Below are 46,412 nucleotides of genomic sequence, written 5' to 3'. Positions count from 1 at the left end.
CGCCCCGCCGGCCGGCCCCCGCGCCCCCGCCGCCCGCCGGACGGCTGCTGGTGCTCAGCGCCGCGATGGGCGCCGGCCACGACACGGTCGCCGCCGAACTGGTGCGCCGCGCCCGCGCCCGCGGCGGCGACGCCGTGGTCGTCGATGTGCTCACCCTGCTGCCGTACGGCCTCGGTGCCGGGCTGCGGCACTTCTACCGCGGCTCGGTACGGCACTTCCCCTGGGCCTACGCCGCCCTGTACCGGCTGTTCCTGCGTCCCGGCCCCGGCCGCCGCCCCAGCGGCACCCCGCTGGCCCGGCTGGCCGGCGACCGGCTGAGCGAACTCGCCGAGCGGACCGCGGCCGACGTCGTGGTCCCCGTCTTCCACCTGGGCGCCCAGTTGACCGGCCATCTCCGGGCCCGGGGCCGCTTGGCCGTACCCAGCGCCGTGCTGGTGATCGACTTCGTGCCGCACCGGCAGTGGCTGCACCCGGGCAACGACCACTACCTGTGTCTCACCGACGCGTCCGCCCGCGCGGCCCACCGGAGCACCGGGGTGCCCGCCCGGGCCTGCGGTCCCGTCGTGGACCCGGCGTTCCGGGCCGACGCCCCGCCGGGCGACGACTGGCGGCGGCTGTTCGCCCGGCACGGCCCCGGCCGCACCCCGGTGGTGCTGGCCTCCGGCGCCTGGGGCGTCGCCTCGCACCTGGACACCACCGCCCGGCTGCTGGCCGGGCACGGCTTCCTGCCGGTGGTGCTGTGCGGTACCGACGAGCGGCTGCGCCGCCGGCTGTCCGGCGTCCCGGGCACCCTCGCCCTCGGCTGGGTGACGGACATGCCCGGTCTGCTGCGTACGGCCCGCGCCCTGGTCGACAACGCGGCCGGCCAGACCGCCGTACAGGCGCTCGCGGCCGGACTGCCGGTCGTCGGCCACCGGCCGATCCCCGGCCACGGCGCCGACGGCGTCCGCGCCATGGCCGCGCTGGGCGTCTCGGAGGCCGCCGCGGACGACGCGGAGCTGCTGGCGGCGCTGCGCCGGCTCACCCCCGACGGCCCCGCCCGCCGGACCCGCGCCGCCGCCGGACAGGCCCTCTTCAGAGCCGATCCCGTCGACCTGGCACTCGGCCTGGCATTCGACCCGGCACTCGGCCTGGCGTTCGATTCGGCCCCCGGTCCGGCCCGGGCGGCGCGCCGGCGCGGATGAGTGCCGCGGCGCCGGTTACTCCGTCCGGGGGGCGGGCACCCGTGCGGAAGATCGAGCCGAGGAGGCACGTCGTGAGGGTGGACGAGTTCTTGACCCAGGTCCGCGACCGCGGGGAGTACCACAGCCAGGAGGAGGCCGAACAGGTCACCGAAGCGGTCCTCTGGGTCCTCGCCTCCCGGATCGTGCCCGAGGAGGCGGGTGAGCTGGCCGCGCAGCTGCCCGCCCCGCTGGACGAACCGCTGCGCCTGGAACGGGGACGCCCCGAGTCGTTCGACCGGGCGGAGTTCCTGCGGCGGGTGGCGCAGCAGACCGGCGCGCGCCCGCGCACCGCGGAGTGGGATTCCAGCGCCGTCCTGTCCACGGTGGCCGACACGGTGTCCGCGGGCCAGGTGGGCCAGCTCCTGGACCAACTGCCGCCGGACTGGGCGGACCTGTTCGGCAGCACCGGCGAGACGGCCACAAGGAGGCACGGATGACGGACGGCGAGCGGGTCTACGGCGACGAGGAGGGCACGCCCCTCGGCGGGTACGCGGTTCTCGCGGCCACCTTCGCGACCGGCGTGGGCGTGTTCGCGTGGACGGCGCACCGGCGCGGGGTGCGGCTGCCCGACGGGGTGCCGCCCTGGGACCTGGCGCTGCTGGGCACGGCCACCTTCAAGGCGTCCCGCCTGCTCACCAAGGACAAGGTGACCAGCTTCCTGAGGGCGCCCTTCACCCGGCGTGAGGCCGACAGCCACGGCTCCGAGGTCAACGACGCGCCGCGCGGCGCCGGGCTGCGCCGTGCCGTCGGCGACCTCGTCTCCTGCCCGTTCTGCACCTCCGCCTGGGTGGCCGGCGGGCTGGTCGCCTCGTACGCCTGGACGCCCCGGGCCGCCCGCCTGGTGTGCGCGGGCCTCAGTGCCGTCGCGCTGTCCGACTGGCTGCAGTACGCGTGGAGCCGTACGGAGCAGAAGGCGGCGGGCTGAGCCGCCCCCGGATCAGGACCGCTCGGCGCGCTCGGCGTGCAGCTTCTTCACCCGGGCCTCCTCCTTGCGGACCTCGGCCTGCACGGCGCGCTCCCGCTGGAGCCACTCGGGGTCCTGCTGCTTGAGCGCCTCGATCTGCTCGGTGGTGAGCGCCTCGTCGACCCCGCCGCGGCGCAGTCCGGCGATGGAGACGCCCAGCTTGGCGGCGACCACCGGCCGCGGGTGCGGGCCGTCGCGCCGCAGGTCGCGCAGCCACTGCGGCGGATCGGCCTGGAGCGCGTTCAGCTCGGCGCGGGAGACGGTGCCCTCCTGGAACTCGGTGGGCGTGGCGTCGAGGTACACACCCAGCTTCTTCGCCGCGGTGGCGGGCTTCAACGTCTGGGTGTTCTGGTGCTCGGTCATGGCGTCCAGGGTATCGATCAGCCGACCGACCGCCGACCACACCGTGAACGGTAGGCCGGGACGGTACCTCGGGCGGGGCGGGGCTGGGCGCGGCTCCGCCCGCGTCCACGGACCCGGCCCGCGCGCCGGCCGGCCGGCCCGCCCGAGGCGAACCGGGGGCGGGCCGCTCCCGCTCCGTGGCCCGCTCCCGCACACACCCCCGCGCCCGTGAGCTGCTACGTCCCCCGCCTGGTGACCCGGCCGGTAACCTGACCCGGTGACAGCCTCGCCAGCCCCCGCCCCGTTCCGCCTCGCCTACGTCCCCGGGGTGATGCCCGGCAAGTGGGTGCGCATCTGGGGCGAGCGGCGGCCGGACGTTCCGCTGTCCCTGGCCCAGCTGGGCGCCGCCGAGGCGGCCGGCGCGCTGCTGGCCGGCGACGCCGACGCGGGCCTGGTGCGGCTGCCCGTGGACCGCGACGTCCTCAGCGCCATCCCGCTCTACACCGAGACGACGGTCGTGGTGGTGCCCAAGGACCACCTGGTCACGGCCGCCGACGAGGTGACCGCGGCCGATCTCGCCGACGAGATCGTGTTCCACCCCCTGGACGACGTGCTGGCCTGGGAGACGCTGCCGGGCCGGCCCGCCCTGGACCGCCCCGCCACCACGGCCGACGCCGTCGAACTGGTGGCGGCCGGGGTGGGCGTGCTCGTCGTGCCGCTGTCGCTGGCCCGCCTGCACCACCGCAAGGACCTCACGCACCGCCCGGTCACCGACGCCCCGCAGTCCGCGGTGGCGCTGTCCTGGCCCCAGGACGCGCACACGGACCTGGTGGAGGACTTCATCGGCATCGTCCGCGGCCGGACCGTGAACAGCACCCGGGGCCGCGCGCAGGCCGCGCCGCAGCCGCGCAAGCCCGACCCGAAGAAGAAGACCGAGCGCGGCGGCGGCCACCGCACCTCCGGCGCGGGAAAGCAGGCCGGGGCGAAGAGCGGCGCCCGGCGCGGCAAGCCCCGCCGCCGTTCCTAGGCCGGCCTTCCGGCAGCGGCTCAGCCGGCACTGGCACTCGGCGTCGGTGAGGTGGTGTTCACCTCCAGTCCCGGCGGCTCGGTGAGCGACACCACCGGTTCCCCCGGCTGCGGGGCCGGCGGCGTCACCTGGGCCGCGGGCAGTTGCGGCGGGGCGGTCTGCTGGAGGTTGGCCTGGTCGAAGTTGACCAGCCCGGTCTTCTCCAGGACGGTGATGTGGTCCAGGACGGTGTCGTTGGCCTGGTCGGCCAGCTGACGCACGAGACTGTTCTCGGTGTTGGCGCGGATCTTGGCGATGGCCGGGAAGATCTGCCCGTGGGTCACCCGCATGATGTTGACCGCCGTGGTGTCGAACTGCTTGCCCGTCGTGCCCTCCACGGTCGCCACGAACTGCTGCTGCTGCGGCGAGGCCCGATTCGGCAGCACGATGCCCAGCTCCGGCGCGATCTTGCGGCAGGTGGCGTCGAGCCGGGCGTGGCCCACCACCAGATGCTCGCCGGCCTCCCGCATCTCCGGTGTCGTCCCCCGCTCCATGGCCAGCAGCCCCAACGGGTGCTCCCACAGCCCCGCGGCCCGCACCTTGACCACGAAGTCCCGGTCCGCCTCGGTCAGCGGACCGTACCGGGTGTCGGCGATGACACGGTCCGGGCCACCGGTGGTGTTCCGCACCCCGAGCATGGTCGGGTAGGCGAGCGCGGTGAGGGTGAGGAGCAGGGCACCGATCACGAAGGCGGTGCCCGCGGTGGCGCGCGTGACGCGCATCGTTCCTCCTGGGTCGGGCGGGCTCGGACACCAGGAGATACGCACGCGCGCCGCGAATCAGTCACCGTCCCGGGCAAAACCTCGCCCGGCCGGGCGTCACTGCCCCCGGCGGGCCCGGCCGACCGACTCCACCAGCGGCAGCAGCCGGTGCGGGACGCGTTCGCGCAGCGCCACCTCGGAGCGGGTGCGGACCACGCCGGGGAGGCTGATCAGCTTCTGGACGACGTCCTCCAGATGGGCGTTGTCCCGGGCCACCACCCGGGTCAGCAGGTCCCCGCCGCCGGTGATCGAGAACGCCTCGACGATCTCGGGGACCTGCGCGAGCGCGTCCCCCACCTCGTCCAGGTGGCCCTGCGTCACCTCGATGTGCACGAAGGCCAGCACCGGATGCCCGAGCGCGGCGGGGGAGAGGACCGGGCCGGTCCCGGTGATCACGCCGTCCCGCTCCAGCCGGTCCAGCCGCGCCTGCACCGTGCCCCGGGCGACGCCGAGCAGGCGGGCGTACTCGCGGACGCTGGTGCGCGGCTGTTCCAGCAGCAGCCGCAGGATGCGGGTGTCCAGCTCGTCCACGGCCATGACGTCCTCCGCTCGCCCGTTGCCGGTCCGCTGGGCCGATGGCCGGCCCCTGGACATCGTAATGCCCTCCGCACTGGACCATTGGCCCAGTGAATGAGTGAACACTTGAGCCAGCGGCGCACAGGATGCTGCTATAGACGGGTCGATGGCGCTGCGGAGGACCCCGCGGCGCTTTTTTGGTGTCCGCGCGGGCGTTTCGGTGTCCGCGCGAGCGTTCTGGTGTCCGCGCGAGCGTTTCCGGCGTCTGCGCGAGCGGTGATCCGAAGGGGGAGGCGAGTGCTGCTGAAGGGCATGAAGAGGATGTTCGTCGCGCCGGACCCGGGGCGGGTGCGGCTGCGCTTCGCGGCCCGGGCCGTGCTCGGCATCGGCGCGGCCGTCGCGCTGTGCGGGCTCGCCGGCCAACCGCTGGCCGGCGCGGTCGCGGGCGGGCTCGCCGCGCTGCTCGCGCTGTTCACCGTCACCGACGCCACCGTGCGCGGCCAGGCGGTCAGCACCGCGCTGCTGCCGGTCGCCGGCCTGCCGGTGCTCGCCGTCGCGGCCGTCCTGCACGACCAGCCGGTCGCCCGGGACCTCGCCTTCCTCGCCGTCACCGGCGTGGGCGTGTACGCCCGGCGCTGGGGCCCGCGCGGCCACAGCCTCGGCGTCTTCGCCTTCATGACCTATTTCGTGGCCCAGTTCCTGCACACCACCCCGGACCGGCTGCCCGGCCTGTACGCCGCGGTCCTGCTGTCCGTGGCCACCGCGGGGGCGGTCCGCTTCGGGCTGTGGTGCTACGAGCGCCACCTCCCGGCGCCCGTGGTGCCCGCCCCGCCCGGCGGCCGGGGGCTCGCCCGCGTCACCACCCGCCAGGCCGTCCAGGCGACGGCCGGCGCGGGCTTCGCGCTGGTCGCCGGGCACCTGGTGTCCGGCGACCGCTGGTACTGGGCGGTGGGCGCCACCTGGTGGGTCTTCGTCAACACCAGCTCGCGCGGCGAGACCCTGGTGCGCGGCTTCCGCCGGGTGGCCGGCACGGTGCTCGGCGTCGGCCTCGGCCTGCTGGTCGCCGTCCCGGTGGCCGGGGCGGCCCTGCCCAGCGCCGTCCTCGCCGTCGCCTGCGTCTTCGGCGTCTTCTACTCGGCCGCCGTGTCGTACACCTGGATGATGCTCTGCGTCACCCTTCTCGCCGAGCTGCTCTACGGGCTGCTCGGCGTGCTCACCCCCGCCCTGCTCGCCCTGCGCCTGGCCGAGACCGCCGTGGGAGCGCTCGGCGCGGCGCTCGCGGTGCTCCTCGTGCTGCCGGTCACCACCCACGCCGTCACCGACGGCTGGATCCAGCGGGCGCTGCGCTGCGTGCACGGCTGCACCTCCGAAGCGGCCGCCCGGATCGCGGGCGACCCGGGCGCCGACCCGACGCCGCGGGTGGCCGAACTGGAGCGGCTGCTCGGCCGGGTCCGGCTGTCGGTGGCCCCGCTGACGCACCCGCTGAACCCGCTGCGCGCCCGCAAGCGGCGCGCCCGCCGGGTACTCGCGCTGCTCGACGACTGCGCCCGCGAGATCCACGGCCTGGTGGCCGTCGCCGCCGACCCGGAGGCCTCGCACGACGCCCGGCTGCCCGCCGCGTGCGGCCGGGTGGCGGCCGCTGTCGAGGCGCTCACCGGCGGCGGCGCCGTCCCGGCGCGGACGGGGCGGACGGAGCGGGCGGGGCGGACGGAGCGTACGGGGCGGGCGGGCGCGGTGGAGCCGGTCCTGGTCCATCTGCACGGCCTGGAGCACGCGCTGGCCGAACTCGCCGGGCCGCTGCGCGGTCCGGTACCGCTCGGCCTGGACCGGGCGGCCTGACCGACTGCCGCAACCCTCCTGGTCCACCTTGGTCCACTTGGTCTGGACCGGAGGCGCCCGCTGCTACCGTCGCCCGAAGGACGGCAGGGTCGGCAGGGTCGGCAGGGACGAGAGGGGACAGCGGTGGCAGAGGGCACGGGCCGGCAGCGGCGGGCGTACATCGGGTCGTTCACGGCGGCCGGCGGCCCCGGCATCGTCACCGCGGCCGTCGATCCGGACAACGGCGCGCTGACCGCCCTGGGTGCCGTGAACGCCCTGCCCGACCCCTCCTACCTGGCGCTGTCGCCCGCCGGGGACACGCTGTACGCCGTCAGCGAGACCGCCGACGGCGCGGTGGCCGCCTACCGGGTGACCCCGGACGGACCCGTACCGGCCGGGCCGCGGGTGTCCGTCGACGGCAGCGGACCCACCCACCTCAGCCTGTACCGCGGACATGTGCTGACCGCCAACTACGGCTCCGGCAGCGTCACCGCCGTCCCCGTCCGGCCGGACGGCACCCTCGCCCGCGCCGCCTCCGGCGTGCTCCGGCACACCGGTTCCGGCCCGCAGGCGCCGCGCCAGCAGGGCCCGCACGCCCACCAGATCCAGCCCGACCCCAGCGGCCGCTGGGCGGTCAGCGTGGACCTCGGCACCGACTCGGTACGTGTGTGCACCCTCCGGGACGGGACTCCCGCCGTGCACCGGGAGTCCGCCCTGCGTCCTGGCTCCGGGCCCCGGCATCTCGCCTTCCACCCGGACGGCGCCCGCGCCTACGTGGTCAACGAACTCGCGCCGACCGTCACCGTCTGCCGCTGGGACGCCGAGGGGGGAACGCTGCGCCCGCTCACCGAGGTCCCGGTACTGCCCGGCGCCCCGGCCGGCGACGTCCACCCGTCCGGCGTGGTGGTCTCCTCCGACGGCCGGTTCGTGTGGACCGCGACCCGCGGCGCGGACCTCCTGACGGTGTTCGCCGTCGAGGGCGAGACGCTGCGCCCGGCCGGCACGGTGCCCTCCGGGGGTCACTGGCCGCGGGCGCTCGCCGAGGCCGACGGCTTCCTCTACGCGGCCAACGAGCGCTCCGGGAACGTGACCTGGTTCGCGGTGGACGAAGCCACCGGCCTGCCCCGCCGGGCCGGCGCGATCCCGGTCCCGGCGGCCTCCTGCGTGGTCTTCGGGTAGCCGCCGATACGGGCACGGGCACGGGCGCGGGTACGACGAAGGCCCGCTCGCCGGTCCGGCCGAACCGGCGAGCGGGCCCTCACCTGTCAACGGGCCGTCATCGGGCCGTCAGCGAACCGGCGTCCCCTGCGGCTGCGGCGGCGTGATCCCCAGCGCCGTCGTGTACTTGGCCAGCGCCAGCTTGCCGATGGCCGGGTACGGGCCGAGCGGCTCGGCCACCGAGCAGCCGGCCTCCCGGGCCGCCGCCGCCAGCAGCGTCGCCTCGATCTCCGGACCGATCAGGTAGGGCGCCAGCGCCAGCTGCTGGGAGCCGGAGCCCCGCAGCTGCTCGGCCACGGACGCGATCGAGCCCTCCTGGTCCAGCGCCGCCGCCATCACCGGCACGGCGAGCCGCGCGGCGAGCAGCATGCCGGTGATCCCGGCCGCCTGCACGGCCTCGTCGCCGCCCACCGACGCCAGCACGATGCCGTCCGCCGCGGTCGCCACGGTGAACAGCCGGGCCCGGTCGGCGCGGGCCAGCCCGGCCTCCGAGAGCCGCACGTGCAGTGCCTCGGCCAGCAGCGGGTGCGGACCCAGTACGTCCGTCAGCTCGGCCGCCACCCGGCTGTCCATCACGGCCTGCCGGACCCGGCGCAGCAGCGCGCTGTCCGGCCCGGCGAGCAGCGGTACGACGACGGCGACCGGACCGTCGGGCTCCTTGACCTCGACCCCGGCGGCGACCGCCTGCTCGTAACGGGCGGTGCGCTCGTCGGCCGCGTGGGCCAGCACGGCGGCCAGCGACGGGAACTCCTCCTGGTCCCCGTCCAGGTACCCGATCCGGGCGTCCAGGCCGGGCAGCTCGGAGCGGGCGATGCTCACGACCTCCTCGGCCAGGCTCCGCGTGGCACGGCTCGGCGTGCCCGGCACGGCGAGGACGAGCGCGGGCGCGCCCTCGGGAGCCACCAGCGGCTCGGGTCGGCGGTGGCGCCCCGGCTGGCGGGGGCGCGGCATTCGTACTGGCAGGCCGGACGCGGGCCCAGTGGGGGAGCTCATGGCGCCGCATGTTACTGGCTTCCTGGGTCCCCCTGTTCGGGGAGGGGCCAGGTGAGCGGTATCCGTCCGGTTTTGTCTGAAGAGTGATGTACGGATCGGACGACATCGGCACGTTTCCCCTCCCCGGAAGACCGGACTCAGCCACCCCCGGAAGTGGTCACCCACAGCATTCCCGGGGCGGCCGGCAGGGCCGGCGAACCGTCCGCCAGGCCGGTCGCGATCCGCACCGCGCCGTCCAGCGGATCGCCCTCGGCCGGCACCCGCCGCACCCCGGGCAGCCGGCGCGCCAACTCCTCCTCCAGCGGCCCGGTGAGGGCGTCGCCGAGCCGCAGCAGCCCGCCGGTGACGGCGACCCGGGCGCCCGGGTCGTCCGGCACGACCGCGGCGGCGGAGTCGGCGAGATGCCGGGCGGCGGCCCGCAGAATGCCCACGGCCACCGGGTCACCACCCGTACCGCTGTTCGTGCCGCCGTCCGCAGCGCCATCCGCAGCGCCATCCGCAGCGCCGCCCGCAGCGCTGTCCGTATCGCCCGCCGCGCACGAGGCGACGTCCGGCGCGAAGGAGGCGAGGACGGCGGCCCGGTCGGTACGCGGGTACAGGGCGCCGGGCAGGCCCGGCACCGGCCCGAAGCGCTTCGTCGCGCGGGCCAGCAGTGGCGCGGAGCCGCCGGCCCGCCCGTCGTACGCCCGCAGCGCGGCCTCCAGCCCCGCCCGCCCGATCCACGCGCCGCTCCCGCAGTCCCCGAGCAGATGCCCCCAGCCGTCCGCGCGGCGCCAGTGGAGCAGATCCGTGCCGACGGCGATCACGCCCGTCCCCGCGGCGACCACCGCACCGGGCCGGCGGCCGAGTGCCCCGGCGTAGGCGGTGACGGCGTCGGCGGCCAGTGCCACCGTCCGCACCCCCAGCTCCCGGGCCAGGGCGCCGGGCAGTTCGGCCCGCAGGGCGTCCCCGAGGGTGGCGAGCCCCGCCGCCCCGACCGCGGCGACGGTGATCCGGTCCACCCCGGCCGCGGCGGCCGCCGCCCGTGCCAGCGGCCCCAGTTGGGCCATCAGATGCCCGGGATCGAGGCCCCGCGCGCCGGTCCGCACCGGCTCCCGGGAGATGCGCAGCACCGGCGCGCCGCCGCCGCGCGCCCCGACGGCGACCCGCAGCCCCGAGCCGCCGGAGTCCACCGCGAGATGTCCGTCCGTCACGGCGGTGAAGGTTACCGTCGAAAACGCCCCGCGTAGGCCAGTAGAGTGACTGTCCGTGGCACCACGACCCCTCCATGAACTTGTCGAGCCCGGCTGGGCGAAGGCCCTGGAACCGGTGGCCGAACGCGTCGCCGCGATGGGCGGCTTCCTCCGGTCCGAACTCGCGGCCGGCCGCACCTATCTGCCGGCCGGTCCGAACGTCCTGCGCGCGTTCCAGCAGCCCTTCGACGACGTACGCGTGCTGATCGTCGGCCAGGACCCCTACCCCACCCCCGGGATGGCCATCGGCCTGAGCTTCGCGGTGGCCCCCGAGGTGCGCCGGCTGCCCGGCAGCCTGCTCAACATCTTCCAGGAGCTGGGGAGCGACCTGGGCCTGCCCCAGCCGTCCAACGGCGACCTCACCCCGTGGACCCGGCAGGGCGTGCTGCTGCTGAACCGGGCGCTGACGACCCGGCCGAACAGCCCCGGCTCGCACCGCGACAAGGGCTGGGAGGAGGTCACCGAACAGGCGATCCGCGCCCTCGCCGAGCGCGGCCGGCCGCTGGTCTCGATCCTGTGGGGGCGCGACGCCCGCAACCTGCGCCCGCACCTGGACCGCTACCCGGTGATCGAGTCCGCGCACCCGTCCCCGCGCTCCGCCGACCGCGGCTTCTTCGGCTCCCGCCCGTTCAGCCGGGCCAACGACTTCCTCGCCCGGCAGGAAGCGGCGCCGGTGGACTGGCGGCTGCCGTAGGGACGTTCACCCCTCGTCGGCGTCCAGCGCGGTCAGCCGCTCGGAGACGTCGGTGACCAGCCGCCGCAGCAGCCGCCCGAGGTCGGTCCGGTCCTGCTCCGGCCAGTGCGCGATCGCCTCGGTGAACCAGCCCATCAGCGTCGTGGTGTAGCGGTCGGTGGCCGCCGCGCCCTCCTCGGTGGGCTCGATGAGACTGGCCCGCCGGTCGTGCGGATCGGCGATCCGCCGCACCAGGCCGCGCCGCTCCAGCTCCTGCACCTGCCGGGTGACATGCGGCCCGACCACCTGCATGCGCTCGGCGATCTCCCCGATCCGCAGCGGCCGGTCGGCCAGGTGCACGGAGAGCAGGACCGTCATCGCCGGCCGGTCCAGGGCGAGCCCCGCGCTGTCCATGGCGCGCTCGGTCAGCCGCCCGCGATTGATCGCGTTGCTCAGCTGGGCCAGGTGCGGGAGGACCTCCCGTACGTCGTCCATGCCCTCCATGCTCCCACTCACTTGCATACCTAACTCAGGTATCTATATAGTCCCGAAAGAAGGATAACTAAGGTACGCATCTTTCCGATGCGACGCACGCGAAGGGTATGTCATGACCCGCTCCGTTCTCGTCTCAGGTGCCAGCATCGCGGGCCCCGCCCTGGCCTACTGGCTCGACCGCCACGGCTTCGACGTCACCGTCGTGGAGAAGGCGCCCGCCGTCCGCGGCGGCGGCTACGCCATCGACATCCGCGGCACCGCGCTCGGCGTCGTCGAGCGGATGGGCCTGCTGCCCGAACTGCGCCGGGCGCACGTGGACACCCGCCGGATCACCTTCCTCGACACCGAGGGAGCGCCGATCGCCGCGCTGGAGACCGACGTCGTCGTCGGGTCCGACGCGCGGCACGACCTGGAAGTACGCCGCGGCGACCTGGCCGCGGGCCTGTACCGGCTCACCCGCGACCCGGTGGAGTACCTCTTCGACGACTCCATCGCCACCCTCGACGACCGGGGCGACCATGTCGACGTCACCTTCCGCGGCGGCGCCCGGCGCCGGTTCGACCTGGTGATCGGCGCCGACGGACTGCACTCGCACACCCGCGGCCTGGTCTTCGGTCCGGAACAGCCCTTCCATCGCTACCTCGGCCGCGCCTTCGCCGGCTTCACCCTGCCCAACGACTTCGCTCTGGAGCGCGAGGCGGTCGTCTGGAACGTCCCCGACCGGGGCGCCGCGCTGTACGCCTACGAACCGGGCGAGCGGATCCACGGCTTCCTCTTCTTCGGGCGGGCCGAGCCCCCGTTCGACGCGTTCCGCGACCCGCGGGCGCAGCGCGACCTGGTCGCCGCCACCTTCCCGGACCGGCGGTGGGAGATCCCCCGGCTGGTGGCCGCCCTGCGCGAGGCGGACGACCTGTTCTTCGACATAGTCAGCCAGATCCACCTGCCCACCTGGTCCAAGGGCCGGGTCGCGCTGGCCGGCGACGCGGCGCACGCCCCGTCCTTCCTGTCCGGCCAGGGCTCCAGCCTCTCCCTGGTGGGCGCCTACGTGCTGGCCGGGGAACTGGCCACGCACGCCGACCACACCGCGGCGTTCAGCGCCTACGAGAAGACCCTGCGCGAGTTCGTCACCCTGAACCAGGCCCTCGCCGGCACCGGCGGCACCGTGGTCACCCCGCGCACCCAGCAGGAGCTGGACGCCCGCGACCGCGCCCTGCGCGACCGGACCGCCCTGCCCTCGGAGGAACGGGGCCGCGCCGCCTACAACGCGCTGGTCCTGCCGGACTACGACCGCACTTGACGGTCCGTCATACAGCTCGCTCAACGCGTTGGTCCTACCGAAGTGCGAGCTGACCTGATGCATCGTCAGTCGGATCGCCCAAGGCACGAGTCCCGCCGAAGTGCGAGCAGCGCTGCCACACCGTCAGGCGGCCTGCGTCACCCGGTCCCACACCCAGTAGCAGCTGACCAGCACGATCGGTGCGGTCAGTGCGGGCAGCGCCCAGCGGTGCGCGGGGACCCGGCGCAGCAGCGCCAGCAGCGGGAAGACCACCGCGATGATGCCCAGTTGCACCACCTCGATGCCGACGTTGAAGCTGAGCAGGGACAGCAGCAGCTCCCAGGACCAGCTCTCGTCGATGCCGAGGGAACCGGCGAACCCGAGCCCGTGCACCAGGCCGAAGACGAAGACGGTGGGCAGCCGCCAGCGGGCGTTGCGGTCGCGGTCGCGCAGCAGGACGTTGGCGAGGGCGACGACCGCGATGGACGCGGCGATCACCGGTTCCACCAGGCCCGCCGGCACGTCGACCACCCCGCACGCGGCCAGCAGGAAGGTGACGCTGTGCGCGGCGGTGAAGGTGGACGCGGTGAGCACGATGTCGCGCAGCGAGCGGGCGCCGAGCAGCAGGGACAGCAGGAAGAGGATGTGGTCCAGGCCGAACAGCAGGTGTTCGGTGCCCAGCACGAAGAAGTCCCCCACCTGGTGGGTCGTGGCGGCCGGGTCCGCGCCGGTCAGGGCGACGGCGGCCGCGGCGGGGGTGAGGACCTGGGAGCCGCGCCGGCCGCCGACGTCGTAGTGCACGATCGTCCTGGTGCTGTGGACGAAACTCTCCGCGTCCGGGAACAGCGCGCTGGTGACGGTGACCGGCTCGTCGGTGCCGGCCGGGCAGGTGTAGCCGAGGGTGACGACGGCGAAGGCGCGGCCGCCGCGGCTGCGCAGGCCCGCGTCGCCGACTGGGCGGGCGGTGCAGGCCCGCTCGCCGCGGGCGAGCCCGAAGTGGCCGGTGACATAGGCGCCGACCGCGTCGGCGTGCTTCGCCAACTGCCGCAACTGCTCGTCGCGTTCCCGGGCCTGGTACGCCTCGGCGTACAGCCAGGCCGACTTCATCAGCAGGTCGTACTCCAGGTCGAGCCTGGCCTCGGGACGGTCGGCGGTGCCGGTGATCTCCGCGTACGCGGTCGAGGTGGCGTCGTGGGCGGCGGCGGGGGTGGCGCGCGGCAGGCCGGTGAGGAGGACTGCGGCGAGCACGGTCAGCAGGAGGGCGGTGGTGGTGCGGCGCATGGCGGGCCCGGTTCCGGTGTTGGATGGTGGTGGGTGGCCCCGCCGCCCGGACCGATGCGGTCCGGGCGGCGGGGGAGCGGGGTCCGCTCCTACGGGGGTCAGTCCTGGTCTTCCAGGTGGCCGAACCAGTCGTAGTACGGCGATCCGGGGCCCCAGTGGCCCGGGCGCCCGTCGGCGTCCTTCGTCACGAAGACGCTCGGCGGCGAGGCGGTGACACCGCCGCCACTGGAGCGGGCCGTGACGAACCACGCGTGGGTGCTGCCGGGCTTCAGGTCCGCCCAGGTCACCGAGGCGACCTCGCCCGACTTCACCTTGGCCCTGCCGATCACACCGACCGGGTCGTACAGCGCGACCGAGTCGGTCCGGAAGGTCGTCTCGCGGGACTGGAGGTCGATCGGCAGCACCATGTTGTCCTCGGTGCCGTCGTACCGGTGGTCGGTGTCGTACTCGGTGGCACCGAACTCGTCGAGCAGCGGCGAGTAGGTGTCGACGGTCAGCTCGGAGCGGTCCACGTCGAACTGGAGCATCCGGAAGAAGCTCGCGCCGAACTGGAGCTGGTCGTCCGGCTGGTAGCCGCCCGCCTCGGTGAGCCCGAGCCGGTCCGCGGAGACCGTGTAGAACTGGTAGTCCGCGAGCAGCTCGACCACGTCATGGCCGACCTGGCCGACCTGCGGCTTCACATTGGTGCCCACGCCGTGCTCGTGGCCGGCCAGGATCAGGAACACGTTCGGGTTGTCCTGGACCACCGTCTTGTACAGCATCGAACCGTCGGGCGCGGAGAACGGGGCGCCGCGGCCGTCGGGGCTGGTGCTCGGCGCGAGGTAGTCGTGCGAGAGCAGGATGCCGTTGCGGTCGGAGAACCGCGCGAACACCGAGTCGGCCCACTCGGCCTCCTCGCGGGTGACGCCGTAGGACAGACCGACCACGACGAAGTCCTGGCCGCCGGCCGAGAACAGGTCGTAGTGGTTCTGGTTGTCGCCCGGCTTCCAGGGACCGCCGTAACTGGCGTGCTCCCAGCCCTTGGCGAGCGCCTGGTAGCGGTCCGGACCGTAGTACTGGTTGTAGATGGCGTCCGGGCCGTTCTCGGTGCCCGACTGGTTGTCGTGGTTGCCCGCGATCACCCCGTTGGGGATGCCCGCGTCGTCCAGGATCCGCTGCTGCTTCGAGGACAGTTCCAGCTCACCGACGACCTGCTGCTGGAGGGCCTCGGTGGTGGGCTTGCGGATGTTGTTCTCGATGATGTCGCCGGTGTGCGCGACGTACGCGATCTTCCGCTCGTCCTTGTTGGCGACGATCCAGCGGTCGACGTCCCCGTACGCCTTCTCCCACACCGCGCGCTCCGCCGCCGTCTCCTGCTCGACCGCGCCCTCGGAGAGGTACTGCGTGTCGGTGTGGTGGACGATCGAGAAGTCGTACGAGTCCGGGTCGGCGAAGGAGTCCGGGTCACCGGCGTCGATGTCGTCGGCGAACGGGTCCTCGCCGGTGACCATGACGTGCACCGTGCGCCGGTCGACGTAACGGTCGTCGGCCAGTACGGCGCTCAGGACGGTGTTGCCCTCGGCGGCGCCGCGGGCGCTGCCGACCACGTCCCACTGCCGGGTGCCGGTGTTCCACACCCGCAGCGCGGCGAGCCGCTCGGGGTCGATGACCCCCTCCCAGCGCAGCACCGGATGGTCGACGCGGCCGTTCACACCGACGTCGTACCGCTGGAAGGTGACGTCGGAGGAGGCGGGCGCGTCCAGGGTGCGTCCGTCGGCCGGGGCCAGCCCCGCGGCCTTGACCTGCTTCTCGCCCTTGACCCGCAGGGTGGTCGGCACGGCGGTGGCGGTGCCCTGGTACACCTGGTCCGGGGTGAGGATGTCGGCCTCGGCGAAGGTGGCGGTCACCTCGCCGCCGTCCGGTTCGGCCACCTTCGCGGACAGCTTGACGTTCCGTCCGGCGTCGGTGCTGCCGGACGCGGGGGTCAGCCCGGCCGGTGCGTCCGGGATGCCGGCCGAGGTGAAGGCGATCTCGCGGGTACCGGTGTTGCCGAGGCCGTCGGTGGCGGTCACCGAGAGGGTGTGCTTCCCGGCCTTCAGACCGGGGCCGATCGCGTCCCCCGCCTCGACCGCCGTGCCGTCCAGCTCGATGTCCGGGCCGTCGGTGACACCGGAGAGGTCGTCCATCTGCACGCCGAGCACGACCGAGGCGGTGAGCCGCTGTCCGGCCTTCGGGGTGCTGCCGGTGACCACGGGCGCCGAGTTGTCGGTGGCCAGCACGCGGGTGGCGGCCGGGCCGGACTTCGCGGCGGCGGCCAGCGTGTGCGTGCCGTCGGGGAGCTTCGTGGTGTCCAGGTCGGTGCGCAGGCCCCTCGCGGGGCCGGTCACGAAGAACTCCAGGTCGACCTCGGCCAGCGGGTTGACGCTGGAGCCGCAGGATCCGTCGCCGAAGCCGTACGACCCCTTCACCATCCGTCCTTCGGCGCTGCCGTCGGCCGGGGTGAGGGTGAGGTCGGAGAGCACGAAGTCGTCGCGGTTGACGCCGCAGGTGCTGTCGATGCCGCCGGTGACGACGTCGAGCGTGTTCCAGCCGGGCACCAGCCACTCGTCGGGGAAGGTGAGATCGACGTGCTGGCTGACGTAGTCGCTGTCCAGCACCACCTTCTGACCGTTGACCAGGACGTGGTTCTGGTAACGCGCCTCGATCGAGTTGCTGCCCACGGTGAACCCGAGGGTGGCGGTGCCGGAGCCGAGCGTCGGCACGACCGGCACGGCCGGGGCGTCGATCGTCCAGTGCAGCTCGGCCTCGCGCAGCGCGGTCGACGACGAGCCGCAGGTGCCGTCGCCCATCGCATAGGAGGCCGCGATGTCCTCGCCGGTGACGGTGGCGCCGTCCAGGGCCAGACCGAGACCGCCGATCTCGAAGTCGTCGCGGTTGGCGCCGCAGCTCTCCTGGTAGTCACCGGTGACCACCTTGACGGTGTTGTCACCGGGCACCAGGTACCGGGCCGGCACCGGAATGGCGACCTGCTGGCCGGCCCAGCTGCCGCCCAGGTCGATCCGCTTGCCGTTGACCAGCAGATGGTTGTCGAACTTGTCGTCGATCGAGTTGGCGCCGACGGCGAAGGAGAAGGTCGCGGCACCGTTGCCCAGCCGCGGTTTCGCGGCCGGTGCCGCGCCGTCCACGGTGAGCGAGGCGACCTCGCCGTCGCCGCCGGCCGGGAAGGTGGCGAACACCGGCTGCTCGCCCTTGACCAGGGTGCCGTCCTTCGGGAGCAGCCGGGGGGCGCCGGCCGGGGCGTTGTTGACGGTCACCTTGTTGGTGACGGTCTTGCCCGAGGTGGTGGTCGCGGTGAGCGCGTGGTCGCCGTTGGCCAGTTCCGTGGTGTCGAGGGCGCCCTTGAGCCCGGTGGTGCCGCTCGGGTCGCCGAGCACGAAGAAGCTGAGCGACGCCTCGGTGCGCAGCGAGGTGTTGGTGCCGCAGCTGCCGTCGCCGAACGAGTAGGTGTACTCGTTATCCTCACCGTCCGCGACCTCGCCGAGCAGCGTGAGCTGGATGTCGGAGAGCACGAAGTCGTCGTGGTTCGTACCGCACGAGGTCTCCACGGCACCGGCCACGAACCGGATCGTGTTCTCGCCCTCGACCAGGTGCTCGTTCGGGATCTCGATGGTGCCGCGCTCGTTGACGAGGTCTCCGAGGGCCGCCCGGTACTCGCCGTTGACCAGGACGTGGTTGCCGTACCGGGCCTCCGTCGAGTTGGACCCGACGTCGAAACTCAGCCGCGAGACCCCGACCGTCCGCTCCGCCGCGACGGCCTTCCCGTCGACGGTGAGCCCGGTGACCGAGTCGCCCGTCAGGGTCGGGGTCGCCTCGACCTGCTGGGTGCCCTCCAGGTAACTCCCGTCGGCGGGCGTGAGGGCGGGCAGCGAGGTCGCGTCCCCGGCGGCCGGGTCCCGCCGGTCCGCGGCGTGCGGATCGGCCGGGGGACCGGCGTACGCCGCCGTCACGTTCCCGCCCACGAGGACGAGCGCGGCGAGCGCGGCACCCGCCAGACGCTGTCCGGCGGACCCGCCGCTCGGCCGTCTTCGTCGTTGTGCTGGCCGCATCGGCAGCCGTCCTTCCTGTCGCTACGAGGCGTCTTGTCGTTCAGGGCGGATCATGCGCACGTCAGATGAACGCCCATGAGCCACCTGTGAACGAGCGGGGGAAGGAATGTCAGGCAACTTTGAACACATCCGTGACAAAGTGTGGACATGTCAAGCAGAAGTCTCCTACCGTGACGGCGGAACTGAAGCCACCCCGCTCACGACCGGAGCGATTTCCGGCACGGTCCGGTCCCCACCCCCGGAGGACCAATGCACCCACGCCTGTTACCCCGGCTGCGCAGACGCGCCGTACTCCTGCTGGCCACCAGTGTCCTGACCGGCGGCCTGTACGCCGTCCCGGCCGCCGGCGCCGTCACCGCCGCCCCCGCTGACCTCCCGCCCCAGGAGCCCGGTGTCACCCTGCGCGTCTTCGACACGCAGACCCCACTGAGCGAGCTGTGCACCCTCAAGCCGGGGCAGACCCCCAACCACGACCAGCTGATGCCGACCGTCGACTGGTCCACGCAGGCCGACTTCGGCGGCTTCGCGGACAACTTCGTGACGGAGACATCCGGTTACCTGAACGTTCCGGACGAGGGCAGTTACGTCCTCCGCCTCACCAGCGACGACGGCTCCCGGCTGACCGTCGACGACACCACCGTCATCGACCACGACGGACTGCACGGCGCCGAACCGAAGGACGGCACCGTCCACCTCACCGCCGGCCCGCACCCGTTCCGCATCGACCACTTCGAACGCGACGGCGGGCAGCAGCTGCGGCTGTCCTGGCGCCCGCCCGGCGCCGCCGACTTCACCGTGGTACCGGGCGAGGCGCTGAGCACCGACGCGGGCGTGGTCCGGGTCACGGCACCGGGCCGCAAGGAGTGCGAGGCCGGCCGCGACACCCCCGGCGACGGCCTGCCGCTGACCTCGGTGCGCCCCGACCTGACCCTCACCGACCTGCGCCCCGAAGGCTTCGAGCCGCAGGTCAGCGGCATGGACTGGCTGCCCGACGGGCGCCTCGCCATCAGCACCTGGGGCGGCACCGGCAACCTGGCCGGCGAGGTCTACCTGCTGGACCACGTCACCGGGGCGACCAGTGCCGAGCAGGTCACCGTGAAGAAGGTGGCGAGCGGACTGCGCGAGCCGATGGGCATCAAGTACGTGGACGGCTCGCTGTACGTCTCGCAGAAGCACGAGCTGACCCGGCTCGTCGACGCGGACGGCGACGAGGTCACCGACGACTACCGCACCGTGGCCACCTGGCCCTACGGCGGCAACTTCCACGAGTTCGCGTTCGGCCTCCTCTACCGCGACGGCTACTTCTACGTGAACCTGTCCGTGGCCATCGACCTCGGCGGTGCCACCACCGTCCCGCAGCCCGCGCCGAACCGCGGCGCCACGTACAAGGTCAGCAAGAGGACCGGGAAGACCAGCCCGGTGGCCGGCGGACTGCGCACCCCCAACGGCATCGGCTGGGGACCCGGCGGCGACCTGTTCGCCACCGACAACCAGGGCGGCTGGCTGCCGGCCTCCAAGCTCGTCCAGATCAAGCAGGACCGCTTCTTCAACCACTACACCGAGCCCGCCGGCCCCTTCGACGCCAACCCCGCGACCGAACCGGTGCTGTGGTTCCCGCAGAACGAGATAGGCAACTCGCCCTCCACCCCGCTGTACCTGAAGAAGGGCCAGTACGCGGGCCAGATGCTGATCGGTGACGTCACCTACGGCGGCCTCCAGCGCGCCTACCTGGAGCAGGTCGAGGGCCAGTACCAGGGCGCCGTCTTCCGCTACACCCAGGGCCTGGAGGCCGGCGTCAACCGGATCACCCTCGGTCCGGACGGCGCGATCTACGCGGGCGGCCTGGGCGCCGACGGCAACTGGGGCCAGGAGGGCAAGCTCAAGTTCGGCCTCCAGAAGCTGACCCCCAACGGCGGCAACACCTTCGACGTCAAAACCATGCGCGCCGTACCCGGCGGCTTCGACCTCACCTACACCCAGCCGCTCTCCGCCGGGACCGCCGCCGAACTCACCGCGCGCTACGAGGCCGAGCAGTGGCGCTACACCCCGACCGCCGACTACGGCGGCCCCAAGATCGCCGAGGAGCGGCTCGCCGTCCGCTCGGCGACCCTCTCCGGCGACGGCCGCACCGTCCGGCTGCGGCTGGACGGCCTGAAGCCGGACCGGGTGGTGCACCTGCGCTCCCCGCGCCCCTTCGCCTCGGCGTCCGGCGAGACGCTCTGGAGCACGGAAGCCTGGTACACCCTCAACGAGATGCCCGGCAAGCAGCCGCCCGCCGCCCCCCGCTACGAGGCCGAGGAGGCCACCCTCACCGGCACGGCCGGCATCCACACCGACCACACCGGCTACTCCGGCAGCGGCTTCGTCGACCGCTACGCCACCGAGGGCAGGGTCGCCACCACCTTCGACGTGACGGTCCCGAAGCAGGGCAGCTACGACGTCGGCCTGCGCTACTCCAACGGCCCCGACCCGTTTCAGGGCACCAAGTCCCTCTCCCTGTACGCGAACGGCGAGAAGCTGCGCCAGACCCGGCTCCCCTCGACGGGCGACTGGGACACCTGGTCCACCAGGACCGAGCGGCTGACCCTGCGCGCCGGACACAACACGGTCTCCTACCGCTACGACCCCGGCGACACCGGACACGTCAACCTCGACCTGATCACCGTGCACCCCGAGGGCGCCCGCGTCGCCCTCTTCGACGGCACCGCCGCCGCGCAGGCCCAGTGGCAGCACACCGACGGGCGGCCCACCGCCTGGCCGCTGGCGGCCGAGAAGTCCATGGAGGTGTGCTGCGGCGACCTGCGCACCAAGGACGCCTACCAGGACTTCGCGCTGCACGCGGAGTTCCGGGTACCGGAACTGCCCCCGGAGGTGACCGGTCAGGACCGCGGCAACAGCGGCATCTACCTCCAGGACCGCTACGAACTCCAGATCCTCGACTCCTACGGCGACACCACCCCGGCGGCCAACGAGGCCGGGGCGTTCTACGAGCAGAAGGCACCCGACGTGAACGCGGCCACCGCGCCGGGGACCTGGCAGACGTACGACATCGTCTTCCGGGCGGCCCGCTTCGACGACGACGGCGACAAGACCGCCGACGCCCGGGTGACGGTGGTGTGGAACGGCCGGACGGTCCACGACGACGTGGCCCTGGACGGCCCCACGGCCGCGGGACGGCCGGAGACCCCGGCCGCGGGGGCGATCCGGTTGCAGGATCACGGGAACACCGTGCGGTTCCGCGACATCCAGGTGCGGCCGCTGGGCTGAGCCGGGATCCGGGGGCGCGCCCGCGCCCCCGGACCTCAGCCGCGGGCCGGGTTCCCCGGCGGCAGGTCGGCCGGGGTGGACCCGGGCGGGCCGAGCAGGATGTCGCCCATCTCCTGGGCGACCGCGTTGAACAGGTCCACGTCGAGCGCGGTCTGTTCGGTGGCCACGTGCAGCGGGGTGGCGACCCGGGCGATGAGCTCGGCGAACCCGGCGGGGGAGGAGATGTTGAGGGCGCGGGCGCCCTCGGGACCGGCCGCTATGGCGTGCGGGACGTGCAGGGGGATGGCGTAGAAGTCCCCCGAGCGCAGGGTCACCGTCGCGTCCCCGGCCCACACGGTCAGCGACCCGGAGGAGACCCAGAGCCGCTCCTCGTACGCGGTGTGGGCGTGCAGCGGGGTGGCCGCGCCGGCGGGCATGAAGGAGTCCGTCACGTCGTGGCGGCCGTCGGTCTCCTCGCCCGAGGTGAGGATCGAGATCCGCAGTTCCTGACCGAGCGCGTACTGCCGGCCGGGGTGGTCCGGGTTGATGGACAGAGACGGGAAGTGGCTCACTGATCGTCCTCGGAATGCTCTAAGGGGGAGGGCTGCTGCATTGGTTAGAGGCAACCTATATCGAATAGCGTCCGCGCACCGCCGGTGCGGCAGAATGGCCCGGTGAATCCGGAAGACCCGCCCGCCGGGCCCAGGCGCCGCCCCTATCACGCGCCCCGCCGGGCCGAGTCGGCCGCGGAGACCCGCGCGGCCATCCTCGCCGCGGCCACGCGCCTCTTCCTGGCCCAGGGCTACCCGAGCGTCACCGTCGCCCAGATCGCCCGGGCGGCGGGGACCGCCGTCCCCACGGTGTACGCCAGCACCGGCGGCAAGGGCGCCATCCTGACGCTGCTCATCCAGGACGGAGTGCGGGGCTCGGCGTCCGAGGCGGCGCTGGCCGCGGTGCGCGGCACCGGCGTACCGCGCGCGGTGCTGGCCGCGGCCGCCCGCGGCACCCGCCGCGACAACGAGCGGCACCACGGCCTGGTCCGGGTCATGGTCAGCGCCGCGCACGCCGACCCGCACGCCGCCGCGGCCCTGGCCCGCGCCGACGAGGCGTACCGGACGGCCCTCGCCGCCGTGACCCGGCGCCTTCGGGAGCTGGACGCGCTGCGCCCCGGCCTCGCCGCCGAGCGGGCCACCGACATCCTGTGGTTCCACCTGGGCCACGCCTCCTGGCACCAACTGGTCGTCGAACGCGGCTGGTCCTGGGACAGCGCGGAGGACTGGCTCACGGAGCAGCTCGCGGCGGCCTTGCTGACGGAGGCGGGGACGGGGATGGGGACGGGGACGGGAGCGGGGTCCGCTCCGGCGGCGGCGTCCGACCAGGACACCCGATAAACTTCACGGTGTAAGCTGACAGGATGGAACACACCAGTTCAACGGCCGAGCCCACCGCGCCCAAGCGGACCCGCACCCGCAACCGCCGCGGCGAGGGCGGACGGCTGCGGGAAGAGATCATCACCGCGGCCGCGGAACTGCTCGACGAGACCGGCGACGAACACTCCGTCACCCTCAGGTCGGTGGCCCGGAAGGTGGGCATCGCCGCCCCCTCGATCTACCCGCACTTCCCCGACCAGCCGGCCATCATGCTGGCCGTGGTGCAGCGGGAGTTCGCCGGTCTGGAGCGCTGTCTGCGCACCGCACTGGACCAGGCCGGCCAGGACCCCCGGCGGCGGCTGCTGGCGGTGTGCGACGCCTACCTCGACTTCGCCCGCAGCCATCCCGAGCGCTACCGCACGATGTTCGGCGGCCTGTGGGTACCGGCCCTGGAGGACAGCTCCCTGACCGTGGAGGACATGGCCACGCTCGGTATGGAGTCCATGCAACTGCTGATCGACGCCCTCGGGGACTGCGTCGCCGCGGGTCTCGCCGGCAGCACCGACCTGACCGCCGACGCCACGGCGCTCTGGGTGGGCCTGCACGGACTCGCCCACCAGCGGGCCGTCAGCCCCTCCTTCCCCTGGCCCGAGGACATCGCCGAGCGCGTCATCACCTCACTCGCCCACCTGACCGAACCGAGGACCTGAGGCCGCCGAGGCCCCCGCGGCCCCCGAGCGGTGCGCACCGCCTCAGTCGACCACCGCCGCCCGCACGCACAGCACGTCCGGCAGATGCGCGGCCAGCTGCCGCCAGCTGTCGCCGTCGTCGGCCGACGCGTACACCTCGCCGTTGCGATTGCCGAAGTACACTCCGGCCCGCTCGCCGGCGTCGTCCGTGCACAGCGCGTCGCGCAGCACCGTGCCGTAGTGGTCCGCCGTCGGCAGCCCCGCCGTGAGCGGCTCCCAGCTCTTGCCCGCGTCGCGGGTCCGGAAGACCCGGCAGCGCCGGTCGGCCGGGACCCGGTCCGCGTCGGCGTTGATGGGGAAGACGTACGCCGTGTCACCGCGCCGCGGGTGCGTCGCCACCGCGAAGCCGAAGGTGGACGGCAGGCCCTCGCCGATGTCCGTCCAGTGCGCGCCCGCGTCGTCGCTGCGGTACACCCCCCAGTGGTTCTGGAGATAGAGACGGTCGGGGTCGGCCGCGTCCCGGGCGACCTTGTGCACGCACTGACCGAACTCCGGGTTCGGATCCGGCAGGAAGACCGCCGAGACACCCGAGTTGGACGGGGACCAGCTGGCGCCGCCGTCGGTGGTACGGAACACCCCCGCCGTCGACACGGCGACGGTCACCGACCGCGGATCGCGCGCGTCGGTGAGTACGGTGTGCAGCCCCTCGCCGCCGCCGCCCGGCACCCAGCGCGAACGCGTGGGGTGCTCCCACAGCGGCCGGACCAGCTCGAAGCTCTCCCCGCGGTCCGCCGAGCGGTACAGCGCGGCCGGCTCGGTGCCCGCGTACACCACGTCGGGTTCCGCCGCGGAGGGGTGCAGCTGCCACACCCGCTCCAGGGAGGCGCCCGTCTCCTTGGGGAACTTCACGGCGGGCCGTGCCGGTTCGGTCCAGGACCGGCCCAGGTCGTCGGAGTGGAAGACGGACGGCCCCCAGTGCGCGCTGTCGCCGCCGGCCAGCAGCCGCGGGGTGTCCCGCCGGGTGTCGATGGCGACCGAGTACACGGCCTGCGCGTTGAAACAGGGATCCGCGTCGAACTCCCAGCCGCCCTCTCGCCGGCGCCCGATGAACAGACCCTTTCTGGTGCCCACGGCGAGCAGAACCTCGGTCATGCCGATCACCTCCGCGGCGTCCTCGTCGACGCCTTTGTTCGGACATCGGCCAGTCTGCACCCCGCCACTGACACTCACCTCCGGGACCGGCGTCCGCGCAGGTCAGACCGGCAGTGCGCGCTCCAGGACCCGGTCGGTGCCGACGCCGTCCGGCAGCGTGCCGAAGGCGTGCCCCCAGTCGCCGCCGAGCCGGCTCGCGCAGAACGCGTCGGCGACCGCGGCCGGCGCGTACCGCACCAGCAGGGACGCCTGGAGGGTGAGCGCCATCAGCTCCACCAGCCGGCGCGCCCCGGCCTCGGCCGCGCCCGCCGACCGCTCCTTCAGCCGGACCACGGCCGCGTCCAGCCGGGCGTCCGCGCCCCGGGCCAGGGCCAGTTCCCCGAACAGGGCGTCGGCGGTGCGCGGGTCCCGGCCCAGCGCCCGCAGCACGTCCAGCGCGTTGACGTTGCCCGAGCCCTCCCAGATCGACAGCAGGGGCGCCTCGCGGTAGTGCCGGGGCATGCCCGACTCCTCGACGTAGCCGTTGCCGCCCTGGCACTCCAGGGCCTCCGCGGTGAACGCCGGACCCCGTTTGGTCACCCAGTACTTGCCGACGGCGGTGGCGATCCGCCGGAACGCCGCCTCCCCCTCGTCCCCGCGCACCGCGCGGTCCGCCGCCCCGGCCAGCCGCAGCGTCAGCGCCGTCGCGGCCTCCGACTCCAGCGCCAGGTCGGCCAGCACGTTGCGCATCAGCGGCTGGTCCAGCAGCCGGGCACCGAACGCGCTCCGGTGCCGGACATGGTGCCCGGCCTCCACCAGCGTCTTGCGCATCAGCGTCGCCGACGCCATCACACAGTCCAGCCGGGTGCAGTTGACCATCTCGATGATCGTCTTGACGCCCTGTCCCGGCGGCCCGACCAGCCACGCCACCGTCCCGTCGAACTCCGGCTCGGACGAGGCGTTGGACCGGTTGCCGAGCTTGTCCTTCAGCCGCTGGACCCGGAAGGTGTTGCGGGTGCCGTCGGGCAGCACGCGCGGCACCAGGAAGCAGGTCAGCCCGTCCGGTGCCTGGGCCAGCACCAGGAACACGTCGCACATCGGGGCCGACGTGAACCACTTGTGCCCACGCAGCGTGTACACGCCCGGTTCGGCGGTCGGCGTGGCCGTCGTCGTGTTGGTCCGCACGTCCGAGCCGCCCTGCTTCTCGGTCATCCCCATCCCGGCGAGCAGCCCCCGCTTGTCCGCCGGTGTCCGCAGCTCCGGGTCGTACTCCCGCGCGGTGAGCAGCGGCTCGTACACCTTGGCCAGCTCCGGCTGCCGGCGCAGCACGGGCACGGCGGCGTACGTCATGGAGGTCGGGCAGCCGTGGCCCGCCTCGGTGTGCCCCCAGACCAGTCCGCCGGCGGTCCGCGCGACGTGCGCGCCGGGCCGGGCGTCCGCCCAGGGCGCGCCGGCCAGCCCGGCGCCGACCGCGACCCGCATCAGGCGGTGCCAGCTCGGGTGGTACTCGACCTCGTCGATCCGGTGGCCGTACCGGTCGTGGGTGCGCAGCACGGGCTCGTGCCGGTTGGCCAGCTCGCCCCACTCCTGCGCCTCGGCGGAGCCCGCCCGCCGGCCCAGCCGCCGTACCTCCTCCTCGGCCCAGGCCGCGCCCTCCCGCCGCAGTCCCTCCAGGAGCGCGGCGTCGTCGGACGCGTCGTACGGGGACAGCGGCGGCGGCTGGTTGGTGACGTCGTGGGTCGTCATGAGCCAAGTGTTGCACTGGCGCTGCGGTCGTAGCAATACTGCAATACATCAGCGCACGTACAGTACGTGCCCATGGCCACGCGGACCGACGACCCTGCCCACGACGGCGAAGCCGTACCGCGCCCGCTGTCCGCGCGGTCGGTCCTGCTGAGCCTGCTGCTGGGCACCCATCCGCCCGAGCTGCCGGTGCGGGAACTGGTGCGGCTCGCGGCGGTGTCCGGCGTCCGGGGCTCCACCGCGCGGGCGGCGCTCAGCCGGATGGCGGCCGCCGGGGACGTACGGCGTACGGCGACCGGCTACCGGCTGGGCGACCGGCTCCTGGAGCGGCAGCGCCGCCAGGACGAGGCGGTACGGCCGCACACGCGGGCCTGGGACGGCGACTGGGAGATGGTCGTGGTCACCGCCACCGGACGCGGCCCCGCCGAACGCGCCGGCCTGCGCGCCCGGCTCACCGCCCTGCGGCTGGCCGAACTCCGCGAGGGCGTCTGGCTGCGCCCCGCCAACCTGCGCCGCCCGCTGCCCGCCGCCCTCGACGCGGTGGCCCAGTGCTACACCGCGCGCCCGGACCGCCCGGCGCGCGAGCTGGCCGCCGGCCTGTGGCCGCTGGACGCCTGGGCGGCGACGGCCCGCTCCCTGCTCACCCGGATCGAGCAGGCCCGGGACCCGGCCGGCCGCCTCGCCGCCTTCGCGGCCGTCGTCCGCCACCTGCTCGCCGACCCGGTCCTCCCGCCGGCCCTCCTCCCCGCCGACTGGCCCGGCCCGGCACTGCGGGACGCGTACGCCGGCTATCGGCGGGAGTGGACGCCTTAGCCGGCGCCGGCGCGACGACGACCGGCGCCCCCCGGACGGCTAGGCGGCCTCTCCCGGTGTCGCCGGGGTGCCGCTCCGCACCGGTTCCGCGCTGGTCGAACCGGTGCGCGCGGGCAGGTGGTTGAAGAGCAGGTTCAGCACGATCGCCGTCAGACAGCCCGCGCTGATGCCGCTGTGCATCACCGTCTGGAACCAGTCCGGGAACTTGTCGTACACGGTCGGCACCCCCACCGGCAGCAGTCCGACCGCCAGGGACACCGCCACCACCGTGAGGTTGTGGTTGCCCTCGAAGTCGACCTCGGAGAGCGTGCGCAGACCGCTCGCGGCCACCGTCCCGAACATCACCACGCCCGCCCCGCCGAGCACCGGCGCGGGGATCGCCGCCACCACCGCGCCCAGCTTGGGCAGCAGCCCGAGCAGCACCAGCATGCCGCCCGCCGCGGCGACCACCCAGCGGCTGCGCACCCGGGTCATCCCGACCAGGCCCACGTTCTGCGCGAACGCCGTGTACGGGAAGGTGTTGAACACTCCGCCGAGGACCGTGGAGAGGCCGTCGGCGCGCAGTCCGTCCGCCAGCGGGCGCGGCTCGGCCTTCCGGCCGGTCATCTCGCCGACCGCGATGAAGTCACCCGTGGTCTCGGTCATGCAGACCAGAGCCACCACCAGCATCGACACGATCGCCGACGCCTCGAACGTCGGCGCGCCGAAGTGGAACGGGGTGCTGATCCCGACCCAGTCGGCGTCCCCGACCCCGCCGAAGTCGGTGAAGCCGAACGGCACCGCGACCGCCAGCCCGACGGCTATGCCGACCAGCACCGCGATCCGGCTGAGGAAGGCCGGCCCGAACCGCTGCACGGCGAGCACGACCACCAGCACGAAGGCCGCCAGCCCGATGTTCCCCGGATCGCCGAAGTCCTCGGCGCCGGAGCCGCCGGCCACCCAGTTGCCCGCCACCGGCATCAGCGACACCCCGATGATCAGGATCACCGTGCCCGTCACCAGCGGCGGGAAGAACCGCAGCAGCCGCCCGAAGACCGGGGCCAGCAGCATGATCGCCAGCCCCGCCACGATCACCGCGCCGTATATCGCGGGCAGCCCGCCGCCCGTCGTCCCGATCATCACCATCGGGGAGACCGCGGCGAACGTACAGCCCTGCATGATCGGCAGCCGGACGCCGAACCGCCAGAAGCCGACGCACTGGATGAGCGTGGCGATCCCGCACACCAGCAGATCGGCGGTGACCAGATACGCCAGGTCGGCCGGCGGCAACTTCATCGCCCCGCCCACGATCAGCGGGACGGCGACCGCGCCCGCGTACATCGCGAGCACGTGCTGGAGGCCGAAGGCGGCCAGTTGCCGTACCGGGGGTATCTCGTCGACGGGGTGCACGGAGGTGGGCGGGGCCATGGGCGCTCCTGGGCTGCGGGTGGGAAACAAGCCGACAGGCAGAGACCGTAAGCGCCTTGAACAGTTTGTTGATTTCTGGCTTGTTGCCGCCGTGTGTCCCGCCACCGCCGCCTTGCCTTGACCTCAAGCGCTTGAAGTGTGTTCTGCTGCATCCATGGCAACGACCTTCACCATTCGGGACGTATCCCGACGCAGCGGGCTCAGTGAGCCCACGCTGCGCTACTACGAGGACGTGGGGCTGATCGGCCCGGTGGAGCGGGACGAGAGCAGCGGGCACCGCCGCTACCGGGCCGAGGACCTCGACATGCTGGACATGCTGGCCTGTCTGCGTGCCGTCGGCGTCGGCATCGAGGACATGCGGACGTACATGGCCAACCGGGCCCGGGGCCGGGCGGCGGCGGCCGAGCAGCGCGATCTGCTGCTGCGGCACGCGGAACGGGTCGAGCGCGAACTGGCCGCACAGCGGGCCCGCCTCACCTACCTGAAGGAGAAGGCGGCGATGTGGGACGCCCGGGACCGCGGCGACGCCGTCGCCGAGACCGAGGCGACCCGACGAGTGATGGCGGCGGCAGGCCGCCTGGAGGTGGAACGATGAGCAAGGTTCTGGTCACCGGTGGATCCGGATATCTGGCGACGCACCTGATCGCGGCGCTGCTGCGGGACGGCCGGGAGGTACGCGCCACGGTCCGTTCGACCGCCGCCCGCGAGGCGGAGCTGCGCGCGGCGGTGCGGCGCGGCGGCGCCGACGACGCCGGTCTTGAGGTGGTCGCCGCGGACCTGATGTCCGACGCCGGCTGGTCCGCGGCGCTGGCCGGCTGCGCGGAGGTGCACCACGTCGCCTCACCCTCCCCGGTCACCCAGCCCAAGGACCCCGACGAACTGATCGTCCCGGCCCGCGAGGGCGTCCTGCGGGTACTGCGCGCCGCCCGCGACGCCGGGGCCCGGCGCACCGTCCTCACCTCGTCCTTCGCGGCGATCGGCTACAGCCCGAAGCCGGTACCCGACTACACCGAGGAGGACTGGACCGACCCCGACACCCCGGGACTCGCGCCCTACCCGCGCTCCAAGGCGATCGCCGAGCGCGCCGCCTGGGACCTGATGGCCCGCGAGGGCGGCGACCTCGAACTCGTCGTCGTCAACCCGACGTTCATCCTCGGGCCCACCCTCACCACGGACCTGCGCGCCTCGGCCCAGTTCGTCAAGGCCATGCTCGACGGGACGCTGAGCGTGCTGCCCCGGCAGTACTTCGGGGTGGCCGACGTCCGGGACGTCGCCGACCTGCACCTGCGCGCGATGGCCGCGCCCGAGGCCGCCGGGCGCCGCTACCTGGCGCTGGCGGACGGTCCCACGATCAGTTACCTGGACCTGGCCCGGACCCTGCGCCGGCGGCTCGGCGCGGCGGCCGCCCGGGTGCCCACCGAGGAAGCCCCGGGGGCGGAGCCGCGCCGCTCGGTCATCCACAACGACCGGGCCCGCAAGGAACTGGGCTGGATCCCGCGCCCCGCCGAGACGACCATCGTGGAGACCGCCGAGAGCCTGCGCGACCTGGGGCTGCTGGACAATCCGGCCTAGGCTCCGCGGTGAAGGTCCCGTCGTCCGCCCGGAGGCTGGGGGAGTGCCGGCCCCTGGCCCTCGTACTGGATGTACTCGGCACGGGCACCCCCTTCGGCGGGAGTCGCTGACACGGTCCGGCAGCGCACCGCTCCGGGTCGGCTGACAGGGTGCCGCACGGGGCGCTCGACGCGTGTCCGTTTCGTATCGAATGTGATCATGCGGTTACGTTTCCGGGGTGCCCGACATTCCGCGCGTTCCTCGCTCCCTCCGGCTCTCCGACCGCTGTCCGGACGACGGCGAGGTCTCCGTGCGGCACGCGTGGAACGTGTGCGAGGACGGTGCCACCGCCTCCTGGTACGACGTCCGGCTGGTGTTCACCGACGGCGCCCGGATCGAGGCCCTCGCGGTGGTGTCGGCGGAGGGCGTCTGCCTGGAGGACGTACAGGCCCGGCCCGCCCTCTGCCTGGACGATCTGCCGGTGCTCGGCGAGTGGCTGGAGGACCCCCTCGCCGAGGCGTGCGGCGCCGGCCGCGCGGACGGCACCCCGTCCGGCGTACGGCACGCCCGGCCCGGCGGCCCGCGCGGCCCGGAGGGGCGACGGCTGGTGGCGCGGGAGTACCGGGCCGCTCAGGAGCGCGGCGGCGACCCCGTCCTGGCGGTGATGGCCGCGACCGGGTGCGGCAGGCGCGGCTCGCTGCGGCTGATCGGACAGGCCCGGGACGCCGGTCTGCTGGCCCCGCGCCGGGCCCGCCGCTGAGCTGTGCCCCGGCCCGTCAGAGCATCTCCCGCATCCGCGCGATCTCGCTGGTCTGCTGCGCGACCACGTCGTCGGCCATCTCCTCGATCCGGACGTTGTTGCCCTGCGCCTTCACCTCCGTCGCCATGGTGACCGCCCCCTGGTGATGGGTGATCATCAGCGTCAGGAAGAGCTGGTCGAACGCCTTGCCCCGCGCCGCCCGCAGGTCCTTCAGCTGCGCCTCGGTGGCCATCCCCGGCATCGCGGCGTGGTCGTGCGCGCCGCCGCTTCCGGTCTCCTTCGCGCCGTGCTCCGTCAGCCAGCCCCGCATGGTGTCGATCTCCGGCTCCTGGGACGCGGCGATCCGCTCGGCCAGGCGCCGCAGCTTCTCGGACGCGGCGCGCTCGGGCACGAGGCCGGTCATCGTCAGGGCCTGGGCGTGGTGCTGGATCATCATCCGCGCGTAGTCGACGTCGGCCGAGTTGGGCGAGTCGTCGTCGGCGCGCTGCTCCTCGGCGTCCTGCGCGGACAGCGTGCGGTTGGCCCCGCCGGGTTCGCCGGGCGCGATCACCGAGGGGCCCGGGGAGGCCGCCGAGCCGGTGTCCGTACCGGAGCCGCCGGAGTCGCAGGCCCCGAGCCCGAGCACGGCCAGGGCGGTCAGCGAGACCGTGACGAGCGAGGCGCGGGACGCGGGACGGAAGGGCACAACGACCTCCTGTGGCAGCCGGGCGGGGACACCTCGTGAGTGTCGTGACCGTCCTAGCACGCTTGCACACGCCAGTGATCAGAAAACTTCATTACGAGTCTGTTGCCCCCTGTTGGTATGAGCATGACGAAGACGATACTGCGGGGTGCGTACACCGTTCCCACGCGAACGGAACCAGGGAGGAAGCAGTGATCCTGTTGAACGACCCGAGAACTCGGCGCAGACGCCTGGGAGTTGCCACGGCCGCCGCTGGGCTGCTGGCCGCGCTGCTCACCGCGGCACCGGCGACGGCGACCCCCGACCCCGGGGACGGTCCGGCCGCGACCGAGCAGGTCTCCAAGAGCGCGCGGGCCGAGGCCGCTGAGGCGATCGCGAGCGGCGAGATACCCGGCCAGGACGAGATCGTCCACTCGGCCAACCTCGAGCACCTCGTCAACATCCCCAAGGACGTGCTGCCGGGCACCAACTCGGACCTGGCCTTTCAGGGGAAGTATGCCTTCGCGGGCAACTACGACGGCTTCCGCGTCTTCGACATCAGCAACCCGAAGCAGCCGAAGACCGTCGCCCAGGTGCTCTGCCCCGGCTCGCAGAACGACATCTCCGTCTCCGGCGACCTGCTGTTCCTGTCGACCGACTCCTCGCGCAGCGACGACAGTTGCAACAGCACCACCCAGCCGGTGACCGAGAAGTCCTCCTGGGAGGGCATGAAGGTCTTCGACATCAGCGACGTGCGCAACCCGAAGTACGTCGCCGCCGTCGAGACCGCCTGCGGCTCGCACACCCACACCATCGTGCCCGAGCGCCGCGACGTCTACATCTACGTCTCCTCGTACTCGCCGAGCGCGTCCTACCCCGACTGCCAGCCGCCGCACGACGGCATCTCGGTCATCAAGGTGCCGCGCGGTGCCCCCGAGAAGGCGGCGGTCGTGGGCTTCCCGGTGCTGTTCCCCGGTGAGGGCCCCGACGGCGGCGGCAACCCGGGCGCGCCCGCCAACCCCGGCGTCACCAAGACCACCGGCTGCCACGACATCACCGTGCTGCCCGCCAAGGACCTCGCGGCGGGCGCCTGCATGGGCGACGGCATCCTGTTCTCCATCAAGGACCCGGAGCACCCGAAGGTCATCGACCGGGTCCAGGACAACGTCAACTTCGCGTTCTGGCACTCGGCGACCTTCAACCAGACCGCCAAGAAGGTCGTCTTCACCGACGAGCTGGGCGGCGGCGGCGCGGCCACCTGCAACGCGGAGATCGGCCCCGACCGCGGCGCCGACGGCATCTACGACATCGTCGGCAAGGGCGACAAGAGCAGGCTCGTCTTCCGCAGCTACTACAAGATCCCGCGCCACCAGGCCGACACGGAGAACTGCGTCGCCCACAACGGCTCGCTGATCCCGGTCAAGGGCAAGGACCTCATGGTCCAGGCCTGGTACCAGGGCGGCGTCTCCGTCTGGGACTTCACGGACTCCACCAAGCCGAAGGAGATCGCCTACTTCGAGCGCGGCCCGCTGTCCACCGAGACGATGGTCACCGGCGGCTCCTGGTCGGCGTACTACTACAACGGCTACATCTACTCGAACGACATCGCCAAGGGCTTCGACGTGCTCAAGCTCAGCGACCGGCGCACGGACCCGGCCAAGCGGGTCCGGCTGGACGAGCTGAACGTCCAGACGCAGCCGGACTACTTCGACTGATCCTCGGCGCCGGTCGCGAAGAACCGCGACAGCCCGGTGCCGCCCGTCCCGCCGGACGCCTCGGCGTCCGGCGGGACCCGCAGGTCTTACGCCGGCCCGTGGCGCGCGAACAGCTCGGCGCGCGGCACCGCCGGCCGCCGCTGCTCGGGACAGGGCCCGAACCCCTCGGCGTGCAGCAGGGCCGCCGGGTGCCGGCGCATCAGCACGGCCGGTCCCGGGCCGGGCTGAGGATCGCGGCGCCTCCTCCAGCGTGCGGCGCGGCAGCCGGTGCACGGCCGACCGCACGAGCCGGTGCTTGCCGGGGAAGTAGTACGAGATCAGCCCCGCGCCGCGCGGCCCGGTCGGTGACGTCCCCCAACGTGGTGGCGTCGTAGCCGCGTTCGCCGGCCAGCTCCACGGCCGCCTGGAGCAGCCGTTCCTCGGATCGCCGACGCGGCTCTTCGCTGGCCGGGGCGCTCCGCGGGGACATGCGCGACTCCCCGCGTTGACTTGCTGCCGGCCAACTAGAATCAGTACGGCCGGATCCGCTCCGTCATGGACGCGTCCGGCTGCCGCCCGCCTCGGGCGACGCGGGGGAGCGCCCGAGGCGGGCGGTTCCTCCGCGGCATCGCTCGCCCCGGACTAGGTCCGGTCCGCGGACCGCGGGGACCGGCCCACCAGGTCCAGTACCGGCCGCAGGCCGTCCGGCCGCTCGGTGACCGGGAGATGGTCGACGAAGTGCACCGCGCAGCCCAGCGCCGCGGCGCCGCCGTCCGCCCGGCGGTCGTCGCCGACCATCAGGGTCCGCGCGGGATCGGCGCCCAGCCGGGCGCAGGCCGTGGCGAACAGCCGCGGATCGGGCTTGCGGACGCCGTGCCGGTAGGACAGGACGTAGGTGTCCACGTACGGGTCGAGTCCGTGCTCGCGGAAGACCGGGCGCGGGTCCCAGCCGATGTTGCTGACCACACCGACCGCGATCCCGCGCTCCTTCAGGGCGCGCAGCACCTCGGCGGCGTCCGGGTAGGGCCGCCACGCGGCCGGGGTCATGTGCCGCTCGTACAGCGCGTCGTGGAGTTCCGGCGCGGGCAGCGGCACCCGGCGGGACAGGCCGGTGTACGCCGCGCGGTGCAGTTCGGGCGTCTGGTCGCGGACCTCCCACACGCCCACCAGTTCCTCGGGCACCACCAGCGGGGCCGCCCCGCCCGGCTGCGCGCCCGCCTGCGCCAGCGCCCGCGCCGTACCCGCCAACTCCTCCTCGGACAGGCGGACCCGAGCCTCGGCGAGCACCGTGCGCAGCCACGTCTCGCAGGACTCGATGCGGAAGAGGGTGCCGGAGAAGTCGAAGAGTACGGCGGTCATGTCCGGATCCTACGAGGCGGGGGCCCGCCGGGGCACGGGCCCCGTCTCCCGGGCCGGACACCAGCGGTGATGCGCCGTCACCGCCAGGCACACCAGCAGCGCGCCCATCAGCCAGCCGGCGACCACGTCCGTGCTCCAGTGGACGCCCAGCCAGACACGGGTCAGACCGACGCCGCCCACCGAGACCACGGCCACCACCAGCGCGGCCGGCCGGACCGCGCGGGCGGCGGCGCCGCGGTGCAGCAGCCACAGCAGCAGGCCGCACACGACCGTGGCGGTCATGGCGTGGCCGGAGGGGAACGCCGCGTAGTGCGCGCTGTCCACCGGGTCCGGCCAGACCGGGCGGGCCCGGCCCACCGCGGCCTTCAGCACCTGCTGCACCAGCGCGGTCAGCGCGCAGGTCACCGCCAGCCACACCGCCGTCCACCAGGCGCCGTGCCGCAGCCCCAGCCACAGCACCGCCGCCGCGCACAGCAGCCGCATCGTCCACGGGTCCCACACCCAGTCGGTCAGTACCCGGAAGGCACGGGTGACACCGGCCTCCTCGACCGCCCAGCGGTGCGTGGTGCGGGCGATGTCGCCGTCCAGGCTCATCAGCGGGTGCCACTCGGCGGCGACCAGGACGAGCAGCAGCGCCGAGCACAGCGCCAGGATCCAGGCGGCACCGAGCGCGGTACCGGTTCGCGGCGGACGGGGCGGGGAGTCGAGGGGCGGCGTCTGCATCCTGAGATCCTCGCCGACCCGGCGGCATCGAGGCCAATCCCGGGGCCGGGGGCCCGTGCCGGCCGGCCGCCGTCCCTCACATGGCCAGCAGCATCGCCAGCATCCCGATGCCCATCGACAGCCGGCAGGCGCGGGCCACTTCCGGCCGGTCGCCCCAGCCGCCGGCCGAAGCGCGGGCCGAAGCGCGGGCCGTGGCGCGGGCCTCGGGGCCGGCCGTGGCGTCGGCCGAGGGGCCGGCCGGCGCGGGCACCGGCACCAGGCGTACCCCGGCCATCAGCACGTACCCGGCGAAGTAGAGCAGCAGGGCGCCGGTGAGCAGCGGCACGCCGGAACCGCCGTGACCGGGCCCGTGGCCGGGGGCGGCGGCCATCACCAGCGACATGTAGACCATCGCCCCGGCGCCGACCAGGTGGTGCAGATGGTGGCGGCTGCGCCGGGCGGCCCACAGGGCGCGCAGCCCGGCCGCGCCGAACACCGCCGCGTACAGCGGCCAGGCCCAGCCCGGCGGGGTGAACACGGCCGCCGGCACGGCCATCGCGGCCATGCCGAAACCCATGAGGGCCTCGCCGCCCGCGGCGCGGCGCTGCTCCTCGACATCGCTGCGCATCCGCAGCAGGCAGTAGGCGCCGGTCGCCGCGCACAGCGCGACCAGCAGCCAGCCGGAGGACACCGGTATGTGCACGCGCCCCTCCCTCGCTCCGAGCTCGGCGGTCGGTCAAGGGATGCCCGGTGCACGCGGCGCGCACGCGAGCGCAAAGGGGCGTCCCGGGGGCATTCCCGGAGTGCGGCATGAGAAGCGCTACATCGTTTACAGGTAAAACACCTGTTAAACTAATCGCATGAGCAGTGCGACCCCCACCCCCGGCACCCCCCGCGCCCGCCGCCTCCCCCTGGCCGGCGTACTGCGGCCGCGCCGCCCCTCCGACATCTGGTTCAAGCCCGCGCTCAGCTCCGTCGCCTCGCTCGCCCCGCCCAACCTCACCCTGCTGGCGCTCGGCCGGCTCGACCTGGCCATGTACACGATGGCCGGGTCGATGTGCGCGCTGTACGCGCACAACCGGCCCTACGCCGCCCGCGCCCGCACCCTGCTCTGGGTCGCCCTCGGCATGGTCGGCGGCCTCGCCGTCGCCCTGACCGCCGCGTCGCTCACCGACAACACCGTCGTCCTGGTCGCCGTCGGCGCCCTGCTGGCCGCCGTGCAGAAGACGCTGTGCGACGCCACCCGAGTCGGCCCGCCGGGCAACGTCGTCCTCTCCTTCATCAGCTCGGCCGCCCTGTTCGTGCCGGGGACCCTCGGGCAGCTCCCCGGCCACCTCGGACTCGCCCTGGCCGCGGCCGCCTGGGCCTGGATCGTCTGCATGGCGCCCGGCCTGGTCCGGCCGCACGGCCCCGAGCGCCGTGCCACCGCCGCCGCCCTCGACGCCGCCGCCGGATACGCCGACACCCGCGGCACCGGCGACGGCCACCCAGGGGCCCGTGCCGCCGGGTACGCCGCCGTCCAGGCCGCCTGGCAGACGCTGCTCGCGGTGCCGGCCACCGGCGCCCGCGCCACCACCCGGCGGGCCCTGGAACGCCTCCTGGTCCGCGCCGAGGTCGCGCTCGCCGCGCCCGCCGACGCCGACCCGGGCCGGCTCCGCGCCTGGGCCCGCGAGCTGCGCGGCACCGGCCGTGTGCCGCGCACCGGTGACCGCGGCGCGGACACCGAGGAACTGCTCGGCGTCGAGACCGAACTCGCCGCCCGCCCCAGCTCGCTGTGGCACCGGCTCGGCCCGCTGCTGCCCATCGGTGCCCGCACCGCGCTCGGCTGCGCGCTGGCCGGCTGGGCCTCCCTCGCGCTCGGCGTCGGCCGCCCGTACTGGGCCCTGGTCACCGCCGCCGCGCTCTACCAGGCCAACCTGACCCTCACCTGGAGCCGCACCGTCCAGCGCGTCGTCGGCAACCTCGCCGGGGTGCTGGTGTTCGCCGTGGTCGCCCCGGTCGCCCACCTGCACCAGGCGTTCCTCGTCGTGTTCTGCCTCGCCTGCGGCTTCGGCGCCGAGGCGTTCATCAGCCGCAACTACTGGCTCGGCAGCGTCTGCGTCACCCCGATGGCCCTGCTCATCAGCGAGTTCGCCCGCTACCAGGACCCCGGGGAGCTGATCACCGAGCGGGTGCTGGACACCGTGGTCGGCGCGGTGGTCGGGTTCCTGGCCGCGATCGCCGTCACCAACCGGCGGGCCGGCTCCCGGGTCGAGGAGGCGGTCACCGCCGCCGACCGGGCCCGCGAGCACGCCGCCCGGCTGCTGGCCGAACCGCGCCCCGCCCCCGCCGCCCTGGAGGCCGCCCGGCGCGCCCTGTCCGCCGCCCTGACCGACCTGCGGGCCACCGCCGACGCCGCGGCCGGCGAGTGGTGGCAGCGGGCCCTGCCGCAGGAGAGGGTCGTGCTGGCCGAGCAGGCCGGACACCGTACCCTCGCCGCTACGGTGCGCCGCCGCACGGCCGGCGCCGACCAGGACTCGGGCACCACAACGGAGGACGCGAAGCCATGACGGCAACCGACCGGCCCTCGGCGACCAAGGACGACCCGACGGGGCCGGCGCGGGGCGACACCGTCGCCGGTGTCGTCCGGCAGTGGCGGGCCGTCCATCCCGACCTGGACACCGGCCCGATGGAGATCATCGGCCGCATCAACCGCTGCGCCGCCCTGCTCCAGCAGGCGGAGGACGCGCCGCTGCGCCGGGCCGGTCTCAGCCGGGCCGAGTTCGACCTGCTCGGCGCGTTGCGCCGCACCGGGCACGAACTGACGCCCGGCGAACTGGCCCGCGAGACCTTCTCCTCCGGCGCCGCCGTCACCAAGCGCCTCAAGCAGCTCTCCGAGCGCGGCCTGGTCGAACGCCGCGGCGACACCCGGGACCGCCGCGTCGCCCACGTCCGGCTCACCGGCGCCGGACGCGACACGGTGGACGGCATCCTCCCCGAGCAGCTCGCCTACGAGACCGCCGCGCTGTCCGGCCTCGGCACACCGGAGCGCGACACGCTGACCGGGCTGCTCGGTGAACTGCTGGTCCAACTGGAGGGACGGCTGGGGGTGCCACGCGCCTGATCCCCCACCGGGAGGACTCACCGGGGCCGGGGCCGGCCGGTCCGGTGGGGCCCGCCGGTCACCCGGTCCGGTGGGATCCGCCTCCCGAGGGGCCCACCGGGGCCGGGGCCGGGGGAGCCGGGTCTCAGATGCCCGGCCGGTACCGCAGCGGATGGTCGTCGGGGATCTCCACCAGGACGATCCGCGTACCGTCCGGGTCCTGGAGCCACATCTCCACCAGCCCCCACGGCTCGCGCACCGGCTCCCGGACGATCGGCACGCCCTTGGCCCGCAGCTCGGCGTGGGCCGCCGCCGCGTCCGCCACCTGCATCCAGATGCTGAGCGCCGGCGCGGCCGGGGCCTCGGCCCGGCCGGAGACCTCCAGGAAGCCGCCGCCGAGGAAGTAGACGGTGCCGCGCTCCGGACCGGTGCCGAACTCACGGTGGACGGCGAGACCGAGTTGCCCGCCGTAGAAGGCACGGGACCGGTCGGGGTCGACGGGACGGAGCAGGATACGACTGCTGAGTACATGCACCATGCGTCCGGAGCCTAACGCCGCGGCGTTACGCTCTTCGGTGCCCGCGCCGCGCCGCACCGAACCGGAGATGCCGCTCATGGACACCGTCGAGCCCCTCGCCACCGACCTGACCTTCCGGAACGCCACCGCCGCCGACGTCGACGCGCTCGTCGCGCTGATCGAGTCGGCGTACCGGGGCGACCGCAGCCGGACCGGGTGGACCACCGAGGCCCACCTCCTCGAAGGGCAGCGGACCGATCCCGAAGGGGTGCGCACGGTCATCGAGACGCCCGGCAGCCGGCTGCTGACGGTCCAGCGGGACGGCGAGACGGTGGCCTGCTGCCAGCTGGAGCGCCGGGACGGCCACGCCTACTTCGGGATGTTCGCCGTCCGCCCCGGCCTGCAGGGCGCCGGCCTCGGCAAGGCGGTCATCGCCGAGGCGGAGCGGCAGGCCCGCACCGAGTGGGGCATGGAGGAGATGCACATGACCGTGATCACGGCGCGCGAGGACCTGATCGCCTGGTACGAGCGGCGCGGCTACCGCCGTACCGGCCGCACCAGCCCGTTCCCCTACGGCGACGAGCGGTTCGGCGTCCCGCTCCGCGCCGACCTCGCCTTCGAACTGCTGGTCAAGGAACTGCGCTGAGAAGCCACCAGGAACCGCGCCGCGGAGCTATGCGGTGAAGCGGCCGGTCCGCTTGATCTCCGGGTAGTCGGTCGTCACGCCGTCGAGGCCGAAGGCCCGCGCCAGGCGCAGCTGCTCCTGGGTGTTGACCACCCAGCCGATGATCCGCAGGTTCGCCTCGCGGGCCAGCTCCACGGTCTCCAGGGTGAGCCGGCGGATGTTGAGGCAGACGGTCGCCGCGCCGGCCTCGACGGCGCGCTCCACGATGTCGGTGCCGTACCGGCCGGCGATGAGCGCGGTCCGTACCCCCGGCACCAGCCGGGTGGTCTCGGCGACCGCCTCGTCGTGGAACGAGGACACCTCCACCCGCCCGGTCAGCTCCCGCTCGGTGATCACCCCGGCCAGCGCGCGGGCCGCCGCCACGTCCTTGATCTCCGCCTGCAACGGCAGCGACACGGCGTCGAGCACCTCCTCGAACACCGGCACCCGCTCCTCGCGCCCCGCGTCCAGCGCGCGCAGTTCGGCGAGGGTCTTCGCGGCGATCGGGCCGGTGCCGTCGGTCGTGCGGTCCACGTCCGTGTCGTGCATGACGACGAGGGCGCCGTCCTTGCTCAGGTGCAGGTCGAGTTCGATCATGTCGAGCCCGGCCTGCTCGGCGGCGGTGAAGGAACGCAGGGTGTTCTCGGGCTCGACGCCCATGACACCGCGGTGACCGATGGTGAGGAAGTTCACGGCCGCAGCCTAACCGGCCCCTCCCGGCACCGGCCCTCCCCGGGTGACCCACAGGAAAAAATGCGGTGAAGCCCGGGGTGGGGCAGGATAATTTCCGGAGGTTCCCCTTGCTGCGGGAAACCCTCTTTGCATACGGTGTCCTTACGCGAGGTTCTCCCGTGGAGGATGGAACATGACGGAAATTCTTGTGCAGGCGGCGACGGAGGAGCGGCTTCCTCCGGCGGACAGGGTGGTGGAGCACCCGGCGTGGCCCGTGCTCAAGGATGCCGTAGAGCGCATCCGGCCCTGGCAGTCCAAGGACGGCTCGATCGACCTCGGCGCCGACGGCGCCCCGGAACGCACCGCCGCCGAAGCCGCCGTACGGCAGGTCGCCACGGCCGTACGGGAGCTGTCCCCGCTGCTGCCGCACGACCGCGCGTACCACGAGGCCCTGGTGACGGACCTGGAGCGGTGGGCGGACGGCGGCTTCGCGGTGCCGGACTTCCTGGACTCGCTGCTGGCCTTCCAGCCCGCCGCGCAGCGCGCCGACGGCCTCCAGCACCTGGTCGTCTTCCCGATGTACACGCAGAACGGCAACCCGGACCGCAACCTCGAAGCGGTCGTGCTGCGCATGGTCTGGCCGAACTGGCTGGCCGAGCTGGAGCGCACCCGCTACGACAACCCGCTGTTCTGCGGCATCACCTTCGAGGACTTCACCGCGGGCTACGACACCAACTCCGCCGTCCTGTTCCCGGAGACCATCGCGGTGCGCGAGGCCCCCGAGCGGTTCTCCTGGGGCGGCATCTTCTGCGACCGGGAGGCCGCCCGCTTCCGCCGGGTCACCGCCGCCGCCGTCGAAGTGCTGGGCCTGGAGCTGCCCGCGGAGGTGGCCGCGCTCGTCCACGACCAGCGGCGCTGCGAGGCGGCGTTCGTGCTGTGGGACATGGTCCACGACCGCACCCACAGCCACGGCGACCTGCCCTTCGACCCGTTCATGATCAAGCAGCGGCAGCCGTTCTGGATGTACGGCCTGGAGGAGCTGCGCTGCGACCTCACCGCCTTCAGGGAGGCGGTGAAACTCGCCGGCGAGGGTGTCCCGCAGGCCCGGGACGTGCAGGTCGCGGTCCTCTTCGACCGCATGTTCCGCTTCCCGGTCACCGGCGAACGGGTCCGCAACTACGACGGTCTCGGCGGCCAGCTGCTCTTCGCCTACCTGCACAAGCACGACGTGGTCCGGTGGACCGACAACCGGCTTGCCATCGACTGGCAGCGGGCCCCCGAGGTCACCAACCGGCTGTGCGCCGAGATCGAGACCCTCTACCGCGACGGCATCGACCGCCCCAAGCTCGTCCACTGGTTCGCCGGCTACGAACTCGTCGCCACCTACCTCGCCCCGCACCCCGGCTCCAAGTGGGCCAAGGGCCCGGACGCCCTCGACCTGACCCTGCCGCCGCGCAAGCTCGTCGACGACGTGCTGCCGGACGAGTTTCCGCTGAGCATGTTCTACGAGGCACTGTCCAAGAAGCTGAAGAACGTGATCGCCTCGACCAAGGGCATCACGGCGGACGGTGCCGAGCGGGCCGCCGCGTGAGCGACGGCACCGGCATCGGGCACAAGACTCGGGAGGCGAGGACCATGGGGTCCAGGAACACGGCGTCCGTGGGGAACGGGGCGCTCGACGGCGCGGTCGTGGCGGTGGCCGGCGCGGGCGGCCCCGCCGGACGGGCCGCGCTGCTGCGGCTCGCCGAGGCCGGGGCGACGGTCGTCGGCTCGGACAACGACCCGCAGAAGCTGGCCGAGGCGGTGGACGCGGCCCGCTACGCGCACGGCGGCGCCACCGTCACCGGTGAGACCGTCGACCTGCTGGACCTGGCCGCCGCCCACGCCTGGGCCGACCGGATCGAGCAGGAGCACGGCCGGGTCGACGGCCTGGTCCATCTCGTCGGCGGCTGGCGCGGCAGCCAGACCTTCACCAAGACCGACCTGGACGACTGGGAACTGCTGGAGAAGCTGCTGATCCGCACCGTCCAGCACACCTCCCTCGCCTTCCACGAGGCCCTCCAGCGCAGCGACCGCGGCCGCTACGTCCTGATCAGCGCCGCGGGCGCCTCCCGGCCGACCGCCGGCAACGCGGCCTACTCCGCCGCCAAGGCCGCCGCCGAGGCGTGGACGCTGGCCATGGCGGACTACTTCCGCAAGGCGGGGGGCGAGCAGGGGCCGACCTCCGCGGCTGCGATCCTGGTGGTGAAGGCGTTGGTGCACGACGCGATGCGCGCCGAGCGCCCCAACGCGAAGTTCGCGGGCTTCACGGACGTCAAGGACCTGGCCGAGGCGGTCGCCGGAGTCTGGGAGCAGCCCGCCGCGGAAGTGAACGGAAACCGTCTGTGGCTGACCGAGAAGCCGTGAACCCGCCCAGAACCGACGCGCGTCGCCATCACGACCCCGGGGTCCGCGGATTCGCCAGCGACAACTACGCCGGGGCGCACCCGGAGATACTCGCCGCCCTGGCCCTGGCCAACGGCGGCCACCAGATCGCGTACGGCGAGGACGACTACACGCACCACCTCCAGACCGTGATCCGGAGCCACTTCGGGCCCACCGCCGAGGCGTTCCCGGTCTTCAACGGCACCGGCGCCAACGTCGTCGCGCTCCAGGCGGTCACCGACCGCTGGGGATCGGTGATCTGCGCGGAGAGCGCCCACATCAACACCGACGAGGGTGGCGCCCCCGAGCGGATGGCCGGCATCAAGCTGCTCACCGTGCCCACCCCGGACGGCAAGCTCACCCCCGAGCTGATCGACCGGCAGGCGTACGGCTGGGACGACGAGCACCGCGCGATGCCGCAAGCCGTCTCGATCACCCAGAGCACCGAACTCGGCACCCTCTACACGCCCGACGAGATCCGCGCGATCTGCGAGCACGCCCACGCCCACGGCATGACCGTGCACCTGGACGGCTCACGCATGGCCAACGCCGCCGCCGCCCTGGACGTCCCCATGCGGACCTTCACCAACGCGGCCGGCGTCGACCTGCTCTCGCTGGGCGGCACCAAGAACGGCGCGCTGTTCGGCGAGGCCGTCGTCGTCATCAACCAGGACGCCGTGCGGCGCATGAAGCACCTGCGCAAGCTGTCCATGCAACTCGCCTCCAAGATGCGCTTCGTCTCGGTGCAGCTGGAGGCGCTGCTCGCCAAGGACCTGTGGCTGCGCAACGCCCGGCACGCCAACGAGATGGCCCAGCGGCTGGCCGAGGGCGTGCGGGCCGTGCACGGCGTGGAGATCCTTTACCCCGTGCAGGCCAACGCCGTCTTCGCCCGGCTGCCGCACGACGTGACCGAGCGGCTCCAGCAGCGGTTCCGCTTCTACTTCTGGGACGAGGCGGCCGGCGACGTCCGCTGGATGTGCGCCTTCGACACCACCGAGGACGACGTGGACACCTTCGTGGCGGCCCTCAAGGAGGAAGCGGCCCGCTAGACGTGCTGCATAAATATGCGATCACCCGAAAAGATATTGACCTTCGGGTGATCGCTTTCCTATGCTCTGCGGGCATGGAGCTGATCCAGGAGACGCCCGACCTGTCCGCCTATCTCGCCGCGGACGAGGTCATCGACCATGAGCACCCACTGGTGCGCGAGACGGCGGCGCGGCTCGCCAAGGACGCGGAGGACTCGTATGCCTATGCGCGACTGGCCTTCGAGTTCGTCCGCGACACCATCCCGCACTCCCAGGACTGCGGTGATCTGCGGGTCACCTGGCGCGCCTCGGACGTCCTGGCGCAGCGCACCGGCATCTGCTACGCCAAGGCGCACGCGCTGGCCGCGCTGCTGCGCGCCGAGGACATCCCGGCCGCGCTGTGCTACCAGCGGCTGCGGCACGACGACGGGAGCGGTCACGTGGTGCACGGACTGATCGCCGTACGGTTCAACGGCGGCTGGCACCGGCAGGACCCGCGCGGCAACAAACCCGGTGTCGACGCCCGGTTCTCCCTCGACGGGGAACGGCTGGCCTTCACCCCCGACCCCGAGGCGGGGGAGGCCGACCACCCGGTCCTGTACGCCGCCCCGCGCCCGGCCGTACTGAAGGCCCTGCGCACCGCCACCGACCGGCCGCACCTGTGGCGGCTCCTGCCGGCCTTCGTCTGAGACCGCGGTCAGTGCGCCTCGGCCGCGCGGACCTGCTCCGGCGTCGGAGCCGTGCCGCCCAGGTGGGCCGGCATCCACCAGGTGTCGTCCGGGCCCTTCGGGCGCACCGGGTAGGCGCGCTGCGCGGCTTCGAGCAGCTCGTGCACCCGGTCGCGCAGCCGGCGGGTGATCGCGCCCGCGTACTGCTCGCGCGGGGCCTCCATCGCCTCGCCGACCCGGATGGTGATGGGGGTGTGACTGCGCTTGAAGTTGCGCGGGTGGCCCTTGGTCCACAGCCGCTGCGTGCCCCACAGCGCCATCGGCACCAGCGGGACGCCCGCCTCCTGCGCCAGGCGCGCCGCACCCGACTTGAAGCTCTTCAGCGTGAACGACTCGGAGATCGTGGCCTCCGGGAAGACTCCGATGATCTCACCGGAGCGCAGCGAGTCCAGCGCGTGCGCGTACGCCGCCTCGCCCTGCTTGCGGTCGACCGGGATGTGCTTCATGCCACGCATCAGCGGGCCGGAGATCCGGTGCCGGAAGACCGACTCCTTCGCCATGAAGCGCACCAGCCGCTTCTGCGGCAGCGCGGCGAGGCCGTCGAAGATGAAGTCCAGGTAGCTGATGTGGTTGCTGACCAGCACGGCGCCGCCCGAGCGCGGGATGTTCTCCGAACCCTGGCAGTCGATCTTGAGGTCCCACACCTTGAAGAGGGTGCGGGCGAGACCGATGACCGGACGGTAGACGAGTTCTGCCATGGGCGGCGCGGACCCTTCCTGCTTCGCCTGGGAAGGGGACTCCCAGTCAAGAACTTACGCAGCCGTAGGTTTACGGCTTGTCGCAGATCGTGCCCGAAGAACGACCGGTGTACCAGCCCTGGTGCCCACACAGGGCGAGATTCTCATCACGTCCCCCCGGCAGGGCGGGACGGCGGGAATCTTTCACCGTCCCCCGGGCGCTGCACCGGCGGGTATTCCGATCGAGGCGGGAGCGTGCGGGTGCGCGGGCACAGCGAGGGCGAGCGGCTGGCCGCCGCCGATCTGGGCGCGGAACTGGGTGTACGGGCCACGTTGGTGCAGTTCTCCAGCGCCTTCTGCGCTCCCTGCCGGGCCACCCGCCGGGTGCTGGCCGAGGTGGCCGCGCTGGTCCCGGGTGTCGCCCATGTCGAGATCGACGCCGAGGCCCGGCTGGAGCTGGTCCGCGCCCTGGACATCGTCAGCACGCCGACCGTGCTGGTGCTGGACGCCGCCGGCCGCGTGGTGCGGCGGGCCGCCGGGCAGCCGCGCAAGGCGGACGTGATCGCCGCGCTGGGGGAGGCCGTGTGACGGCTGCCCGCACCGGCCCGGCGGCATGGGTTCCGCATTCCGGAACACCCGCTTGACGGTGCGCACCCTCTATCGTCAGCCTGACACTTGAGCCTCCGGCCACTCCCCGGCCGGCCGGGGCGCGGCGCAGAAGGACATACGCATGACGGCCACACCCGACCTGGCCCGCCTCCGATCCGACACCCCCGGTCTGCTGCGGTCCGTCTTCCGGCGGCACGCGGCGGGCGTCGCCGTGATCACCGCGAGCGGCCCGTCCGGTCCGGCCGGCTTCACCGCCACCTCCCTCGCCTCGGTCTCCGCCGAGCCGCCGCTGCTCTCCTTCGGCGTCGGCACCGGTTCCTCGAGCTGGCCGGTGATCGCCGAGGCCGGCCATGTCGGCGTGCACATACTCGGCGAGCACCAGCAGGAGCTGGCCGCCACCTTCGCCCGCAGCGGCGCCGACCGCTTCGGCCCGCCCACCGCCTGGCGCACCGGCCCCGAGGGCGTGCCCGTGCTGGACGGCGTACTGGCCTGGCTGGTGTGCCGCGTCGCCGGCCGGGTGCCGGCCGGCGACCACCGCATCGTGCTCGCCGAAGTCCTCCTCGGTGACCCCGCCGGCGACGGCCGGCCCCTCGTCTACCACCAGGGACGCTTCGGCGGGCTGCGCGGCTGACCGCGCTCCGGGCGCTGCTGCGAAGCAGTCGGGTTCCGGTTACGCTGCGTTGCGAAGGTCACAGTTCAAAGCGCTTGCTCAGCGGGCACGAACTGAGTGTACTGACGAGTAATATTTCGGTCGGAGCGCAGGTCGCCCCGGCCGGGATCGGCCGCTTGGGGCGCCTATGCTGCCTGCAAGAGGCAGCAATGGAAATGTCGAGGCAGTAGGAGAGCCGGCGTGAGCTTGAGGATCGTTGTCACTGTGAAGTACGTGCCCGACGCCACCGGCGACCGGCACTTCGCCGATGACCTGACCGTCGACCGTGACGA

At 73.6% G+C, this 46,412-nt stretch carries 44 protein-coding genes and 2 pseudogenes; 26 read left to right on the top strand and 20 right to left on the bottom strand.

Annotation, left to right across the window (positions count from 1 at the left end; all coding sequences use genetic code 11):
- The first annotated feature begins 65 nt into the window (after window positions 1-65).
- From AB0G32_RS34430 to AB0G32_RS34420, 3 genes are all read left to right on the top strand, one after another.
- The gene (locus AB0G32_RS34430; protein WP_361172674.1) at window positions 66-1,184 is read left to right on the top strand and encodes a galactosyldiacylglycerol synthase; all 1,119 of its coding nucleotides are present in this window, start codon (window positions 66-68) and stop codon (window positions 1,182-1,184) included.
- Between the two features lie 71 nt (window positions 1,185-1,255).
- Entirely contained in the window at window positions 1,256-1,660 is a 405-nt protein-coding gene (locus AB0G32_RS34425) for a DUF2267 domain-containing protein (RefSeq protein ID WP_361172658.1), read from the top strand.
- The gene (locus AB0G32_RS34420; RefSeq protein ID WP_361172655.1) at window positions 1,657-2,148 is read left to right on the top strand and encodes a DUF1360 domain-containing protein; all 492 of its coding nucleotides are present in this window, start codon (window positions 1,657-1,659) and stop codon (window positions 2,146-2,148) included. Before AB0G32_RS34425 ends, AB0G32_RS34420 begins: the two co-directional genes overlap by 4 nt.
- 12 nt (window positions 2,149-2,160) lie before the next feature.
- Here AB0G32_RS34420 and AB0G32_RS34415 read toward each other — a convergent pair whose 3' ends face one another.
- A complete protein-coding gene (locus tag AB0G32_RS34415) occupies window positions 2,161-2,550 on the bottom strand; it encodes a DUF5997 family protein (protein WP_361172652.1) in 390 nt (129 codons plus the stop codon).
- A gap of 256 nt (window positions 2,551-2,806) precedes the next feature.
- On the opposite strand from AB0G32_RS34415, the gene AB0G32_RS34410 reads away from it, so the two are divergent.
- Window positions 2,807-3,556 (top strand): LysR substrate-binding domain-containing protein, encoded by a 750-nt coding sequence (locus AB0G32_RS34410; protein WP_361172649.1) that lies wholly within the window; start codon window positions 2,807-2,809, stop codon window positions 3,554-3,556.
- 20 nt (window positions 3,557-3,576) lie between these two features.
- Here the strand turns inward: AB0G32_RS34410 and AB0G32_RS34405 are convergent, their stop codons facing one another.
- Together AB0G32_RS34405 and AB0G32_RS34400 are read right to left on the bottom strand one after the other, a co-directional pair.
- The gene (locus tag AB0G32_RS34405) at window positions 3,577-4,317 is read right to left on the bottom strand and encodes a DUF4142 domain-containing protein (RefSeq protein ID WP_361172646.1); all 741 of its coding nucleotides are present in this window, start codon (window positions 4,315-4,317) and stop codon (window positions 3,577-3,579) included.
- 96 nt (window positions 4,318-4,413) lie between these two features.
- Entirely contained in the window at window positions 4,414-4,893 is a 480-nt protein-coding gene (locus AB0G32_RS34400) for an Lrp/AsnC family transcriptional regulator (RefSeq protein ID WP_361172643.1), read from the bottom strand.
- Between the two features lie 291 nt (window positions 4,894-5,184).
- Here AB0G32_RS34400 and AB0G32_RS34395 point away from each other — a divergent pair, with 291 nt between their 5' ends.
- Window positions 5,185-6,711: an FUSC family protein gene (locus tag AB0G32_RS34395; RefSeq protein WP_361172671.1), complete on the top strand. Its 1,527-nt coding sequence runs from the start codon at window positions 5,185-5,187 to the stop codon at window positions 6,709-6,711.
- 123 nt (window positions 6,712-6,834) lie between these two features.
- Window positions 6,835-7,869: a lactonase family protein gene (locus AB0G32_RS34390; protein ID WP_361172640.1), complete on the top strand. Its 1,035-nt coding sequence runs from the start codon at window positions 6,835-6,837 to the stop codon at window positions 7,867-7,869.
- A gap of 108 nt (window positions 7,870-7,977) precedes the next feature.
- On the opposite strand, the gene AB0G32_RS34385 is transcribed toward AB0G32_RS34390, so the two are convergent.
- Both AB0G32_RS34385 and AB0G32_RS34380 read right to left on the bottom strand, forming a co-directional pair.
- Entirely contained in the window at window positions 7,978-8,901 is a 924-nt protein-coding gene (locus AB0G32_RS34385; protein WP_361172637.1) for a hypothetical protein, read from the bottom strand.
- Between the two features lie 137 nt (window positions 8,902-9,038).
- Window positions 9,039-10,094 (bottom strand): BadF/BadG/BcrA/BcrD ATPase family protein, encoded by a 1,056-nt coding sequence (locus tag AB0G32_RS34380; protein ID WP_361172634.1) that lies wholly within the window; start codon window positions 10,092-10,094, stop codon window positions 9,039-9,041.
- Between the two features lie 55 nt (window positions 10,095-10,149).
- Between AB0G32_RS34380 and AB0G32_RS34375 the strand changes: the two genes are divergently transcribed.
- A complete protein-coding gene (locus tag AB0G32_RS34375) occupies window positions 10,150-10,827 on the top strand; it encodes a uracil-DNA glycosylase (protein ID WP_361172631.1) in 678 nt (225 codons plus the stop codon).
- 6 nt (window positions 10,828-10,833) lie between these two features.
- Here AB0G32_RS34375 and AB0G32_RS34370 read toward each other — a convergent pair whose 3' ends face one another.
- A complete protein-coding gene (locus tag AB0G32_RS34370) occupies window positions 10,834-11,310 on the bottom strand; it encodes a MarR family transcriptional regulator (protein ID WP_361172668.1) in 477 nt (158 codons plus the stop codon).
- Window positions 11,311-11,413: 103 nt separating this feature from the next.
- On the opposite strand from AB0G32_RS34370, the gene AB0G32_RS34365 reads away from it, so the two are divergent.
- A complete protein-coding gene (locus AB0G32_RS34365) occupies window positions 11,414-12,598 on the top strand; it encodes an FAD-dependent monooxygenase (protein WP_361172628.1) in 1,185 nt (394 codons plus the stop codon).
- Between the two features lie 123 nt (window positions 12,599-12,721).
- On the opposite strand, the gene AB0G32_RS34360 is transcribed toward AB0G32_RS34365, so the two are convergent.
- Window positions 12,722-13,858, bottom strand: coding sequence for a HupE/UreJ family protein (locus AB0G32_RS34360; RefSeq protein ID WP_361172625.1), 1,137 nt, complete (start codon window positions 13,856-13,858; stop codon window positions 12,722-12,724).
- Window positions 13,859-13,956: 98 nt separating this feature from the next.
- Window positions 13,957-17,943 (bottom strand): metallophosphoesterase, encoded by a 3,987-nt coding sequence (locus tag AB0G32_RS34355; RefSeq protein ID WP_361172622.1) that lies wholly within the window; start codon window positions 17,941-17,943, stop codon window positions 13,957-13,959.
- A 249-nt stretch (window positions 17,944-18,192) separates the two neighbouring features.
- Between AB0G32_RS34355 and AB0G32_RS34350 the strand changes: the two genes are divergently transcribed.
- Window positions 18,193-21,210: a family 16 glycoside hydrolase gene (locus tag AB0G32_RS34350; RefSeq protein ID WP_361172619.1), complete on the top strand. Its 3,018-nt coding sequence runs from the start codon at window positions 18,193-18,195 to the stop codon at window positions 21,208-21,210.
- Window positions 21,211-21,245: 35 nt separating this feature from the next.
- On the opposite strand, the gene AB0G32_RS34345 is transcribed toward AB0G32_RS34350, so the two are convergent.
- The gene (locus AB0G32_RS34345; protein ID WP_361172616.1) at window positions 21,246-21,761 is read right to left on the bottom strand and encodes a cupin domain-containing protein; all 516 of its coding nucleotides are present in this window, start codon (window positions 21,759-21,761) and stop codon (window positions 21,246-21,248) included.
- A gap of 102 nt (window positions 21,762-21,863) precedes the next feature.
- Between AB0G32_RS34345 and AB0G32_RS34340 the strand changes: the two genes are divergently transcribed.
- Both AB0G32_RS34340 and AB0G32_RS34335 read left to right on the top strand, forming a co-directional pair.
- Window positions 21,864-22,580, top strand: coding sequence for a TetR/AcrR family transcriptional regulator (locus AB0G32_RS34340; protein WP_361172613.1), 717 nt, complete (start codon window positions 21,864-21,866; stop codon window positions 22,578-22,580).
- Window positions 22,581-22,603: 23 nt separating this feature from the next.
- Window positions 22,604-23,269, top strand: a complete 666-nt coding sequence (locus AB0G32_RS34335; protein ID WP_361172610.1) for a TetR/AcrR family transcriptional regulator — start codon at window positions 22,604-22,606, stop codon at window positions 23,267-23,269.
- A gap of 42 nt (window positions 23,270-23,311) precedes the next feature.
- Here the strand turns inward: AB0G32_RS34335 and AB0G32_RS34330 are convergent, their stop codons facing one another.
- On the bottom strand, window positions 23,312-24,400 hold the full coding sequence (locus AB0G32_RS34330; protein ID WP_361172607.1) for an exo-alpha-sialidase: 1,089 nt from the start codon (window positions 24,398-24,400) through the stop codon (window positions 23,312-23,314).
- A gap of 102 nt (window positions 24,401-24,502) precedes the next feature.
- Complete coding sequence (locus AB0G32_RS34325) at window positions 24,503-26,125, bottom strand: acyl-CoA dehydrogenase family protein (RefSeq protein WP_361172604.1); 1,623 nt, start codon at window positions 26,123-26,125, stop codon at window positions 24,503-24,505.
- A gap of 72 nt (window positions 26,126-26,197) precedes the next feature.
- Between AB0G32_RS34325 and AB0G32_RS34320 the strand changes: the two genes are divergently transcribed.
- A complete protein-coding gene (locus AB0G32_RS34320; RefSeq protein ID WP_361172601.1) occupies window positions 26,198-26,935 on the top strand; it encodes a PaaX family transcriptional regulator C-terminal domain-containing protein in 738 nt (245 codons plus the stop codon).
- 39 nt (window positions 26,936-26,974) lie between these two features.
- On the opposite strand, the gene AB0G32_RS34315 is transcribed toward AB0G32_RS34320, so the two are convergent.
- A complete protein-coding gene (locus AB0G32_RS34315) occupies window positions 26,975-28,342 on the bottom strand; it encodes a nucleobase:cation symporter-2 family protein (RefSeq protein ID WP_361172598.1) in 1,368 nt (455 codons plus the stop codon).
- Between the two features lie 154 nt (window positions 28,343-28,496).
- On the opposite strand from AB0G32_RS34315, the gene AB0G32_RS34310 reads away from it, so the two are divergent.
- The 3 genes from AB0G32_RS34310 to AB0G32_RS34300 all read left to right on the top strand — a co-directional run bounded on the left by AB0G32_RS34310 (window position 28,497) and on the right by AB0G32_RS34300 (window position 30,653).
- Entirely contained in the window at window positions 28,497-28,937 is a 441-nt protein-coding gene (locus AB0G32_RS34310) for a MerR family transcriptional regulator (RefSeq protein ID WP_361172595.1), read from the top strand.
- Window positions 28,934-29,914 carry an NAD-dependent epimerase/dehydratase family protein gene (locus AB0G32_RS34305; RefSeq protein WP_361172592.1) on the top strand — a complete coding sequence of 327 codons (981 nt, stop codon included), beginning with the start codon at window positions 28,934-28,936 and terminating at the stop codon, window positions 29,912-29,914. Before AB0G32_RS34310 ends, AB0G32_RS34305 begins: the two co-directional genes overlap by 4 nt.
- Before the next feature lie 289 nt (window positions 29,915-30,203).
- Window positions 30,204-30,653, top strand: a complete 450-nt coding sequence (locus AB0G32_RS34300; protein ID WP_361172665.1) for a DUF6214 family protein — start codon at window positions 30,204-30,206, stop codon at window positions 30,651-30,653.
- 16 nt (window positions 30,654-30,669) lie between these two features.
- Here the strand turns inward: AB0G32_RS34300 and AB0G32_RS34295 are convergent, their stop codons facing one another.
- Window positions 30,670-31,338 carry a DUF305 domain-containing protein gene (locus AB0G32_RS34295; protein WP_361172589.1) on the bottom strand — a complete coding sequence of 223 codons (669 nt, stop codon included), beginning with the start codon at window positions 31,336-31,338 and terminating at the stop codon, window positions 30,670-30,672.
- A gap of 188 nt (window positions 31,339-31,526) precedes the next feature.
- On the opposite strand from AB0G32_RS34295, the gene AB0G32_RS34290 reads away from it, so the two are divergent.
- On the top strand, window positions 31,527-33,029 hold the full coding sequence (locus AB0G32_RS34290) for a hypothetical protein (RefSeq protein ID WP_361172585.1): 1,503 nt from the start codon (window positions 31,527-31,529) through the stop codon (window positions 33,027-33,029).
- Here AB0G32_RS34290 and AB0G32_RS34285 read toward each other — a convergent pair.
- From AB0G32_RS34285 to AB0G32_RS34270, 4 genes and pseudogenes are all read right to left on the bottom strand, one after another.
- Window positions 33,017-33,498, bottom strand: a pseudogene (locus AB0G32_RS34285) (helix-turn-helix domain-containing protein). The gene AB0G32_RS34290 and the pseudogene AB0G32_RS34285 sit on opposite strands and share 13 nt — an antisense overlap.
- Before the next feature lie 152 nt (window positions 33,499-33,650).
- On the bottom strand, window positions 33,651-34,367 hold the full coding sequence (locus AB0G32_RS34280; RefSeq protein ID WP_361172582.1) for an HAD-IA family hydrolase: 717 nt from the start codon (window positions 34,365-34,367) through the stop codon (window positions 33,651-33,653).
- A gap of 9 nt (window positions 34,368-34,376) precedes the next feature.
- Complete coding sequence (locus AB0G32_RS34275; RefSeq protein ID WP_361172579.1) at window positions 34,377-35,090, bottom strand: phosphatase PAP2 family protein; 714 nt, start codon at window positions 35,088-35,090, stop codon at window positions 34,377-34,379.
- A gap of 76 nt (window positions 35,091-35,166) precedes the next feature.
- Window positions 35,167-35,772 (bottom strand): DUF5134 domain-containing protein, encoded by a 606-nt coding sequence (locus tag AB0G32_RS34270; protein ID WP_361172576.1) that lies wholly within the window; start codon window positions 35,770-35,772, stop codon window positions 35,167-35,169.
- 157 nt (window positions 35,773-35,929) lie between these two features.
- Here AB0G32_RS34270 and AB0G32_RS34265 point away from each other — a divergent pair, with 157 nt between their 5' ends.
- Both AB0G32_RS34265 and AB0G32_RS34260 read left to right on the top strand, forming a co-directional pair.
- Window positions 35,930-37,618: an FUSC family protein gene (locus AB0G32_RS34265; RefSeq protein ID WP_361172573.1), complete on the top strand. Its 1,689-nt coding sequence runs from the start codon at window positions 35,930-35,932 to the stop codon at window positions 37,616-37,618.
- Window positions 37,615-38,172, top strand: a complete 558-nt coding sequence (locus AB0G32_RS34260) for a MarR family transcriptional regulator (protein WP_361172570.1) — start codon at window positions 37,615-37,617, stop codon at window positions 38,170-38,172. Before AB0G32_RS34265 ends, AB0G32_RS34260 begins: the two co-directional genes overlap by 4 nt.
- Before the next feature lie 124 nt (window positions 38,173-38,296).
- Here the strand turns inward: AB0G32_RS34260 and AB0G32_RS34255 are convergent, their stop codons facing one another.
- Window positions 38,297-38,689 (bottom strand): VOC family protein, encoded by a 393-nt coding sequence (locus AB0G32_RS34255; RefSeq protein WP_361172567.1) that lies wholly within the window; start codon window positions 38,687-38,689, stop codon window positions 38,297-38,299.
- Window positions 38,690-38,765: 76 nt separating this feature from the next.
- On the opposite strand from AB0G32_RS34255, the gene AB0G32_RS34250 reads away from it, so the two are divergent.
- On the top strand, window positions 38,766-39,314 hold the full coding sequence (locus AB0G32_RS34250) for a GNAT family N-acetyltransferase (RefSeq protein ID WP_361172564.1): 549 nt from the start codon (window positions 38,766-38,768) through the stop codon (window positions 39,312-39,314).
- A gap of 27 nt (window positions 39,315-39,341) precedes the next feature.
- Here AB0G32_RS34250 and AB0G32_RS34245 read toward each other — a convergent pair whose 3' ends face one another.
- Window positions 39,342-40,025 (bottom strand): glycerophosphodiester phosphodiesterase family protein, encoded by a 684-nt coding sequence (locus AB0G32_RS34245; protein ID WP_361172562.1) that lies wholly within the window; start codon window positions 40,023-40,025, stop codon window positions 39,342-39,344.
- A gap of 172 nt (window positions 40,026-40,197) precedes the next feature.
- On the opposite strand from AB0G32_RS34245, the gene AB0G32_RS34240 reads away from it, so the two are divergent.
- The 4 genes from AB0G32_RS34240 to AB0G32_RS34225 all read left to right on the top strand — a co-directional run bounded on the left by AB0G32_RS34240 (window position 40,198) and on the right by AB0G32_RS34225 (window position 44,145).
- Window positions 40,198-41,595, top strand: a complete 1,398-nt coding sequence (locus tag AB0G32_RS34240; RefSeq protein ID WP_361172559.1) for a DUF6421 family protein — start codon at window positions 40,198-40,200, stop codon at window positions 41,593-41,595.
- Between the two features lie 68 nt (window positions 41,596-41,663).
- Entirely contained in the window at window positions 41,664-42,410 is a 747-nt protein-coding gene (locus AB0G32_RS34235; protein WP_361172662.1) for an SDR family oxidoreductase, read from the top strand.
- Window positions 42,407-43,477: a low specificity L-threonine aldolase gene (locus AB0G32_RS34230; RefSeq protein ID WP_361172556.1), complete on the top strand. Its 1,071-nt coding sequence runs from the start codon at window positions 42,407-42,409 to the stop codon at window positions 43,475-43,477. The genes AB0G32_RS34235 and AB0G32_RS34230 overlap by 4 nt, the downstream gene beginning before the upstream one ends.
- A 74-nt stretch (window positions 43,478-43,551) precedes the next feature.
- The gene (locus tag AB0G32_RS34225) at window positions 43,552-44,145 is read left to right on the top strand and encodes a transglutaminase domain-containing protein (RefSeq protein ID WP_361172553.1); all 594 of its coding nucleotides are present in this window, start codon (window positions 43,552-43,554) and stop codon (window positions 44,143-44,145) included.
- An 8-nt stretch (window positions 44,146-44,153) separates the two neighbouring features.
- Here the strand turns inward: AB0G32_RS34225 and AB0G32_RS34220 are convergent, their stop codons facing one another.
- Window positions 44,154-44,882, bottom strand: a complete 729-nt coding sequence (locus AB0G32_RS34220) for a lysophospholipid acyltransferase family protein (RefSeq protein ID WP_361172550.1) — start codon at window positions 44,880-44,882, stop codon at window positions 44,154-44,156.
- A gap of 234 nt (window positions 44,883-45,116) precedes the next feature.
- Between AB0G32_RS34220 and AB0G32_RS34215 the strand changes: the two genes are divergently transcribed.
- The 3 genes and pseudogenes from AB0G32_RS34215 to AB0G32_RS34205 form a co-directional block, all read left to right on the top strand.
- Window positions 45,117-45,449 carry a thioredoxin family protein gene (locus tag AB0G32_RS34215; RefSeq protein WP_361172547.1) on the top strand — a complete coding sequence of 111 codons (333 nt, stop codon included), beginning with the start codon at window positions 45,117-45,119 and terminating at the stop codon, window positions 45,447-45,449.
- A 142-nt stretch (window positions 45,450-45,591) separates the two neighbouring features.
- Window positions 45,592-46,101: a flavin reductase family protein gene (locus tag AB0G32_RS34210; RefSeq protein ID WP_361172544.1), complete on the top strand. Its 510-nt coding sequence runs from the start codon at window positions 45,592-45,594 to the stop codon at window positions 46,099-46,101.
- A gap of 219 nt (window positions 46,102-46,320) precedes the next feature.
- Window positions 46,321-46,412 (top strand): annotated as a pseudogene (locus AB0G32_RS34205) (electron transfer flavoprotein subunit beta); the annotation flags it as partial.

The organism is Streptomyces sp. NPDC023723 (assembly GCF_040639815.1).
Lineage (GTDB): Bacteria > Actinomycetota > Actinomycetes > Streptomycetales > Streptomycetaceae > Streptomyces.
This window is presented reverse-complemented; position numbering and strand designations above follow the sequence as displayed.

Excerpts from the sequence above, each read along its gene's own strand:
- AB0G32_RS34430 (WP_361172674.1), top strand. The coding sequence starts at position 66 with ATGGGCGCCGGCCACGACACGGTCGCCGCCGAACTGGTGCGCCGCGCC.
- AB0G32_RS34420 (WP_361172655.1), top strand. The coding sequence starts at position 1,657 with ATGACGGACGGCGAGCGGGTCTACGGCGACGAGGAGGGCACGCCCCTC.
- AB0G32_RS34415 (WP_361172652.1), bottom strand. The coding sequence starts at position 2,550 with ATGACCGAGCACCAGAACACCCAGACGTTGAAGCCCGCCACCGCGGCG.
- AB0G32_RS34405 (WP_361172646.1), bottom strand. The coding sequence starts at position 4,317 with ATGCGCGTCACGCGCGCCACCGCGGGCACCGCCTTCGTGATCGGTGCC.
- AB0G32_RS34400 (WP_361172643.1), bottom strand. The coding sequence starts at position 4,893 with ATGGCCGTGGACGAGCTGGACACCCGCATCCTGCGGCTGCTGCTGGAA.
- AB0G32_RS34395 (WP_361172671.1), top strand. The coding sequence starts at position 5,185 with ATGAAGAGGATGTTCGTCGCGCCGGACCCGGGGCGGGTGCGGCTGCGC.
- AB0G32_RS34385 (WP_361172637.1), bottom strand. The coding sequence starts at position 8,901 with ATGAGCTCCCCCACTGGGCCCGCGTCCGGCCTGCCAGTACGAATGCCG.
- AB0G32_RS34370 (WP_361172668.1), bottom strand. The coding sequence starts at position 11,310 with ATGGAGGGCATGGACGACGTACGGGAGGTCCTCCCGCACCTGGCCCAG.
- AB0G32_RS34365 (WP_361172628.1), top strand. The coding sequence starts at position 11,414 with ATGACCCGCTCCGTTCTCGTCTCAGGTGCCAGCATCGCGGGCCCCGCC.
- AB0G32_RS34360 (WP_361172625.1), bottom strand. The coding sequence starts at position 13,858 with ATGCGCCGCACCACCACCGCCCTCCTGCTGACCGTGCTCGCCGCAGTC.
- AB0G32_RS34355 (WP_361172622.1), bottom strand. The coding sequence starts at position 17,943 with ATGCGGCCAGCACAACGACGAAGACGGCCGAGCGGCGGGTCCGCCGGA.
- AB0G32_RS34350 (WP_361172619.1), top strand. The coding sequence starts at position 18,193 with ATGCACCCACGCCTGTTACCCCGGCTGCGCAGACGCGCCGTACTCCTG.
- AB0G32_RS34335 (WP_361172610.1), top strand. The coding sequence starts at position 22,604 with ATGGAACACACCAGTTCAACGGCCGAGCCCACCGCGCCCAAGCGGACC.
- AB0G32_RS34330 (WP_361172607.1), bottom strand. The coding sequence starts at position 24,400 with ATGACCGAGGTTCTGCTCGCCGTGGGCACCAGAAAGGGTCTGTTCATC.
- AB0G32_RS34325 (WP_361172604.1), bottom strand. The coding sequence starts at position 26,125 with ATGACGACCCACGACGTCACCAACCAGCCGCCGCCGCTGTCCCCGTAC.
- AB0G32_RS34320 (WP_361172601.1), top strand. The coding sequence starts at position 26,198 with ATGGCCACGCGGACCGACGACCCTGCCCACGACGGCGAAGCCGTACCG.
- AB0G32_RS34315 (WP_361172598.1), bottom strand. The coding sequence starts at position 28,342 with ATGGCCCCGCCCACCTCCGTGCACCCCGTCGACGAGATACCCCCGGTA.
- AB0G32_RS34310 (WP_361172595.1), top strand. The coding sequence starts at position 28,497 with ATGGCAACGACCTTCACCATTCGGGACGTATCCCGACGCAGCGGGCTC.
- AB0G32_RS34305 (WP_361172592.1), top strand. The coding sequence starts at position 28,934 with ATGAGCAAGGTTCTGGTCACCGGTGGATCCGGATATCTGGCGACGCAC.
- AB0G32_RS34280 (WP_361172582.1), bottom strand. The coding sequence starts at position 34,367 with ATGACCGCCGTACTCTTCGACTTCTCCGGCACCCTCTTCCGCATCGAG.
- AB0G32_RS34275 (WP_361172579.1), bottom strand. The coding sequence starts at position 35,090 with ATGCAGACGCCGCCCCTCGACTCCCCGCCCCGTCCGCCGCGAACCGGT.
- AB0G32_RS34265 (WP_361172573.1), top strand. The coding sequence starts at position 35,930 with ATGAGCAGTGCGACCCCCACCCCCGGCACCCCCCGCGCCCGCCGCCTC.
- AB0G32_RS34260 (WP_361172570.1), top strand. The coding sequence starts at position 37,615 with ATGACGGCAACCGACCGGCCCTCGGCGACCAAGGACGACCCGACGGGG.
- AB0G32_RS34255 (WP_361172567.1), bottom strand. The coding sequence starts at position 38,689 with ATGGTGCATGTACTCAGCAGTCGTATCCTGCTCCGTCCCGTCGACCCC.
- AB0G32_RS34250 (WP_361172564.1), top strand. The coding sequence starts at position 38,766 with ATGGACACCGTCGAGCCCCTCGCCACCGACCTGACCTTCCGGAACGCC.
- AB0G32_RS34240 (WP_361172559.1), top strand. The coding sequence starts at position 40,198 with ATGACGGAAATTCTTGTGCAGGCGGCGACGGAGGAGCGGCTTCCTCCG.
- AB0G32_RS34225 (WP_361172553.1), top strand. The coding sequence starts at position 43,552 with ATGGAGCTGATCCAGGAGACGCCCGACCTGTCCGCCTATCTCGCCGCG.
- AB0G32_RS34220 (WP_361172550.1), bottom strand. The coding sequence starts at position 44,882 with ATGGCAGAACTCGTCTACCGTCCGGTCATCGGTCTCGCCCGCACCCTC.
- AB0G32_RS34210 (WP_361172544.1), top strand. The coding sequence starts at position 45,592 with ATGACGGCCACACCCGACCTGGCCCGCCTCCGATCCGACACCCCCGGT.